Origin of the sequence: Ligilactobacillus agilis, assembly GCF_025311475.1 — a bacterium.
Lineage (GTDB): Bacteria > Bacillota > Bacilli > Lactobacillales > Lactobacillaceae > Ligilactobacillus > Ligilactobacillus agilis.
The window spans coordinates 1,155,812-1,213,482 of record NZ_CP104397.1; the positions used below are offsets into that span (position 1 = coordinate 1,155,812).

Sequence of the window (57,671 nt, forward strand, 5' to 3'; positions counted from 1 at the left end):
AGTTAATTATAGTAAGAGTAAGCATAATTTGGTAGCCAAACACTTCAAAAAAAGCTAAGCGTACCGATACAATTATTAGTAAAGGACTGATTATTGATGTCAAAATTAGATTACCAGCTACAAGACCAGTGGCCCCGCCTAAGTAACTTAGAATCCCCCATTAACATAGCTACCCCTACTTGCCAATTTAAATCAGTTGCTGATCAACCCCTAACGGTTAACCTCACCAACGGTCTAGTTAAAAAGAAGGACCAGGCAAACGGGCCGCAATTTTTACTTACTGGTACGATTCAGCTAGGAAAGAAAACTTATTTTTTGCAAAAAATGCACTTTCACGATGGCAGTGAGCACTATTTAAATCAGCAACCAGCAAAGTGTGAACTACATTTTGTCTGCCAGGATGCAAAAAAACACACCTTAGTGCTAGCCTTACTGGCTAATATTAGCGAAGAAGCTCCTAAACGTAATTGGGATAGCCTGTACAAAGGCCAGGCCACTACTAGTGCTTTTAGCAAGCTTTTTGAAAAACAACTAGCTTACTATCAATACCAAGGCAGTCTAACTACCCCGCCCTTATTACCGGATGTAACTTGGGTGGTCTTAGCCCAACCGGCTACCATCAACCCCAGTGACTATCAAGTCATCCACCAAGATTATCCCAACAATCACCGCCAGCTCCAAGATTTAAAGCAACGTACAATCACCTATTACGCCTATTAAAAATGAGGTCGGAAACTACTTGACTAAAGAGAGTTCCGACCTCATTATTTATACTACCAAATTGAGTAAAAAGGTTAAGCTAATAAAACTTAGGATAGTTGAAACAAAGGTGCAAGCTGAGACATAGTCCGGCTCGGCATTGTATTGAATTGCATAAATCGTGGTATTAGCCGCGCTAGGCATCGCAGTCATAATCACGATAATATTACGCAATAAGGGGTTGATAGGAAAAGCTAGACAAATTAGGTAAGCCAGTAATGGTGCAACAATTAGCTTAACAAAGCTGGCAAAACCAACGCTGGTCCAATCAATTTTACTTGCGACCACATTGGCTAACTGCATCCCCAAAGCCAACATAATAATCGGAATGGCTGTCTTACTAATCATGTCAATCCACTTCATAAGATTTTCTGGAAGTGTAATTCCCCACCGATTTAATAAAATGCCGGGAACAATCACATAGTTCATCGGCTGTTTAAAGACACTGCCCAAAGCATAGCCAATTGTTTGCTGCTTGCCAGAGCCACTGGCAGCGATGTAAATTCCAACTACCCCCATATAAATGGTATGAATAATCATAATGGGCATGGCGTACTTCATGGCACTATTTCCAAAGGCAAATAAGGCAAGGGGCACCCCAAAATTACCACTATTAGAAAAAATCGTTGTTAATAAAAAGGCGTTAAGTTTCTTTTGGTTATAGTGAAGTATGTTCGCAATTATCAGACCTAATCCTAGCAAGGCTAACATAATAACCAATGTTATCACTAAAATATAGCCAAAATTTGAATCCAACTTGCGCTCATAAAAAGTTTTAAAAACTAAAAAGGGTAACAATAAATACATTGCCAGTGTTGAAATTGGTTTAATGTCTAATTTGAGTGCTTTTTGCAGCAAAAAACCACTCAAATAAATCAATAACACCGGTACCATTACCTGCAAAAAAATTGCCATCCAAATCATCCTCGCATTAGTTTTAAGCTTAGTTTAACCCACTTATCCTAACTTTGATAGTAAAATTTTAACGTTTTAAGCCCAATAAAAAACCGGTTAGCAACCCTAACCAGTCTTAATTTGCTAAGTTTAACTCAATGCCTGTCCCAACTCATCGGCCCGCTTAATTGCAGCCGCGAATTGGTCTGGCTCAAATGGAAGGTGTTTGTACTCGTTAGTGGTCATTGCTACCTCGACCAACTTCGGAATATCAGCCTGACTTAATCCCAACTGAGCCAAGGTCACCGGCAAGCCTAAGCGGTGGTTAAAAGCCAGCACCCTTTGCAATTCCTCATCTTCCTGATAGTAAGCATGTAACACCAGGACCCCAAACGAAACAATTTGTCCGTGGAGGTACTCTCCCTCACGCTTAATAGCAGTGGTAGCATTATAAAAAGCATGGGCATGACAGGAGTTAAAGTAAAATTCCTTTTGGTTAACTAAATTCGAGGCATAACCAGTAGAAACAACAATATCTAAAGCAACTTCTTCAACCGCCCGACTCGCTAAGTTATTTTTAACATCTGCGATTCCCTGAGGACCATATTGATAAAAGGCACCCTTAGATGAGGCTGCAATCGCTGCTCCTAGCGTAGCGGTATGAGGAAGCTCCATGCCCGTTTCCTTGGCGTGAGCTACACAGTGGGCTACTTCAGGGGCTTTACTAATCCCATCACCAATCCCAGCCCAAAAATACTTGGCAGGTGCATTAGCAATTACCTGGGTGTTAATAAAAACATGTAGTGGGACCGGAGGAAATCCATAGCGGTCAAATGAGCCATCATCGTGATAAATGACGGCCACAGCAGTTCCGGCGGAACAGTTAGAACAAATTGTTGGAAAAGTAAAGATTGGTTTAGCCAACTCCATTGCCACCATTTTAGCTGTATCTAAGGCCTTGCCTCCGCCAAAACCAAAGATAACGTCCGCAGCAGCGACTTCCTCAGTTGCAACTAGTCTATCGATGTTAGCCTGGGTAGATTCAACCCCATAGACTAAACTAGCCGTTACCTCTACATTGGCTTGACTAAGAACCTGTTTAACCTCAGTTTGAGAACTAGCGAGGGCCCGTTTACCCCCAATAAAGACGACCTTTGTAAAACCATACCCGGCTAGAATCGCGGGTAATTCATCAAAACAATTAGGGCCATAGCTATAATTACTCATACAGTTAGTTGTCATAATAATTTCCTCCTTACACACCTAGAGTTTATCATATTATAACCGGTGACTTCTAATCTTTCAACAATTATTTTTATTTTATTTTAATAAAAAGCGGTGATTGTTCTCATCACCGCTTTTGCTCATGCTTTACTAGCTTCATTAACTGTAACCTGCGCTTATCTTGAAGTTTGCTGATTTCTTTTGGACTCCACTCTGGAATCGGATCAAACTCATATTTCACATAGATTTTTTCATCTTCATATCTAATTGCCAAGATGGCATTGACCTGCACCCAAATGCCAGTATTCTCATCATAAATGATATCTCCTACCCGCGAGATGTTGCGTTGCTCGTTTAGTTCATAGGCTAACTCTGTTTGGGTAGTAGTATAATTTTCCGACAAATTAGGACTGTTTAACTGTTGGACTAGGCAAGTGTAAACAGCAAAAATACTTTCCTTTCCCCAGGAAGCCAGCCCAACATCTAAAATATTGATAATAATAAAGGAGGTGGTTTGATAAGTAATCATGTCGCCAACAGCAACTTTTTGGTCTAAGGGCTTTCGTAGCCGAATTTTTTCTAACATAAAATTCCCTCCTTCTAACCATTAAAACTATATTCCAATTTCATTATAACATAATTATTTATAATAAATTAATTTTTATTAAAAAAGAAAAGGATTAAGGCTTGCAACGAGGCAAAACTTAATCCTTGGAATTGAGGTAAGGGTAAGAGAATGTTTAACTTCTCTTAAGTATTATTTTAACATTCTTAGCGAAAACTTACTAGTTAAAATCAAATAGTTTTAAAATTAACTCTTTTATAAATTTTCTTCGATATCTTGGGCCAATAATTCTGGTGTTAGGTGGAACTGCTTATACAACTCTGCTTGGCTAATATTATCCGTAAATTTCTTGGCCGCCCCATAATTCAACACCTTCATCGCTTTATCAGCGTAAAATTGACTAACTAAGGAACCAAAACCTCCGACAATACTTGCATCCTCTAAGGTTACTACTAATTGATGCTTTGCTTCCAACCCGCTCAAGCACTCTTCATCCAAGCTTGTCGCCGAATACGGCTTGACAACCATAACTTGTCGTCCCTTCTTAGCTAAGAGTTCAGCCGTTTTTACTGCCAACTGGGCAAATTTGCCTAATCCTAATATGGCAACTGTCTTGCCTTCGCGAACTAAGTCATAGTGACTTGGGGCGAAGTCTTCCTGTAAAGCTGTCCCCAAAACAACGGGTTGACTAGGAATCCTAATTGCCACCGGATGTTTGGCCTTAGTTAGTGCCCACCGTAACATGGCCAGTAATTCAGCTTGATTACTTGGATGTAGGTAGTTAATATTATGGATCGTGTTTAGATAAGGAATATCAAAGATCCCTAAGTGGGTCTTAGAACCACCGTTAATCCCCCCATTAACCATTATAATCACAGGCAAATCATTTAAGGCCACGTCATGCGAAAGTTGGTCATAAGCCCGTTGCATGAAGGTACTATTTTGGAAAACCACCGGTTTGGCCCCGCCCTTAGCCAACCCGGCGGCTTCAGTTAAACAGTCTTGTTCTGCAATCCCAGTATCAAGGTAGCGGTCGGGATGCTTGGCTTCAAATTCATGCAACTTGAAGGTACCTGGAATGGCCGCATTCATCGCGACTATTGGCTGGCCAGCTTTTACCTGCTTATCTAGTTCATCCATAATAATTTGAGCGTAGGACTCCCCACTAGGTTGCTTTAATAGCCGGCCAGTTTTTAAGTCAAACGGATTGCTCCAGTGGAAACGTTCCTTATTGTTTACAGCTGGCTGGTAACCTTTTCCCTTCAAAGTATTAATGTGTAAAATTACTGGGCTAATGCTGTCCTTTACTTCTTCAAATGCAGTAATCATCGCCTTTAAGTCATTACCATCAGAGACATAATGGTAGTCAAAGTCCATGACCGTAAAGAAATTATTCTTAGCCTGACCATTACTTGCCCGCAAGTCAGCCAAAGCTTGATAGAGGCCACCTTGATTTTCAGCAATTGACATTTGGTTATCGTTAACAACAATGATTAGGTTGCTCTTTAAGACACTGGCATTATTTAAGCCTTCAAAGGCCAATCCCCAATGAAGGCGACAATGTTTCCTTGCTGGCCTAAAACGTCTCGAGCCTTAGCCATCCCTACTGCCAGGGCAACTGAAGTAGAAGTATGCCCAACCGTAAAGAAGTCATATTCACTTTCATCGGGAGCACTGTAACCTGAAACATCGTGGTAGTGATCCGAGTCTAAGAAAGCTTCCTTGCGCCCCGTCAACATTTTATGCCCATAAGCTAAGTGTGAAATATCCCAAATAATTTTATCCTTGGGCGAATCAAAAACATAGTGAAAGGCAATCGTGGCTTCCATCGCACCAAGGTTGGGACCAACGTGTCCCGAAATAGCCGCATCCTTTTCTAAAACCAGCTGCCGCATCTCACTAGCTAACTGCTTCAGTTCAGGCATAGAAAAAGCTTTGATATCAGCAGGTCGTGTCACCTTATTTAAAAGATAATCTGGGTGTTGATTCAAACTAACTCACTTCTTTCTAAAATACTTACTTTAAGTTTACAACCTCAAAGTTAACTTTAAGCAAGGATTTTAGACAATTTTTTCAATTTCTGTTAAGGAAGTCACCTGGTAATTAGGGGTAATCCCCGTTGCTTTAACTTGCTTAGGGTTAAACCAAATTGAACTAATCCCACTATTAACGGCTCCCTTAATATCGGAACTTAAGGAATCACCAATAATAGCCGTTTTATCTAGGTCAATCTTACCGATATCTGCAAAAACGTGCTTGAAAAACTGGCGGGCCGGTTTTTGGTAACCAATTTCTTCTGAAATATAAATATTCTTAAAGTAAGGCCTTAGTTTAGCATCCGCAATCCGTTTTTCTTGAACAAACTTAACCCCGTTAGTAACCACGTAAAGTTCATGTCCCGCTAACTGTAAATTTTGCAACAACTGTTTCGCACCATTAATTTCTTGGTGTCCTTCTGCTAAGTAACCCAGGTAACGCTTATTTAATTCATTACCCACGCTAAGGTTGAAATGTTCCTTAAAAAAAGTTGCAAACCGGTGGGCCATTAATTCATCGCGACTAATCTGACCTAACTCCAGCTTTTTCCAAAGGCTTTGGTTAAAAGCTTTGTATTCAGCCTTAACTTGTGGAGTCAGCTCTATGCCTAGGCTAGCAAATAAGCGTGCCAAGGCTTGGTTTTCGTTAGCATCAAAGTCTAGTAAGGTATCATCAATATCAAACAGTAGAGTTTTAAATCTCATCGTTTATCTTCCCCCTAATTTTAAATCATAAGCATATCGATTTGGGTCCGGGTCACCGCTAATTTCGATTAGACCACAGTAGTCAAAGCCTGCTTTTTTAATAAGATGCTGCATGCGGTTATTTTTAGGATGAGTATCAATTCTAAGGTAAAACTTATTTTGCGCGTACGCTAAGCTTAAAAGGTCTGAAAATAGATAGGAAGCTAGCTTTTTGCCCCTAAACTGGCTACTAATCATCACCCGGTGAATGGCTAGGTAATCTTCCTGTAAGTGCCAGCTACCTTCCCTAATTACTAAGTAGTTAGGATCAGTTCCCGCCTTAAGCGCTAAATAACCACCAACCTGTCCATCCACTATTAAAACGTACCCCTCATTAGCTGCAATATCCGCCTTAAAAGTGTCTTCATTAGGCTGACCACTTTGCCACTGACTGCTCCCATCAGCTTTTAATAAGGCCTTAGCTTCAGTAAAAATCTGCATAATTAAAGGTAACTCTTCCATAGTTGCTGGTCTTAAATAAATCATTAGCAACCCTCCCACTAAATTTTAATCAACATTATAGCAAATTATGGCCCTGTAAAAAAGAGACCCACTTAAAATTAAGTGAGCCCCCGGCTTAAAAGTATAAGCTAAATAAAGTCCGACACAAGTTTAATTCTGCTTCGGTGTTAATACTATTTTTAAAAGTTACCTTTCCCTGGCGCTTGTCAGTTCGCCTGAGCTGATTTTTAACTAACAGGTGCCGTAATTCTCTAGCAGCCCCTTCACCACCATCGTATAAAGTTACCTCAGGTCCAACAATCTCTGCAATCGCCGGTGCGGCAAAAGGAAAGTGGGTACAGCCCAAAACTAGACTATCAATCTGCCCAATATAAGGTGCTAAAATCGAGCGCAAATACTTTTTAAGCTTTGGACTAGCAACCTCCCCTTTTTCCACATACTCTACTAAATCTGGAGCTGGTAACTTACTAATCTTAGCTTGACTTTCAAAGCGCTTCATTAAATCAGCAAACTTTTGCTCCTTTAGCGTCAGCGGGGTCGCCATCACAAGCACATGTGAATTTTCTTTTGCTAAAACCGCCGGTTTTAGTGCTGGTTCTAGGCCAATAATTGGTATTTCAGGGTGTTCACTACGCAAACGCTTAGCCGCTGCACTAGTCGCTGTATTACAGGCTATCACAATTGCTTTAGCATCTTGGACAATGAAATCCGTAACAATTTTTTTACTCAACTGATAAACTTGCTCGACAGATTTTACCCCGTAGGGGGCATTTTTTGAATCCCCAAAAAAGATAAAATCCTCATTAGGCAGTAATTTTACCGCCTCTTTTAAAACGCTAATTCCACCCACACCCGAGTCAAATACTCCAATGGGTCGTTTTACTGTTTGCAAATCCATGCCAGTCTACTTCCTATCTATCTAATTCTACCAGTTAATTTTATCATACTCTCGAAAAAGAAAGTAGGGATTTAAATTTCTTTATAAAAAAGCCCCTGTAAAAATGCTCTTTTCACAAGGACTTGCTAGCAGTAATTAATTAGCGGCTACAAAAGCCTTAATTCTCTTAGCTGCTTCTGTTAAGTTTTCCATTGAGGCAGCATAACTTAGGCGGACATAGCCTTCGCCCCCAGGGCCAAAGGAAATTCCAGGAATCAAGGCAACTTTGGCCTCCTTAGCTAGTCGACGGACAAATGCCCATGAATCAGGTTCAAATTGAGCCGGAATCTTGGCAAAGAGGTAGAAGGCTCCATCAGGACTAGCAACTTCAAACCCGGCTTCTGCCAACTCAGCTTGTAAGAATTCACGCCGCTTTAAGTATTCGGCCTTCATCACTTGACTATCTTCTTTACCATTAGTCATCGCTTCTAAGGCCGCAAACTGAACGTTGTCAGTTGGTGCAGTCACCATGTATTGGTGAGCTTTAACCGCTTGTTCAACGAAATCTTCAGGGCCAAATAAGTAACCAATTCTCCAACCGGTCATAGCATGGGATTTGGATAGTCCTGAAACTAATAGGACTTGATCCGGAATAATTTCTGCTAACGAAGTGTGCTGGCCGTTATAAGTTAATTCAGCATAAACTTCATCACATAAGACCCAAATGCCTGCCTCTTTAACGACTTCAGCTAGTTCTTCTAGCTCCTTACGACTGTATGTAACTCCGGTTGGATTGCTTGGGTATACTAAAACCAAGGCCTTGACCGTTTTAGCTTGATTTTCAGCTAAAACTTGGCGGAGCTTATCTGCAGTTAAAATAAAGCCATCCGCACTAGTATCGACCATGATGCAGTTACCTTGATTAATCTCAGTAATTGGCTTATAGATTGGGAAAACAGGGGTTGGCATAATTACCACATCATCCGGATTGAGGATGGTCTGTAATGCCACGCTAATTGCTTCTGTTGCCCCAATCGTCGTGATTACTTGAGTTGGCTTGTAGTTTAAGTGATATTTTTCATTAAAGTAAGCCGCCGTTGCTTCACGAAGTGGCATGATGCCAGGATTAGGAGTGTAATGTGATTGGTTATCTTCAATCGCCTTAATCCCTGCTTGCTTTACGTGTTCTGGTGTATTAAAGTCAGGTTCTCCTAAGGTTAACTTAATAATTCCTGGAATTGAACTAACTTCGGTATCAAATTGACGGATATCAGAAACCGCAATTTTTTCGATTTTATGGTTGAATTTATCTTTAATTGGCACAGCCTTCACCCCTTAGAAAATTTAATCTAATTCTAACACAATTATTACTTTTATGCCAAAGAAATTTTACCTATCGCTTCTAGTCGCTACTTTTATCTCCGTCGTTTCTGGAAACATCGCTCTTTGCGCTTTAGTTAAAGGCTCATCTGTGATAAACAGCGAAATCTTATCTAGCGAACAGATTCGATAGTAAGATTTATTCACAAATTTTTGGTGCTCAGCAACCAGAATCACCTTGCGTGCCCGTTCAACAGCCAGGCCCACAATTTCGGCATCGCCTTGATCTAACAGGTAAATACCATTTTCATCAATGCCTGAGGCAGCCACAAAGGCTGTATCAAAAGCTACATTTTGTAATTCCCCCATTGCCCTGTTAGAGTAGAAAAAGCGGTTTTCATGATTCAAGGTCCCACTTAAAACTTTAACCGTCACCTTATTATTTTCTGCTAACGCCATACAATTATCTAGTGAGTGCGTTACAATCGTTAGAGGCATATTGACATTTTGACAAGTCTTCAGCAGAATCGTAGATGAATCTACAAAGTAAACGTGGTGGGGCCGAAAATAATTAGTAGCCTCCAAAGCAATCTGTGTTTTTTCCTTGGTAAAACGACTGAGTCGACTTTGAAAATTAGGTACACTCCGGCCAAAATCAAGGGGTAAAATCCCCCCGTGGGTCCGTTTAACTTCCCCTCGTTTAGTTAGAAGGACAATGTCTCTGCGGGCAGTATCCTGTGAAATTCCAAACTCCTCCATGATTTCTTTAGTCGATAGCTCTTGTCTTTCTGCCAATAATTGCTTAATTAATTCAATTCTTTTTTCTTGGCTCAAAACCCTAGCCTCCTTACATAGTCTCTTATCTTCATTATAATCTTTATTTCTCTGAAAATAAATAAGGATGTGTAAGTATTTAGACGTAAAAAGCTGTTAGTTCCTTTTCCACAGTTAAAAAGGCTTCTAGGTAAACATACCTAAAAGCCGTTAATAACTACTTTAGTTTAAATCCTCAGCAATTAAGGCACAAATTGCTTTAACATCAGCTAATTCACCAATCGTAATTCGGAGCCAATCTAGCTGCAAGCCAGTCCTGACCTGGTAGCCATTTTCCAATAACTTTTGGGCCAATTCAAGCGCAGCCGGATATTTAAGGTAAACAAAGTTAGCTTGGGAGTGGAAGTGCTTAATTTGTTTGTTAGTTAAAAACTCTTCCAAATACTGACGACCTTCAACCGTTTTAGCGACCGAATCTACGACAAAAGTTTGATCGGCCAGGGCAGCTTCCGCAGCCACTTGGGCTACAGAATTTAAGTTATAGGGTAAACGCACGGTTTGCATATACTCGGCCAGTTTAGGAGCCATCGCAATATATCCAACCCGATAGTTAGCTAGGCCGTAAACCTTAGAAAATGTCCGTAATACTGCCACGTTATCGTAATCGTTTAAAAGGTCCAAACTAGTAGCAGGCTTTTCATCCGTAACATATTCAATGTAGGCTTCATCAATTAAGACTAAACATGTAGCTGGAACTTGTTTAATAAATGCTGCTATCTGAGAACTACGCTCATAAACACCAGTCGGATTGTTAGGGTTACACAGCCAAATTAACTTGGTCTTGGAACTAATCTTAGTTAGCGCCCTTTCAAAATCGTAGTGCCCATCCGTTGGCTTAACCGGCACCTTGATTACCCGTGCCCCTTCAATCTGTGCGTGGAGGGCATACTCAGAAAAAGTTGGGTCTGCAACTAGAATTTCATCCCCCTTTTCTAAGAAAGTCCGTGATAATAATTCTAGGATTTCGTCTAATCCTACCCCAAAAACTAGCTGTTCTTCAGGCAGGCCAAGTCGCTCACTAACTGCCTGACGCAGCTTGGTTGCGTAGCCATCCGGATAACGATTACTCTCGCTAAATGTCCAATTAACCACTGCTTCTTTAACCTTGGGGGAAGTTCCAAAGGGATTTTCATTGGCCGATAACCTAACCAGCCTATCTAAGCCATACTTTTCTTTAACCACCGCCACTGGTTCTTCTGGCACATAGCTTTTTAGCTTTTTAATCTCTTCTTTCACTTAAGTTCCCCCTATAAGTTCTTGATTTCTGGCCGGTCTTTAAACTGACTCATCAAGCCTTCGCGACTAGCTAATTCTACTTTAACCTGTTCATAGCTCAAGCCTTGTTCAACCAACAGTACCATTAAATGATATAAGAGGTCGGCCACTTCATAACGTAATTCATCATTATCGTGATTCTTGGCGGCCACGACTACTTCGGTTGTTTCTTCCCCTACTTTTTTCAAAATTTTGTCCAACCCCTTAGTAAAAAGGTAATCGGTATAGGAACCCTCTTTAGGATTTTGCTTTCTTTCACTGACTAATTGGTATAATGCCTCTAAATCTTGCATGATAATCACCTCTATAAAATTTGTTCAAAAAAACAGGTTGTATGCCCAGTATGGCAGGCTGGTCCGGTTGGGTTGACGTAAAGCACAATGGTATCTTGATCACAATCTAGCATTATCTTTTTAACCCGCTGAGTATTACCGCTTGTAGCGCCTTTATGCCATAGCTCTTGGCGGGAGCGAGACCAAAACCAAGTTTCCTTGGTAGCAAGTGTCTGCCGGTAACTTTCTTCATTCATCCAAGCCACCATCAAAACATCCTTGCTGCACTCATCTACTACTACCGCTGTTAGCAGTCCCTTAGAAAAGTCTGGTTCTCTCATCGCACCGTCACTCCCTTTGTTTTTAGCTCTGCTTTTACCTGAGAAATTGATAACTTACCAAAATGGAAAACGGAAGCAGCTAATGCACCTGTTACCTTAGTTTTTAAGAAGACCTCACTAAAATCAGCTAGACTCCCAGCACCTCCAGAGGCAATGACGGGCACAGTAACTAGGTTGGTTAAAGTCTGATAGAAGTCTACATCAAAGCCAGCTTGCGTGCCATCATGATCCATACTTGTAACTAATAATTCCCCCGCTCCTAGGGCCACTACTTTTTGAGCCCACTCTAGCGCCTTTAAGTCAGTCCGTTTTTTGCCACCATGAGTATAAACATATTTTTCTAACGTTACTGGGTCAGTTTTAATATCAATCGCAACTACAATACATTGACTTCCAAACAACTCAGCTCCTTGGCTAATTAGGTCTGGATTAGCCACAGCAGCAGAGTTTAAAGAAACCTTATCAGCCCCCGCTTTCAACAAGGCCTGCATATCGGCCACGCTATTAATTCCCCCTCCAACAGTTAAAGGCATAAAAACCTCTTTAGAAACTTGGCTGACAACGTCCACCATCGTCTTACGCTGTTCGGTTGTTGCACTGATATCTAAGAAAACTAGTTCATCTGCCCCCTGTTTTTCATAGGCAGCCGCAATCTCGACCGGGTCACCCACATCAATCAAATTGACGAAGTTTACCCCCTTTTTAACCTTGCCATCAGCAACATCCAAACAAGGAATTATTCTTTTAGCTAACATCCATTCACCCCCGCAATCTCTTCCAAGGTAAGACTTCCTTCATACAAAGCTTTTCCGGCAACCGCATCGGCAATCCCCGCCGCTTGGAGTGCTAATATATCCTGTAAATCTCTAATTCCTCCAGAGGCAATGATATTAGCTTGAGGAAACTGACTCTGTAAGCTTGTCAGTAAGTCCATATTGGCCCCGGTCATCGTACCATCCTTAGCTACGTCGGTCACGATGAAGTGTTTGGCTCCTGCCTGCTGCATTTCATTAATTAATGTTGCCATCGTTACCTCTGACTGTTTGAGCCAGCCATCAACTGCAACCTTACCATCTGTTCCGTCTACGCCAATAACAATACGTTCGGGACCAAACTTAGCCAAAACTTGCTTCGTAAATGCTGGGTCTTTGAGGGCAACTGAGCCCAAGATTAGCCGGTCAATCCCCATAGCCAAATAAGTTTCAATCGTGTCTAAGCTTCTAATGCCCCCACCGACCTCTATTAACCCCGTAAATTCTGCCCGAATCTTTTTGATGACCGCTAAATTCTTTGGAAAACCGGCCTTAGCCCCATCTAAATCCACTAGGTGTAAAGCGTAGACACCCGCTGCATTAATTTCTTTAGCTTGTTTAACCGGAGCTGGCGAAATAATGGTTTCCTTTGTAAAGTCTCCTTGATAGAGACGGACACTTTGACCGTTTTGTAAATCAATCGCTGGTAAAATCATCTCAACCCATTCCCTTCCATAAAGTCTTTAAGTAAGCCTAAACCGACTTGACCACTTTTTTCTGGATGAAACTGCATTCCGTAAACATTTTGGTAATTAACAATCGCAGGCACCTTAATCCCATAGTCAACGTAACTAACAACATACTGTTGCTCACACTTGGCGTAATAAGAATGAACAAAGTAGGTGTATTCATCTTTCACCCGCTTAAATAAGCTCTGCTCTTGCAGCAATTTATTTTGGTTCCAACCTACTTGTGGAACTAAGAGGTTATTGGCAGGAATTGGGATAACCCGGCCGGGAATTAAGCCTAACCCTGGGGTATTACCATACTCTTCTGAAGAGTCAAACAGTAACTGCATCCCTAAACAAATTCCCAACAACGGCTTTCCTTTAGCTACTTCTGCTTTAATTGCTGTTACTAACCCGTCTGCTTGCAACTTGCGATAGGCTGCATTAAAAGCGCCTACCCCCGGTAAAACTAAGGCGGAACTGGCAGCGATTTGAGCAGGATCTGAGGTTAGCTGACTTTCATAGCCAAGATAAGCAAATGCCTTGGCCACGTTATAGGTGTTACCTGCACCATAATCAATAATTGCTAACATTAAATTACCCCCTTAGTCGAGTTAACCCCCTTAATGGCTAGGTTAATTGTTACTGCTTGCCGTAATGCCCGGCCGGTTGCCTTAAATAGCCCTTCAATTTTATGATGGGTATTACGCCCATATATAATACGTGCATGTAGATTCATTTGGGCGCTAAATGCCAAGGCTTGAAAGAAGTCCTCGGTAATTTCCGTCTCAAAGTTACCCAATTTAGGGTTGGTCAAATCTGCATCAAAAACCAGGTAAGAGCGACCACTTAAGTCAATCACTACTTGAGCTAACACTTCATCCATAGGAATCGTAGCTTGACCATAGCGCTCAATTTGTTCCTTCTGGCCTAAAGCCTGTTTTAAACACTCACCCAGCACAATTCCAGTATCCTCAACGGTGTGGTGAGCATCTACTTCTAAGTCACCTTCGGCCATAACCTTTAGTCCAAACCGACCGTGCTTAGCAAGCAAGGTTAACATGTGATCAAAAAAACCGACCCCAGTTTGAACATCAATGCCACTTTCCTGGTCTAAATTTAAACTAACCGTAATTTTTGTTTCCGCTGTTTGGCGTGTAAGTGTAGCAGTCCGCATTTTTATTCCCCCTCGTAATTAGTAAATCGTGATTCAAGTGCACGGGCGTGGGCCTCTAATCCTTCGGTTCGCGCTAAGGTCGTAACTGCCTTTTCGACCTCAGCTAGGGCCTCCTTTGAATATTGCACAAACTGGATTCTTTTTACAAAGTCATAAACTCCCAGTGGTGATGAAAAGCGCGCCGTTCCACCCGTTGGTAAGACGTGATTAGGCCCAGCTAGGTAATCACCCAATGGTTCTGAAGCATACCTCCCTAAGAAAACGGAGCCCGCATTTTTAACCAACCCTAGATAAGCAGTGGGTTCGGTCAGCTGAATTTCTAAGTGCTCCGGTGCGATTGTATTCATTAGGTCAAACATCTCAGCAATTTGAGGCATTACGGCGATGAAGCTCCTATCCATAATTGCTGCTTGGGCAATTTCTTTTCGCGGTAAATTTACTAATTGCCTCTCGACTTCTTTAGCCACGGCTTGGGCTAGACTTAAGCTATTTGTAATAAGCATTGCGCGGGCCCGCTTATCGTGTTCTGCTTGTGATAATAAGTCAGCTGCAATTTCACTGGCTTGGGCACTATCATCAGCTAAAATACCGATTTCAGACGGACCAGCCACCATATCGATTGCAACCGTTCCGAAAACTTGTTTTTTAGCAGTTGCAACAAAAATGTTACCTGGCCCCACAATTTTATCAACCGGCTTAATTGTTTCGGTTCCGTAGGCTAAGGCTGCAATAGCTTGAGCTCCCCCAACTTGGTAGATGGCATCAACCCCGGCAAGTTTAGCCGCTGCTAAAACCGCTTGATTAATCCCTTCCTTTTGTGGCGGCGTAACCACCACTAGTTCTTCCACCCCAGCTAACTTAGCGGGAATTGCGTTCATCAAAATAGTCGAGGGATAAGCAGCCGTCCCGCCTGGAACATATAACCCTACCCGCTTTAAGGGCGTTACCTTTTGTCCCCGCACAATTCCAGCTTGACTAGCATCGACAAACCCTTTCTCCTTTTCTAATTCGTGGAAAGAAGTAATGTTTTGAGCAGCTAATTTTAAACTAGTCTTTAATGAATCATCTAATTGCAGCCAGGCTTGTTCTAGTTGTTCTTCAGCTACCTTTAAATCGGTTAGACTTACCCCATCAAATTGGCGGGCATAATCGATTAAGGCTTGATCTCCTCTTTTTCTAACTTGAGTAATAATTGCTTGCACCTTGGCTTCAATCTCAAAATCAACGACTTGCTCAGTATAATCAGCAACAATTCGTTTCATCGTTTCTAAATCTTCTTGGTAAATCTTTATCATCTTAATCCCCCTCATAAGGTTTATATCACTTGAGCTAACTGATCTACTAATTGAAAAATCTCATTTTTCTTTTGTTTTAAGGCTAACGGATTAACCACTAACCTGGTCGAAATCTTAGCTAACCAGTCATAAATTTGTAAATTATTTTCCCTAAGGGTTGTCCCCGTTTCGGTAATATCAATGATTGCATCGGCTAAGCCCACTAAGGGTGCAAGCTCTACTGACCCTTCAATCTTAATGATTTCAACGTCCTGTCCTAACCGTGCAAAGTATTCTTGGGCAACCCGCGGATACTTAGTACCAATCACTTTCCGGCCAGCACTGGTTGGATTAAAATCAGTCGTAGAAGCCAAAATAAATTGACACTTGCCAACGTTTAAATCCAATAATTGGTAGCCGAAAACATTTTGTTCCATCAAAATATCGCTGCCAACAATCCCTAGGTCAACGATACCGTTACTTAAATAAGTAACCACATCCGGCCCCTTAGCCAAAATAAATTCATATTGTCCATCCGCAAGGGGAATGATTAACTTTCGCTGCTTATTTTCCAAGGGACTTACATCTATGTTTAGCTTCTTCAGTAGGCCGACAACCTGTTTTTCTACCCTGCCTTTAGTCAACGCTATTTTCAATGTCATCTACAAGCTCCCCCTTATCAGTTAGAATCTGTAATTTTTCTCCCTTTTTCTTAGCTAATAGGCGTGCTGCTTGTAAGCTAGTAGCTAATGATAAAGTTAAATCTGGAGTCTGCTCAACTATGGCGAGGGCCTGCTTTAATTGCTTAGTTTTACAGTAAAGCTGTTTTTTTACTTGCCTTCCTGGTTGATCTTTTTCAATAACCAATTGGGCGAGTAAATCAAGGTCAATTCCCATCCCCACGGCCGGAACTTGCTGGGCTTGAAAAGTGTTCAATAACTTATCGTACCTTCCCCCACTAACCAAGTAAGCTGACTCAGTCGGCAAATAAGCCTTAAACGTCACTCCCGTGTAATAGTCTTGGGGGGCAGAACTGGTTAAATCAACTCGCACCTCCTGGTTAGGGAGTTTAGCTACCAGTTTACCCAAATTTAAAATTGTTTGGCATTTAGCTTGTAAGTCGGCTGGCAGTTTAACCTTAGCTAAATCAGCTGCAACCTCCGTTAAGCTACCAAATAGACGGGGCCATAACTTTAAAAAGGAAAATAACTCTTGCTTGCTGTAAGCCCGAATTAATTGTTCATACTTAGGCAAATCCTTTGTAAATAATGCTTGCTTAATAGCTTCTTGCTCTTGCAACGGTATCTCTAGCTTAGCTAATACCTCTTGGGCAAAGTTAGCGTGTCCTAATTCTAGGTACAATTTGTTTTCAAGCAGCTCGGTATTTAACTTGTTAACTAGGTAAATACACTCTAGTTCCGCCTTTAAACTAGCGTAACCTACTAGTTCGACTCCGGCCTGGGCTTCTTGGTTAGAAAAACCCATCAGCTCCCTTTTCCGCTTAAAGATACTGCCAATGTAGGCAAATTTTTGTGGCAATTCGATATTAGTCGTTGCTAGAAAGCGGGCGATGGGCAAGGTTAAGTCCGGTCTTAAAACTAAGACTTCACCGTTAGGACCTAGTACCCGATAAACATCTTCGTTTGTTAATGAATACTGTTCAAAAACGGTTTGATCTTCTAATAAAGGTGTTTCAATCTGGCTATAGCCTAAAGCCGTGAATAAAGCTGTTAAATAGTTTTCTACTTGTACCTTACTCTGGGCAACTGAGCCAAAGTAATCGCGAAATCCAAGTGGTAATTTATACTTAGTCATAAAATGCCCCCTTTAAAAAGAAAAACGCCCCCTTGCTTTCGCAAGAGGACGTTTAAACGTGGTTCCACCTCAATTTATCTACTCTTCACAAAGTAGACCTCAGGTTGATTTGAAATCAACTGTGTTAACGGGTACTCCCGGGTCGACCTACGTTCTTCAATCCACCAGTTATTTCTAGCCGTGGTTCATCAAGCCACCTAGATTCCTTTTCAGCTGCCGGAACTCTCTAAACTAAGTCAAACTTGACTACTCTGCTAGTCAAAACCATTATATTTTAACGATTATTATTAATTTTTAATTAGATTAACACTAATTTTTTCTCGTGTCAAATAAAATGGTTTTAATTTAGATAGTCATCATAAAAATGCCAAGCTGCTCCAACTTCTTCTAAACTATGGGCATCCGAACCAAAAACTAACGGAATTTCTCTTTCTAAGGCTAAGTTAATGATTGTCTTACCAGGATAAAAGTCATTACAGTAAGGTTTTCTTAGACCAGCTGTATTAAAGTCTAATTGCCGCCCCTGTTCCTTTATTAAATCTAGAATTTCCTTGATTTGTTTTAAATTTTCCTCATCCCACTTTGAATCTAGTCCAAAATAATCTTGATATTTTTTAATTAGTGACATATGTCCGATTCGAATAGGACTATATTGCCCTAAATCGGCCAGTAATGAATTTTTTATCTGGGTAAAATATTTACCATACAAGGCATCTGGCATTTCCAGCCAGGGACCAAAACCTGTCGCAAATTCGATTGGGTCATAATCGATACCATAAAATTGCTGCTTAAGTCCGGGCATATAGTGGACCGACAGGATATTTTGATCAGTATAGGGGCCGTACTCATCTAAAAAATTTCTGATTTCTTCTTCAAAACCTTGAAGATAATCTACTTCAAATCCAATTGAAATATTAATCTTACCTGCAAATTTAGCTTTCATGTCCTCAGCTAACTTCAGATACTCATCAACCTGGTTAAAGGTTAACGCAGCCGTCTTTAAACCACTCAAATTACCTGCAAACTGTTCCTTAAAGTTAAGTGGAAGTGGTGCGTGTTCTGTTAGGCAGTAATCGGTAAAGCCCAATTTGATTGCCTTTAAAATCATTTTTTCCACCCGATCATGATTTCCATGGGGACAGAGTTCTGTATGTGTGTGTCCATCTATCTTCAAAAAATCACCTTCCCTAGTGAAATCTAGTATAACAAACTATTTGCCTAGTTAACAATTTTTTACCGTTAGTTAAAGTAACATTTTATTTGCTTTACACAAAAAAACGACCCGGCAACTAACCGTGCCAAGGTCGTCAATAATCCATTTAATTTAACTTAACCAATATTAATTAGTCAAAGGCCGCTTGCAATGGTGGTACCACTTGCTTTTTACGTGAAACTACCCCAGGTAAGTCTGCCTTACCATCGACTAATTTAACTCCAAAGGCTACTTCAACCTTGTCTTGACCTTCACCCACTACTAACAAACGGGTATTAGAGTCTAGGATGTTGGTTGCCATTAGCAAGAAGAGGTCATAACCTTGAGCCTTATTTTCAGCTTCAATCGCTGCCCGGAAGGCTGCTTCCCGACTGAAGACATCTTCTAAATCAACTGTATTAACTTGGTCGATACGAACTGTAAGGCCACCCATTTCAAATGACTTTGCGTCTGCTTCAATTAACTCTGCTTCTGTCTTAGCAGCCAAGTTAGTCCCAGCTTTAAGCATTTCCAAACCGTAAGTTTCATAATCTACCCCAGCGATAGCGGCCAATTTCTTACCGATTTCAATATCATCTGCAGTTGTGGTTGGTGACTTAAACAGTAAGGTGTCAGAAATAATAGCTGATAGCATTAAGCCGGCTAACTTAGCAGGAATTTCAACACCATTGCTTGCAAATTCTTTATAAACAATAGTAGAAGAGCAACCAACTGGTTCAGCATGGTAATAAAGTGGACCAGCTGTTTCAAAGTTAGCAATCCGGTGGTGGTCAATAACATTTGTAACTGTTACGTCCTTAATATCAGCTACACTTTGTTGGGCTTCGTTATGGTCAACTAGCATAACGGCTTCTACTTCTGCCTTAGCAGATTCAATAACCCGGGGAGCTGGTTCATCAAAGTGGGCTAAGACAAACTTTGTTTCTTCGTTAGGTTCACCTAATGCTACCGCTTCTGTATCCTTACCTAATTTATTTTGTAAGTATGAGTAGGCCTTAGCGGCTACGATTGCATCTGTATCAGGATTTTGATGTCCAAAAACTAATTCTTTCATTTTTCAGAACTCCTATCTAAAAATATCTCTATATAGTAGTTAATACTTTTCACTGATTTCTGTCAAGCGGCTAACATAATCTTTTTGACTTAAGTAGCGTTCAAATGCATATAAAAAGCTCTCAATACGTGGAATCTGATCTTTCCCCTTCCGAAAGACAAAGGACATATCAAATTTGACTTCTGGTTCGAATAAAGCTGTCTTTAGTCCGTTCATCGCACTGTTATGAGCTGTTACAAAGGAACTTGGCAAAGCAGTATAAACGTTGGTTTCCTTAGCAAAGTTAAAGATTTGCGCAGGCTTAGTGAAGTGAGCTACGCTGATTGGTTTATCAACTAAGGCATTCTTATAAGACTCCCTAATCAAGTCGTTCAAATAGTATTGAGGCGGGTAAGTCACCCACTTATTATTTAAAGTTTCCTTCATCTTTACACGCCGCCGCTTAGCTAATTTGTCTTCAGCATGCAAGAAGAGTAAGTCTTCCGTTAAAATACGCTTAGATTCATAAGGCTTCCAGTTCTTAATACTTTCATCTGGTAAGTACATTACGGCCAAATCAATCGTATTATTTTCTAACCGTTCCCAAATTTCTTTTCTAGTCAAACTATGAATCGTTAATTTGATTCCGTTATTTTCTTCGAAATACTTAATGGCAAAGTCGGTAAAGACGCTCACCTCAATCGAAGCCAACAGCCCAATATTGATTTCACCTTGAGTTGCACTGGTTGATTGTTGGATTTCATCGGTCGCCCGGTTTAATGTCTCATAAATTTGGTGGGTTGCATCAAGCATGGTATAACCAGCGTCTGATAGGTGTAGTTTTTTACCAATTGAATAAAAAAGTGGCGCTCCTACCGTGCGTTCCAACTTCTTTATTTGCTGGGTTAGGGCAGGCTGTGTTATGCCTAAAATTTGAGCCGCTTGAGTGTAACTCATTGTTTCAGCTAGTTGCAAAAAGTAGCTCAGGGTCTTAGAAGAAAATATATTTTCTTGCTTTGTCTTCATGGTTCTTCAATCTCCCCTCTTAATCATATATAACTATAGATTAATCATTACATAAACCATGATAACCCATAACGATACTAAGTTACAATAGGTTTTTCTAATTTTTTCCAAAACAATTAAAATATATTTAGATTAAGTAAAGGTATTTTTTACAAGGACTAATTAAACCGCTAAAGCCTAGTAATAACTTCAAGCTAGTAATTACCTCATAAAAATATTTACTAAAATTTTAAAGCTAAGGAATCTTTAGACCCTCAATGGGAATTAACGGTCAGCGCACTGGTTTTTACCTGGTTACCAATTTTCCAGCTCGGATTCTAACTCTAACATTTCTCCATCGCTAGGGTTAGTTTCCAAATAGCTCTTAACCGCCGTCAAGGCCTGCTTAGCCTGACCCGCATTTCGATAGAAGAAACTTGCATCACGTAAAAAGCTACTGTTCTTGTCTAACTCTTGGTAGGCAGCATCATAATATTCTAAAGCTGATTGATAGTCATCTAGATTTGCATAGGCCTTACCCAGGTTCCAATATAAATGGCCATCACTTTCGTTACTTGCTAAATAGCGTTTCAAAAAGGCGATATTATCTTCATCGCGCCCCAATAACAGGTAAAGGTTGCTGAGTTTTAAAACCAAGGTCATATTGTCTGGTTCCAAAGCTAAGGCTTCCTTTAAATAATCACTGGCTTTAGCAGCTTGACCTAGTTTTTGAGCATAGTCAGCTGCCTGTTGGTAGAGATTAGGGTTGTATTCATCAACCCCTAGCCCTTCTTGCACCGTGATTAAAGCTTGCGCGTAATTTCCTTCGGTTGCCAAAACTTCGGCTAGAGCAGGATAAAGGGTCGCATAATCTGGATTGGTTTCACGGAGGGCTGAATACTGTTTTTTAGCCTCCTCATTTTTACCCAACTGTTGGTAAGTAAAACCTAGTTGGAAACTAGTGTCTGGGTCTAATTTTTCCTTAGGAATTTGCTCTAAGTAACCTAAAGCCTGTTCAAAATGCCCGTCAGAAGCATAAGCAACCCCTAGACGTTGTACCAGGTTAACCTTTGCTAGTTCAAACGTTCCAGCCTTAATTAATTCCAAATAAAACTTAGTCGCCTGTTCGTATTTCTTGATATTATAATAAAATTCGGCCAAGGCAAACCAAATTACCTCTTCAGTTGGAGCCAAGCGGTATGCTTCCAGTAGCTTTTGTTCACTAACTTCAAACATCCCTTGGGTTTGATATAAATCAGCACTGACAAGTAAGGCTTCAACGTATGCTTCAGACTCAGGAGCAATATCAGCTAAATAGGTTAAAGCTTCGTCATCATTACCTTCACCAATAGCAATATCAGCTAAGGCTGTTTTTAAACCATCTTCATTAGGATAACGCTCCAATAGCTTTTGGTAAGCCCGCTTGGACATCGTGCTAAATCCTAACGAATACAGTTCCTCTGCTAAGCTATAAAGCATGTCATCGTCATCCTTACGCAAAGCCCAAGCAAATTTCTTTTTAGCCTCTTCATATTGGCCATTTGCAAGTAACTCGAGGGTTTCTTCAGAATAAGTCATCATAATTCCTCCTTGATCCAAAAATTAAGGGGGCCATGCCAGCGGCATGACCCCCTCCTTATGCAATTAAATGCATGCTTATTTAACAGCGTCCTTTAAAGCCTTACCTGGTTTGAATGCAGGTACCTTGCTTGCAGGAATTTCAATTTCTGCCCCAGTTTGTGGGTTACGGCCTTTACGAGCAGCGCGTTCGCGTACTTCGAAGTTACCAAAACCGATTAATTGAACTTTTTCGCCATCCTTAAGAAAATCTTGGATTGAACCAAAAACAGCGTCAACTGCAACAGTTGCGTCCTTCTTAGTTAAACCAGTCTTTTCAGCAACGTTTTCGATCAATTGTGCTTTGTTTGCCATATGTTTCACCTCCTTGAAGCGAAAATACATGGATGACCATGTTTAAAAATACTCTACGGAAAATCCGCACGAGTTGAAACAATGACCAACAATCATTGCTCAATTAATAAAATACCATATAAAGCTTGATATAACAAGGTTTTTTTATGATTTTATCCTAAACAGGCAAATTTTTGTTCCGTTTAAGTTAAGCAAAAGAAAACGATCACATGAAAATTATTTGCGCCGCCGTTCAATGAGGTGGATTGGTGTTCCTTCAAAGTCAAAGGCAGCTCGAATTTGATTTTCTAAAAAGCGTTCATAAGAAAAATGCATTAATTCAGGGTCGTTGACAAAAATCACAAAAGTTGGTGGTTTAACGGCCACCTGAGTTGCATAATAAACCCGCAATCTCTTCCCGTTGTCAGTTGGAGTCGGATTATGTGCGATTGCGTCCATAACAACGTCATTTAAGACCGCCGAAGCAATCCGCCGCTCGTGGTTAGCGTTAACCCGCTTGATTAAAGCAGGTAGGTTGGCTAACCTCTGTTTCGTTTTAGCAGAAACAAAAATAATTGGCGCGTAAGATAAGTATTGGAACTCTTGGCGAATTAAGTTCTCAAAGTCTTTCATGGTATGGTTATCTTTTTTCAAAGTATCCCATTTATTTACGACAATGATAATCCCCCGCCCTGCCTCATGGGCATAGCCAGCAACGTGCTTATCTTGCTCTCTGATTCCTTCTTCGGCGTTTAAAACTACGCAGACAACGTCCGAGCGATCTATTGCTTGTAAGGCCCTTAAGACCGAATATTTTTCCGTTGATTCGTAGACTTTTCCTTTTTTCCGAATTCCGGCAGTATCAATCATGGTAAACTCGGTATCATCTTCCGTAACAAATTTAGTATCAATAGCATCCCGGGTTGTTCCTTCAATATTTGAAACAATCACCCGATTTTCTCCTAAAATTGCGTTTACCAAGGAGGATTTACCCACGTTAGGCCGGCCAATAAAGCTGAACTTGACAGTCTGATCTTCTGTTACCGCTTCTCTTTTTGGGAAAGCTTTACAAATTAAGTCCAATAAATCACCGGTCCCGATTCCGTGCGTACCTGAAACTGGAACGGGATCGCCAAAACCAAGTGAATAAAAATCATAGATTTCGGCCCGCAACTCTGGGTTATCTACCTTGTTTACAGCCAAAATTACCGGCTTATCGGTTTGATATAAAATTCGTGCTACTTTTTCATCTGCATCGGTCACACCTTCTTTAGCTGAAACTAAGAAGACAATCACGTCTGCTTCTTCAATTGCGATTTGAGCTTGTTCAGTAATTTGCGTCACAAATGGTTCATCGCCGATATCAATTCCACCTGTGTCTATCATGTTAAACTTTTGCCCCATCCACTCGCTTTTGGCGTAGATGCGGTCACGAGTAACGCCTGGAATATCTTCGACAATTGAAATCCTTTGCCCTGCAATTCGATTAAAGATGGTTGACTTACCAACATTAGGCCGCCCAACAATCGCTACAACTGGATTTGCCATTAGATCCCCTCTTTTCTTTCTAATCTCAATAAAAAACTGACCCAAAGGTAAGACTTTCGGGCCAGCCAAAAATATCAACTAAACAAAACTTAGTCGTTGTTCTTTAATTCATCACCAACAAGGTCACCTAAAGTAAAACCTGTTTCTTCTTCTGGTAAAGTAACCTTTTCTTCAGCCTTAGGTGCAGCTTCTTTCTTTTCAGCTGCTGGCTTTTCTTGTAAAGCCTTGATTGATAAAGCTAAACGGTGGTCACTTGCATTAACTGACAAGACCTTAACTTTAACTTCTTGACCAGATTCCAAAACTTCATTTGGAGTTGCAATATGCTTGTGTGAAATTTGTGAAATGTGAACTAAACCTTCAACCCCTGGGAAGACTTCAACAAAGGCACCAAAGCTAGTAAGGCGTTTAACAGTTCCGTCTAAAACATCACCTTCAGCAACTTCTTCTGCTACCTTGTCCCATGGTTGTGGTAAAGTTTGCTTGATTGAAAGAGAAATCCGGTCTTTGTCAGCGTCTACTGCTAAAACTTTAACCTTAACATCTTGGCCAACCTTCAATACATCTGCTGGCTTATCTACACGTTCAAAGGCAATTTCTGAAACGTGAACTAAACCGTCAACTCCACCTAAGTCAATGAAGGCCCCAAAGTTAGTTAAACGAGCAACCTTACCTTCAACTACGTCACCAACAACTAATTTAGCCATCACAGCTTCCTTCTTAGCTTGACGTTCAGCCTTAACTAATTCACGGCGAGATAAGATTAAGCGGTTTTCACTTGGTTCGATTTCAACAATCTTAAATTCTAATTCTTGACCCTTGAATTGGTTTAAATCTTCAACAAAGTGGTCAGATACCATTGAAGCTGGTACGAAGCCACGCACGCCGGCATCTACTACTAAACCACCCTTAACGACTTGAGTCACAGGAGCAGTGATTGTTTGACCTGCTTCAAATTTCTTTTCAATGTCATCCCAAACCTTACGTGCTTCTAAGCGGCGTTGGGATAAGAGGTATGAACCGCCTTCCTTGTCAGAACCAATCTTAGAAATAACTACTAATTCTAAGGTGTCGCCAACGTGTAATTCGTCTTCCTTAACACTTAATTCACGTGCAGGAACAACTCCTTCAACCCCAGCGTTTTCAATTCCGACAATGGCTTGCTTGGAATCATCAAAGGCTAAAACTTCACCCTTAACTACGTCTCCAATTTTCACCTCTTGTACGCTATCTAAAGCTGCTAATAAATCTTTTGCTTCTGTATCACTCATGGACAATGTCCTCCTTAACGACTAACTCTAGATTACATTTTAACGTATTATTATATAAAATTCCAGTCAAAACTATTAATTGGCTTGCTTTTTTTCGATTATTGCCATTATCGCAGCGACTACCTCATCAATACTCAATGGAGTTGTATCTAGTTCTACTGCGTCACTTGCCTTAGTTAGAGGAGAAATTTCTCTGTGCGAATCCTTATAATCCCGTTGGGCAATTTCTTCTTCTAGCTGTGCTAACGGAGTATTAATCCCCTTGGCAATATTTTCCTTGTAGCGTCTTAATGCCCGTTGTTCAACGGAAGCAATTAGGAAAATTTTTACCTCAGCAGTTGGTAGTACCGTGGTGCCAATATCACGTCCATCCATGACAATTCCACCGGCAGCTGCTATTTCTTGTTGGCGCTTAGTCAAATCAGCCCGGACACTTTTTTGGGCTGCTACTACTGACACATTATTGGTAACTTCTGGCATCCGAATTTGCTTAGTAGCATCTTGGCCGTTAACAATTACTCTTTGCTCTGGTTGACCGGGTATAAATTCAATAGTTAAATCAGTCAGCAGTTCAGCTAACTTTTGGTCATCATCTAAGGCAACCTTAGCTTGAATGGCAGCATAGGTTACCGCCCGGTACATTGCGCCGGTATCACAGTAGATATAACCTAATTTGGTTGCCACCAATTTAGCCACCGTGCTCTTCCCGGCAGAAGCGGGTCCATCAATTGCAATTTGTAATTTCTTCTTCATAAAAAATAACCCCTCATAAAAAAATCGAGGCTGACTAGCATCCTCGCTTTTTGTTTAATATTATTTATCTAATTTATTACTTAACCCTTACAGTTTGCCCGGGTGTTAAGGTTGAGTTAGCAGATAAACCTGGATTGAGTTGTAACAATTCAGAAATACTCAAGCCGTTATTAGCGGCCACCCGGTAAATCCCTTGGCCAGCTCCAACCGTTGCATAAGAAGCAGCTTCTTGAGAAGATTGCTCTTGGCTGCTAGCCTCCGCTTGACTTTGCTCTTGCTGGCTACTTGCTTGCGCTGACTCTGTACTTTGCGCTTGGCTACTTTCCTCAGCTTGACTGGTTGCTTGGCTGCTGGCTTCACTGCTTGATGCCGTTTCCTTTACACTGCTAGCTTTAGTTGTAGTCTTTTTTTCCTTATGGCTTGTCTTCTTACTAGAAATACTCTTAGTAGTAGAAGCAATTGTAACTGAACTGCTTGCTTGTTCTTCAGAAGCCGTCCGCTGTGACACAAAGTATAACCCAATCGTTCCCAATATTAGCACAATAAAGATTACCAATAATGATGTTGTCAAAACAGTATTGCGCTTAGTATTGCGGCGGTTAACCGTGCGAGAATAGTTACCCTTGGAATCTTTTTCATCTTCAAATGTATTTTCCCACGGTTTTTTATTATGACTAGTCATACCTCATTTTCCTCCTAAACAGTATTACTCGTATTATTTTACCATAGCTAATATCTTTTTGTTAGTCTAAAAAGGCTATTCTTCTGATTTGTTGTAATTGGTAAATAACTGGGCCAAGATTGTTTGGTATTCAAATTCGCCTGCCCAAGCATTACTTCTTTCGTCACGGGACTTTCTTTTTAGGCCTAATTGCGCAAGCGTTTGCCAGTAGTCGGCGTTGTGACAACAGTTATAGTCATTATGCTGCCCAGGCTTTTCAGCAAAATAAGTTAGAATATACTGTCGCAAGCAGCCACTGGTCTTTGCGTAGGTCGCCATCTGCTTAAGTGCTGTTAGCCGTTCTTTTTTTCTAGCTGCAAAAAAAGTTAGCGCCCTTTGTTCGCCGGCAACTTGGTCATTAAAACTTGCTAAGAGCCGTTGTTTTTCTGAACTTATTTTAGATTGGCCTTGAGCTTTACTCATAAAATATTGGCTAATTTCAAGCGGGGCAGGCAGCGTATTTTCCAGCAGCTGCCTTTGAATAAATTCATCTCCAGCTTGATATAAAAGAATGGCACAGCTTTGTTTACCATCCCGCCCAGCCCGTCCTATTTCTTGAACGTAACTATTCAAGTCACTAGGTAGGTGGTAGTGGATGACGTAGCGAATATCCTCCTTATTAACCCCCATCCCAAAAGCGCTAGTCGCACAAACTAAGTCTAACTGTCCTTGTAAAAATTGCTGCTGAATCGAATACCGATCCAAATGGCTAAGCCCCGCATGATAAGCAGCTACTCTTAACTGACTACGTTGCCCCAACCACTTAGCTAAACGGTCAGCTAATTTCTTGCTAGAAAAATAAATTAGTCCTGGTCCTTGTAAGTAATTAACTAACTCTAGCAATTTTTGATCCTTTTGACTTTGACTAGCCACCTTCAAGACTTCTAAGTAGATATTTTCCCGGTTGACCGAACGCTGGTAAACCTTGCTTAAACCTAGCTGCTGGCAAATATCTTCTTTAACCTTGGGCGTAGCAGTCGCTGTTAAAGCTAAGGTTAAGGGCTGACCTAACAGGCGCTGTAACTTACCCAGTTGCAGGTAATCCGGACGAAAATCAGGCCCCCAAGTTGAAATACAGTGGGCCTCATCCACAACTAACAGACCTATTTTGAGGGTTTGGAGGGCCTGCTTAACCAGTTGATTTTGCAAAATTTCGGGAGCCAAAAAGATATACTGGTAGGCCCCTAAATTAGCTAACACCTTCTGCCTGGTTAAATAATCCTGTTCCGAAGTCAATGCTATCACCTGCTGGTAACCTTGGTACTTCATTTGACTAACTTGATCTTGCATTAGGGATAATAAAGGCGATACAATCAGTACCCGTTTGTTGGTGTAGCGTCCATAAAACTGATAGCATAAGGATTTGCCGTTACCGGTTGGTAAAATTGCCAGTATTGACTGCTTAGCCAGCAAGGCATTAATGACTTCTTTTTGGCCCGGCCTAAAGGAACTAAAATGGTAAGTTTGTTTTAAAAATTGCTCTAAGTTTGCCACCGTTTCCGCCCCCTTGCAATCTCAAAGATTCTAAATTTATAAAAGGCAATTTCTGGTTGAACCGCCACTAAATCTTGGTAGGACCACTCTTCTTGCCTCTTTGTCTCTACAAACAGTTTAGTCATCAACTCTTGTTCCTTAGCCGAAACTAGTTTTAATAAGTCGGGTTTTCCATGCCAAATGTAGGCCTCATAAAGGTGATCTAATACAGTATTTTCCTTTATGTGCAAGTGGCTGGCGATTTCCTTAATGGTATTTCCAGCCATAAAAGCGTTAATCGTCTTAAACCTGCTTGCACGTACTGGCTCAAAGTTTGGTTGAGTTAGGGCCATTAGCTCAGCTAATTTTCCATCGCCTTGGTAAAGATAATAAGCAAACCTACTGAGCAGGTCTAACCAAATTTGCTCAATTTCAAATGGGAATTTTCCATGAATAGTTGCTAGTTGCTCATTCGTTTGCCCCGGAAAATTATGGCCCCGTAATTTTTGTGCAAAAATGGCAGCCTTTTGTGGTGGTTCATTGGCTAAAAAAGTTGCTAAACTAGGTACTAATTCTTCTTGCAGTCCAGTTAGGCCGTAATTACTTTGCGTTAGCCAGCGTTTAAATAAGTATTGGCTGTAGACATTGTCAGTAACTACGTAATACTGTTTATTTTGATAACTGGCCTCCGAAGCGACTTGAACTGCCAATAAAATCAGATTGGCTACTAGTTCCATTGGAAAAATCCGAAATAATTTTGGTTGCGCTAGCTCTAATTTCAAATCATTCTCGTTTATAAATTCTACCCCCTTGGTACTCAGGGTTAATCCAGCCAAACCTGCTTCTAAATAGGCAGCCGTTACTAGCTGCTGGATTTCGCGGTCAAACTTAGCTTCATCAAAGCCGCTAAATAAGCCGATATATTGTAACCAATTAGCTAGCATGCCAAAGTATAAGGCCGAGCCCTTCTGACGGTTGGCCAATAGTTGACGCAAAACCGCTGGCCGTCTAGGCTGATTAGCATCAAAAAACAAGAGCCAGTAATAGTTCATGACAGCACCTCAACGAAAAATTTCTCTTCACTATTATACATCATTTTAAAAATTAATAATTTTACGGTATGCCTAAAAATTTCTTTCAAACACTTGTAAAATAAGGTACAATACAGTTGTGCTAATTTAAGAAAGGTGGTTTTCACTGTGAGTAACAATGAAACTAAGCACGATAAAGAAAAATTTATCGCTTACGCTAACGGTCCATCCCTCGAAGAAATTAATGGGACCGTTAAAGTTCCAAAGGGTAAAGGTTTTTGGCGGACTTTGCTCGCTTACTCCGGCCCGGGAGCACTGGTTGCCGTAGGTTATATGGACCCAGGTAACTGGTCAACTTCGATTACTGGGGGACAAAATTTCCAATACCTTTTGATGTCTATTATCTTAATGTCAAGTTTGGTTGCGATGTTACTTCAATACATGGCAGCTAAACTTGGGATTGTGACCCAGTTAGACCTTGCCCAAGCCATTCGCGCTCGCACCGGCAAAACCTTAGGAATTATTCTTTGGATCATGACCGAGCTAGCTATCATGGCTACAGATATTGCCGAAGTTATCGGGGCTGCGATTGCCCTTTATCTCTTATTTGGAATTCCAATGTTTTTAGCCGTCTTTATTACCGTTTTAGACGTCTTAGTTCTGTTGTTGTTAACTAAAGTTGGTTTTAGAAAAATTGAAACTATTGTTGTTGCCTTGATTTTAGTGATTTTATTTGTTTTTACTTACCAAGTAGCACTCTCTAACCCTGACTGGGGGGCAGTTTTTAGTGGTTTCATCCCTAGTGCTAAAACTTTTTCAACGACACCAACTGTCAACGGCATGACTCCTTTGATGGGGACTTTAGGAATTATTGGGGCGACCGTAATGCCACATAACCTTTATCTTCACTCAGCGGTTTCGCAAACAAGACAAATTGACCATGACGATGAAGAAGCGGTTGCGCAAGCTGTTAAATTTTCAGCCTGGGACTCAAACATCCAATTGACAGCTGCTTTTGTCGTTAACTGTTTGTTACTAATTATGGGGGTGGCTGTTTTCAAGACCGGCGCAGTCCAAGATGCTTCCTTCTTCGGTTTATACGATGCCCTCTCAGACACTTCAACCCTTAGCAACGGCGTCTTGATTTCAGTTGCTAAGTCAGGGATTTTATCAGTCCTATTTGCAGTTGCCCTCTTAGCTTCTGGTCAAAACTCTACTATTACGGGGACCTTAACTGGGCAAGTTATCATGGAAGGGTTTGTTAACCTAAAAATGCCTCTGTGGGCACGGCGGTTAGTTACGCGTTTAATCGCAGTGGTACCAGTATTACTGTGTGTTGCTTTCACCAGTGGTCAAAGTACCATTCAAGAACACCAATCCTTGAATACCTTAATGAACAACTCCCAGGTCTTCTTGGCCTTTGCCCTCCCATTTTCCATGATTCCGTTAATCATGATGACCGATAGTGAAGCAACTATGGGGCGGTTTAAAAACTCACTAATCATTAAGGTCTTAGGTTGGTTCTCCGTTATTTCGTTAACGGTCCTAAATCTCAAGGGGCTTCCTGACTCAATTACCGACTTCTTTGGCGAACACCCAACTGCTACCCAAGTTTCAGTCGCTCACGGCATCGCCTACTTTTTAATTGTCGCAATTCTCTTGCTGTTAGCCTGGACCATTGTTGAAATTAAAAAGGGTGATAAACACCTTGCCAAAATGAATTCTAATCACAAAGCTTAATCATTTTCCACCAAACGAAAGGGGAAAGTTATGTCAGATCGTATTAATTTCGAAATCACACCACGTAGTTTTACCAAAATTCTAGTTGCTGTCGACGAAGATGATTCAAACTCTTCAGTCCGCGCATTTAACTATGCCGTTACTACCGCTAAACGTTTAGGTGCTCCGCTAGGAATTGTTTCTATCTTAGAAGTTCAAGACTTCAACATCTTTGATACCTTAAGTCCAGATATCATGAAAAAGCGGCGCAATCAAGTCAGTGACGACCTAGCCCGTTACGTCAATAAGGCTAGAAGTTTTGGCGTCAAAGAAGTTTTCGCTTTTACAGGTGAGGGTAAGCCTTCAACCGTCATTATCGAAGACATTTTACCAGAGTTTCAGCCCGATTTATTAGTCTGTGGCTCTAAAACCAAACCGGTCACTGGCCGTAAACAAATCTTTATCGGTTCCCAAGCAAGCGCAATGGCGCAAAACGCTCCTTGTTCAGTAATCGTTGTCCGCTAAAAAACGTTATCTAAAAAGAGGCTGGGAAAAAACATAATCACTCCATAATTGGACGTTATTGGTAAAAAAGGCCGTAAAATCACAAAATGTGAATTTACGGTCTTTTAATTTGCGACGACGCAACTTTCTTTGGCTTCGGAATTCCATGGCAAATAAGCCTCAACATCAACCTCTTTTCGCTGTTCTAGTAATGAAAAGATATAGTTGAGATATTTAGAGACATCTATAGCTGTTTGGATTAAGCTGTACCAGATTGCGTTAGCTTTTGCTCCAGCTATCGTTATCGCAAATAGTGAATTTTTGCGGACTAGAGTTGCTGGCCTGATTGCTTGTTCAACTGGGTTATTTGATAATGGTAATTCACCAATTTCATAGATCTTTTCCAATCTAGTACGGAATTTCTTGGCATAACCGATTGCCTTTTTCAATTTACCACTTAGATTAAGGATAGTATCTAGAAAGTCGTAAAACTTATCAACCTTTTTGGGCACGATGAACTTTTGGCTGTGGCAAAGGATTTAATCCTTTTAAAAGTAAATCAAGTTGCTGACTATCCAACGCCTTAACCTCCTCACTATTTCGTGGCCAAGTTAAACGTCCGTTATCAAACCGCTTGTAAAGTAGTATGAACCCTTCACCGTCCCAGTAAAGAACCCTAAACCTATCATTTCTCCGTCCACAAAATAAAAATAAGGAGTCATCGTAAAGATCTAAGCCGAAGTTATCGGCAATCAAAATTGCCAGCGTATCAATTCCTTTACGTAAATCAGTGTTACCACAAACAATGTACACATGCCTAGGGGTATGATAATTAACCAGCATGCTTCTTCACCAACTCCCAGATATCATTCATAAGTTCGACATCAGCACCGTGATATAGCGAAATTTTCACTTTGTCTAGCTTTATTTCAGTAGCTAGTCTCAACTTATTGGTTCTGTTTTTAGCTTTAGGCTTACGTTTTAGTGTCGATTTAAACTTAACAATCTCTTGCTTTTCCATGAAAAAAATCCTCCTATACTATGTCCATATTAGTAGTATAGGGGGATTAGGAAAATATTTACATACGTCTCATTATGGAGTGCTTACGTTACTTCTACCTATCCTTTAGTTTATTTCTTTGTTTCCTTATAAAATGGCAGTAATTCATCAAAACTTTTTAATAAATCATCAATTAACCGTTCTAATGAGTGGTCAGTCTCAATTGGAATATCCTGTTTAACCAAGACCTTACGAACCTCACCTGATTTGACCTGTTTTAGTAAATTCTTTCGATTTTCTTCTGTTGCATCCATTTTGAAACTTATACCATTTTTTTGTACAAAATAATACATAGCTCCAAAAGGAAGAAGATTCAAAACTTTATTTTGTTTCTCTAAACTGTTTTCAGACCTCCTTCTTTCTACAAAACTAACCTCAACGGAAATTCCAAAATTATCAGATTCCCCATAAAGACGAATAGCCAATGCTGAATCATCCAAATCATCGGAAGGCAATCGGAAATAACACCAAAAATGTGGACGACATAGCTGAGATTGATTCATCCATTGACTAACACGCTCTGCTTTAAATGGCTTTACCCTGTCTTCAAAAGATTTACTGATTAAACTGAATTCATCCCGGGCCTGTCGAGCTAGGTCCCTTAAATCCATCATATACTGACGATAATTACCAGCCTTTTCCGGCTTAATATATTTTTCTCCTCGATAGGGTAGATATTCCTTTAATTTGTCAAACGACATTTTTCACCTCATAAATCAATTAAACCATCTCTGTTAAGAATAATTATTCTTCTACCTGAACGTTTTATCAATCTATTATCCTCAAGAAATCTAAATTTTCTAGAAAGAGTTTCAGGGGTAGTCCCTATATATCGCGCGATATCAATCATCTTCATAGGTAAACTGAACCGATAATCGTTCGCTGCTTTTGACAAATCCAAGAGGTAGTTCGCTAACCGTTCCCCAACACGCTCCATAGATAAAATATGGGCCTGTTTCTCTACTTGAATCATCTTTTGCGCACTTAATTCAAATAATTTAAGAGCTATTTGTGGATTCCTAAGCATTACTTGATCAAAAGCTTGTTTACTTAATCTACAAATTTCAGTTGTTTCAAGAGTTTTACCAAAAAGAGATTCATTTTTAATACCGAACAACTGATTCTCACCCTCATAGCCACCTGGTTCAACGACCCGTAAAAGCTGTTCATCACCATTTGTAGACAGTTGGAATACTTTCATACTTCCGAGAGCCACGATGTCTAGATTTTCATCTCCTGGTCTAAAAACAATTTCATTTTTTTTTAATTGTTTGTGTTGTGCCAATCTATTAATTTTAATCTGTTCATCTTCTGACAGATGATGAAATAATGGTACAAGTGTCACACAAATATGTTGAACCATGGATAGCCTCCTTCTAATTGATAAAACCTATTCTTGAGATAATTCATCAAATTGTTTTAATAGCTGATAAGTTTTAGTTAATGTCTCACAAGCATCATCTGGAATTGTATAATCTTTTGTAAGAGCTCTTAGTTCTGAAAATTCATTTGATAGGTCCAAATTATTATCCCTAATTTTATGTTGAATTGTTTCATAAACTTTGCGAACGTCAAAGACTTCCGGATGATTTTTCCCATGAGCTTTTGTAATAGCATTTGTATATAGATCGAGCATCTCATCGTTTGCTTCAAAAAATTGTTTTAACATTGTAACTTTCTCCTATTATTTTTCTGATGCTTTTAGGACATCATAGCCAATTGCTTGCACTGCCTTCACAATTTCATTAATGTTTGTCATACTAGCGTCAAAATTTACTTTTGCCTTGCTGGCATTGAATAGAACTTTGACACTTTCCTTATCGACACCTGTTACACTTTTAATGGCTCCCTCAATTTTTTGCATACATGTTGGACAAGCCAGTGTTTCAAGCTGTAGTATAGCTTTTTTCATCATCTTTACTTCCTTTCCTTATTATATCTTTAATATAGTACGATATTTAGAATAAAAAATTGATTTCTATCAAGAATCTCTATTTTCTTTTATATTTTAAAAGCCTCATAGCATTCAAAATAACTACGAGAATGCTACCTTCATGAATAAACATGCCAATTGCCATATTCATCCACGAACTTGAGAGAACGCTGATAAGAAGAACTACTACGACTAGCAATGCAATGAAGATATTTTCAATCATATTACGTCGTGTGGCTTTAGCCAATCCAATCGCATGAGGGATTCTGTGAAAATCCGAATTCATCAAAACAACATTTGAAGTTTCAATGGCAACATCTGTACCGTTTCCCATGGCAATTCCAATATCTGCTAAGGCCAATGATGGGCTATCATTAATACCATCTCCGACAAATGCTACTATTTCTCCACTTGCCTGACGTTTTCTCACAAATTCTGCCTTGTCTTCTGGTAGTAGATGACCATAAGCCTCGGTTAAGCCTAACTGATTAGTAACTAAATCAACTGTGCCTTGATTATCTCCAGATAATAGAATGAGATTTTTTATTCCCATATTCTTAAGCGTCTCTAAATCCTCCTTGACTCCTTGTCTAATCTGGTCGCGAATCCCTACAACAAGAGCTATTTGTCCATCAATAGCAGTTAGGACAATTGAATTCCCTTCTGCTTCCATCCCTGCTATGTCGCTCTTCATCTGGTTAGTGAAAGGAATATTATATTGATTCATCAAATAAGAGTTCCCAACGAGAACTTGGTGATTTTGAATACGAGCAACAACTCCCCCACCTTGAACGACCTCTGTTGAGTCAATCACCTCTACTACAGAATCTGAGTAACGGTTCACAATTGCTTTCGCGAGCGGATGATCTGATTCTCTCTCAACACTAGCCAGTAAGCTCTCAGCAAGACTCCTATCACTGCTATAATAGATTGTCTGTGCAACCTGAGGGTTACCATAAGTTAATGTTCCTGTTTTATCAAATAACATTGTATCAACTTTACTAAAGTTTGTAATGACATCACTACCCTTAAATAAAATACCATGTCGTGCGCCATTTCCAATCCCTGACACATTTGAAACTGGTACGCCAATAACCAGTGCACCAGGACATCCAAGAACCAAAATAGTAACGGCTAACTCAATATTGCGGCTAATAAGCCAAACAATAATCGCTAACACTAAAACTGAAGGAGTATAGTATTTTGAAAATTGGTCAATAAATCTCTCAGCTTTTGACTTGCTGTCCTGTGCTTCTTCTACTAATTCAATAATTTTCCCAAAAGTTGTATCTTCCCCAATCTTCTCAGTACGTATTTGTATAGTGCCATTTTCGAGAATGGTACCAGCAAAAACTTTATCTCTTAAACCTTTAGAGACTGGAATAGATTCGCCCGTAATACTTGCTTCATTTGCAGTACCAGAGCCAAATATCACTTCACCGTCAACTGGGATCTTTCCACCAGTTTTTACTAAAAGAATATCTTCTTCATTAACTTCTTCAACTGACACCTCTTCAAAGTCACCATTGTGTAGTTTACGAAAAGTAGTCTCTGGTACCATCTCCACGAGATTCTTAATCGCAGAACGTGTCTTGGCTAATGTTCTTTGTTCTAAGTATGCACCAAATAAGAAGAGAAAAGCTACAATAGCTGATTCTTCAAACTCTTTAATAACAAATGCTCCTAAAATAGCAAGAGTTACTAAGAGATCGATGCTAATTACCTTAATTCTAAGAGCTTGATAGGCTTGAACAAAAATTGGTAAACCGCCAACTAATGAAGCTACAAACAGTAGATAAGCTGAACCCTGCTCACTACTAAAAACCCATTTGGATGAAAAAGCAAGTATAATAAGAACACCAGTTATTGCTGTCAACCAATTCCGATAACGTAATAACCATTTTTGCATAATTTCTACCTCCTTTATTATATCCAGTATAACCGGGCATAGAAATATAATAATTGATTTATATCAAGTTTTAAAAATACTAGAATGTCTAGCTTGTTTCAAACTGAAACTTGAAAGCAAAAAAAGAGCTGAAACTTGAAAGCATGAAATAGTGGATACTTCCCGCTATTTCATGCTTTTTTGCCAAAAAAATAGAAAAACGCAAGGACACCCGCGTTATAATTTAAATGCACAAATAAAAAACAAAGGGATCCTTACGCTATGTCCAGTATAAATTATTCTCAAGAAAATAACGAGTCATTTTTTTCAATCGATACATTTTTCAAGCAAATTGGTATAGGTAAAATTATTCGCCAGGTTAATTTCAAACGACGTACTCCAATTAACCCGACAGAGTTTATCAAGTGGTTGCTTACTGCTATCTTTGCACGTCAATCTTTGTATCATGCTAAAGAGACTCCCGCTTTCACTACTAGAACTATTCGTAATTTTTTGAATGACGGTCGCATTAATTGGCAAAAGTTTGTCTTTTTACTAGTTAATTTTTAGCATAACCTCATAAAAAATACCTCCCAAGTATAGGATGATTGCACCTATACACTTGGAAGGTATTTATTGCTAGGCTTTGTATGTCTTACTCCTGGACACTCGCTTTACGATTTTCCAAACGCGCTAAGAGGGGCATAATCATGCCGGCACCAAATAAAACTGCAACAGATAAGAAGTTCATCAATAACTGATGATCCCAGGCCTTAGTCCCAAAGGTAACATCTTGGGGCAAGAAGCCCATCACGGCACAGACTAGGGAGAACAGAAAACACCAGCTTCCCATCGCTAATGCCCCCATCCGATTTTTGATATAGACGAATTCGGACGTAAAGCGATCTTGTTGGTATCTAACCGCTATAAAAGCTAAAAACAACCAACAATTCTTGAAAGGAAACACAATTCCATTTAAATTTAATAACCAGTTGAATACAGCGTTAATATCCGGTAGGGTCCCACTCATTAATAATAGGAATAAACTTAACCCCGTAGTTAATACATAAGAATGGATAGGTCGCCCATTACGATTACGCTTCCTCATCCATTTAGGCATAAACTTAGCAGCCGTATCCGCTGCAAAAACCCAACTAGTTGAGTCTAGAAAAATTGCCAACTGAGCCATCATGTAGATTGCTTGCACTAGGGCAAACAGGTACATTAAGCCTTTGCCTAAGCCCATTTGCTCTCCTAGAAGCTGGAAGGCATAATAAGACCCGTTCATCTTTAAGTCATGTGGTAAATCATTGGCATTAAAAAAGATTGCTAACGAAAAAGTTCCAAAGACGGTTAAAAATGCCGTCATCAGTGCAATCAACCACATTGCCTTACGAAAATCACGGTTGGGATTTCTCATTTTGGTCAAGTAAGGAGCAACTAACTCAGCCCCACAAACCGCAAACATCAATAGTCCCGTGGTAGCAAAATACGAGGTCGAAAACTTAGGGATAAACGCCTCTAAGTTAAAAGGATGGGTAGCAATCTTTCCCCCAGTTAATAAAGTCCAAGCGGTCATGACCACGAATAAGACGGTCATTAAAAACATTGACACCCCACCAATGGTTGCCATTAGCTCTAGTGACTTTTTATAAAAATTCTCCAATAAAATAAAGGCTAGAATAATTACGAAGGTCCAAACCCCAAACCAAAAACTAGACATATACTGATCAAGGTGATTGTTGCCTAAAATCAACCAACTATACGACACAATCGTTGAATTAGCCACATCGACAATGTAAGGTAGGCAAGCCGCCCAATACATCCAGGCGGTCCAATAACCTAAGGCATCACTATGGGTACTTCTTCTAACCCACGAAGCCAGCCCCCCTTCTTGGTGTCCGTTAAAAGTCGAACCAAGGTGAGCAACCGTCATTTCATAAGGAATAACAAAGAAGAACACCATAAAAATCCAGGAGAAAACAACTGATAGCCCTTGGTTTTGCAAGGGATACAAAATATCATCGAAACCAATAATTGTCACAAACCCTACCATGGCAATTACGGGCCAAGAGATATAGTGTTGCTTTTGTCCTAACTCATTCACAATCAACAACTCTCTTTCTTAACTATTTGGAAAAGCCTAATTTCTAGGCTTTCTCTTACCCCAGTATTGGAATAAATCGGTTCTAAGTGAACCGTTGTATAGTTTACGCCGTTTACTTGCTTTTTGTCCATAATAAGTTTCAAATTCTAAATCGCTAGTTAAGATATATTTACTCCAAGTAGTTAATGGTTGGTAAACTTGCCCCATTTGTTTATATAATTGTCGGACCGAGGCTTGATCACTTAAGCGTTCCCCATATGGTGGGTTAGCTACAATCACCCCGTATTCCTTAGTCGTCTTAAAGTCCTTTAAAGCCATCTGTTTGAAGTTTACACTAGCAGCTAACCCTGCTTCTAGGGCATTTTGCTTAGCAATTTCTATCATCTTACCATCAATATCATAACCCCAAATATCTAACTCAATGTCATAGTTAGCCTGACTATCCGCCTTATCCCTTACCATTTGAGCCAGCTTGGGGTCTACCCAAGCAAAACTTTCACAAGCAAAATCCCGGTTAAAGCCTGGTGCAATGTTGTGCCCAATTAAGGCCGCCTCAATCGGTAGCGTCCCAGAACCACACACAGGATCAACAAATGGCTTTTCAGGATACCAATGGGCTAGTAAAACCAAGGCCGCCGCCATATTTTCTTTAAGTGGCGCTCCCCCCTTAGCTACCCGGTAACCACGTTTAAATAGACTCGAACCACTGGTATCTAAAGTTAACAACACCCTATCCTTATTAATTGCAACTTCTAGCGGATAGACTGCCCCCGTTTCCGGTAAGCGCGTTGTCCGGTGATAAACCTGGCTTAACTTGGTAACAATCGCCTTTTTGACAATTGCCTGCACGCTAGGAACATTGTGTAAGGTAGATTTTTGAGATTTACCCGCTACTGGAAAATTAGCATCCAATGGTAAAAACTCATCCCAAGGCAATGCCTTAGTTTGTTCAAATAATTCTTCAAATGAACGCGCGTAAAATTCGCCAACAACAATTTTTACCCGGTCAGCAGTTCTAAGCCACAAGTTAGTTTCTAATACATCTTCAATGGTTCCTTGAAAACGCACACGTCCATTTTCCACCTGGACCTCGTAACCTAAGTGTCTCAGTTCGTTTCCAACAATTGCTTCAATTCCTGCTGCCGCCGTGGCAATTAAATTATATTTCTTCATAAATTTTCCTCTTTTCTATTGAATGCCCTTTACTGCCAAAAAAATAGAGACCAGGAAAAAATTCCCAGTCTCTATTAATCCTGTATGTAGATCTCTATAAGCCAAGTTCCGTACGTCGACCGGTCAGGTACCGATCTCGGTGGTAATCATCTATCTCCGAGTTTTCACTCGCCCCCATGATTTGTTCATTTCCGTCATGAAGCGCCCCTACCAAAGTTTGGGTTACCTGCTCGCAGGGTTTACCGCGTTCCACTAATGCCGTTTCCAACATTACTTCGTCACTGTGGCACTTTTCAGGACTACTCAAGCATAGTTTCCCTTAGCTCTTTTATCCGCCGTCACCAATTGGTGCCTTACCTTATTTTTTCAGTAAGTACGATCACTACAGGCATCTCAGCCTGTGCAAGCCTGGACTTTCCTCAGCCTACTCAAGGTAGACCGCGATTACCCGAAATCTACATTTTTATTTAACTATATTAAAACCGATTAGTTTGGTTATTATCACCGTTAAGCTGTGCACCGAAAACATGTCTTTCTAGGTTAGACAAACGCTTTAAGATATCCATGTTCGTTGTAGAACTAGTAGGTTGCGCCGTCTTACCAGAATTACCAACTGCTAGTTGCTTAGTAAGTTCATCTACTTTGGCCACCAAGCGGTCATTTTCAACCTGAAGCCGCTGCGTTTCCTTGTTGAAGTTTTCATAATCTTGAATAACCATATCTAGGAATTCATCAACTTCTGTAGGGTCATAGCCCCGCATTTTAGGTTTGAAATTCTTATTTACGATGTCCTTGGGTGTAAGATTTACATTTTCCATCAATGCACCTCATCTCCATAATAGGAACTTAACTCATAACATTTCTAATTATAACAAAAATATTACAACTTGCAAAGGATTTTTACCAACTTCCGTAATTTTCTTGATAATCAGCTGCAAAGGTCTGTAACTCATCCATCGTCACCAATTCACAAGGATAGTTAGCCTTTTTCTTGCTAGCTTGGTAAGCGAACTTTAATTTACCCGGGTATAATTCATCGTAAACAAATAAGGCCTGATCACTGTGATTTAAACAAAAGTTTTGGTAATTTTGTAACTGTCTTATTCCTTGATAGGGCTTCTTACTCACTAAGCCAAAAAAATCAGCCTCGCTTCGCAACTGCGCTAGCTTCACTTGCTTGGCCTCTTGCCAGCGACTAGAAAAATCTGCGTACGGTTCAAGTAAGGCTAACTTCAAGTCAGGGTAAGCTTTTTTTAATTCCAAGACTACTTCCAAGCCCCATTGCTCCACACCCAAGTTAGGCCCAGTTATTACCCACTCTAAACCTTGATCTAACTTAGCTACCAGTCGTTCCTTTAAGGCCGCTTTAATGACCTTTACCTTTAAATCCTGTTCATTAAAAATCCCCAATTCATAACTACGATAGCCTGAAAGCCATAGCCGCATTAGCATCACCTCGATTCCATTATAATCTTTTACTTACGGAATTTAAAAGTAAGATTTCTAACTTGCTTGCTTTACCAACTACACACTTAGTTGGTATAATGGGTTGAACAAAGGAGGGATTAGATGGTCATGCATTATCCTAACGGACAACCCTATCGCACCAAGCAGCTGTCCCTTAAAAAAAGCCCCTATCCCACTGCCACTTTATACGGTAATCGGGGAATGACCTTGGAAGAGGAAATCAATGAAAGTAACCAATACTATCTCAAGCAGGGAATTGCAGTTATTCATAAAAAACCAATTCCAATTCAAATTGTTAACGTTGACTACCCTAAAAGAAGTGCTGCCGTAATCAAAGAAGCTTACTTTAAACAGCCTTCAACAACTGACTATAATGGGGTTTACAAAGGCCATTACCTTGATTTTGAAGCTAAGGAAACTAAGAATTTAACGGCTTTTCCCCTAGCAAACTTTCACGCCCATCAGATTGAGCATATGAAAGCCTGTCAAAAACAAGGTGGTATCTGCTTTACCATTTTACGCTTTACCAGTCTAAAAGAGGTCTTCTTAATGCCGGCCTCCCTACTTTTTCAGTACTGGGATAATCAACAAGCCAATAATGGGCGCAAATCGATTCCCTATGAGATTATCAAGAAACAATGTGCCCATATAACTTACCAGCTTCAACCTAAAATTCCTTACCTAACCTATGTAGATAAGTTACTAGAACAAATTCTTTAACTAAAGGAGTCTAAAAATGACTAAGCAAGATCAACAATATTCACGGGTAGCTCGCAGACAGCAGGCAGCCCATAAACAAAAGCATAGTCAACAGCCTAAGAAAAAATGGAGCTTTAAAAAGATTGCTGTTACTGTTGCTTTAAGCCTGGTGGCCTTGATTTTCGTTGGTTTCATCGGAGGGAGTTTACTCTTCTTTGCCTACGCTAAAAGCGCCCCAGCCCTCACCACTAGCAAATTAACTAGCGATAGTTCGACTACCATCTATGATGCTAAGGGCCATAAGATTCTGACGCTTGGAACAGAAAAACGACAAGCCATCAAGGAACAAAAGGTCCCCCAACAACTTAAAGACGCCATTGTTTCAATTGAAGATAAGCGTTTCTATAAGCACCATGGGGTCGACCCTTACCGAATTATGTCCGCCGCTGTTAATGACGTTACCGGTTCAAGTAGCCTCCAAGGTGGGAGTACCCTTGACCAACAGTTAATCAAACTAGCTTATTTCTCTACTAAAAAGTCCGACCAAACCTTAAAACGAAAAGCCCAAGAAGCTTGGCTGGCCATCAAGATGGATAAGCAATACTCAAAAGACCAGATTCTGACTTTCTACATCAACAAGGTCTTTATGGGTAATGGAATTTACGGAATGCAAACTGCTGCCGAATACTACTATGGCAAGCATTTGTCTGAACTGTCACTAGCTCAAACAGCTTTAATCGCCGGAATTCCTAACGCTCCTTCTAGCTACAACCCTTATTCTAACGTGCAACTGGCTACGCAAAGGCGAAATGAAGTCCTAAACGCCATGGTCGCTAATAAGAAGATTAGCGCAGCCCAAGCGGCTCAAGCCAAAGCCGTTAGTGTTACTGACGGCTTAGTTTCACAAGATGCTCATACTAATTCAAGTCAAACTAAGCAGGCTAAGTGGTCGGACGCTTACCTTAAGCAAGTAATCAAAGACCTTTACGACAAGGGTTATGATCCATATGCTTCTAGCCTCAAAGTTTACACCAACCTTAATTTGGATATCCAAAAGCGCCTATACGATATGGCCAATACCAACGAGTATGTCTACTACCCTGACAATAAGGTACAAATTGCTGCCACGATTATTAATCCTAACAACGGTAAGGTATTAGCCATGCTTGGAGGTCGCAAAAACGGAGATGTAACCTATGGTCTCAATCGGGCGGTACAAACTTCCAGAACTAACGGGTCGACCGCTAAGCCACTTATGGACTTTGGTCCGGCCATTGAATACCTTAGCTGGGCAACTTACCACCAACTCGAAGATACCGAATATAATTACCCCGGTACCTCCATTGCCTTACATGACTTTGATAAGGCTTATAAGGGGACTATGACAATGCAAGACGCCTTGATGCAGTCCCGTAACATTCCGGCTATCCGCGCGCTAGCAACCGTTGGTTTAACCCGGGCCCGTAATTTCGTCAACAAGCTTGGCTTTAATTACAAGAGTGTTGAATATTCTAATGGGATTGGGATGCCATCTTCAACCTTGCAAAATGCGGCTGCCTACGCTGCCTTCGACAACGGCGGAACTTATTACGAACCTAGTTATATCAATAAGGTTACGATTGCTGATGGTGAGTCTAAAACCTATGAAAGTAGTGGCAAGCAAGTTATGCAAGCCTCAACCGCTTATATGATAACCTATATGCTCCAACAAGTTATTACTAACCCAAGTGGGACTGGTTACCGTGCTAACATCCCTGGTTTTTACCAAGCCGGTAAGACTGGGACCAATGCTTATCCAGATGATATCGAAACTAATTTCCCTGATAATGCCACCATGGATTCTTGGTTTAACGCCTACACGAAACACTATTCTGTTTCAATTTGGATGGGTTATGATCATCCTTATCGTGACGCTAATTACCTAGATACTGCCACAGCTAGAATTCCAATTGCCTTTTACAAGTCACTAATTGCTAATATCTCGCAGGGTAAATCTAATACCAACTGGAAACGACCATCTAATGTTTACACCAAGACGCTTGATGGCCAAAAGTATCTCTACTTAGCTGGTACTTCTGATCCTTATACTAGTCAAAAGAAGCATTCAAACTCAAGTACTCACTCCAGCAATTCAGTTGCTCATTCACAGGATACTTCAAGCATTAGCTCGCTTACTACTACTTCATCTGTTTTGAGTTCTAGTTCTAGCTCCAGTTCTAGTCAGTCTACAGCTGAATCTTCGAGCTCAAGTACCGCCAGTGCTAATACTAATAGTTCCCAGTCACAAACTCCTAGCCAGCCAAGCAACCCAACTAGTTCGGCTGCAACAACAACGACTACCACTAACCCTAATCAATAGTAGTCTTTATTAAACTAAAAAAGTAGCTCTTCATATAAGAGCTACTTTTTTTGACTTATGGTACTTTTTAAGATTGAGTCCGCTTTTGCCCTTCTTGACACATAAATAATAAGGGACAGGTTTGACATTTAGGTGCCCGAGCTAGACACTGGTTTCTCCCCCAAATAATCATCCGGTGGTGGGCAGTAATCCACATTTCTTTAGGCAATTTTTTCATTAGGGTTTGCTCAATTTGGTTAACGGTTGCATCTGCTTTAACCATTGCAAGCCGCTTGGCAATTCTGCCTACGTGGGTGTCTACCGCTAGAGCCGGAATTCCAAAGCACTCGGCTAATACAACGTCTGCCGTTTTTCGCCCTACTCCGGCTAAGCTCATCAGTTCTTTATGAGTCTTAGGAACTTGACCATCAAACTGGGTAACTAACCCCTGTGCACATGCAACTAAGTACTTAGCCTTATTATGATATAAACCTATCGTTTGGATATAGGGCTCTACTTCACTTGGTTTGGCGTTAGCTAAGTCTTCAGGTTGCTTAAACCGAGCAAACAAGGCGGGGCTAATTTGATTAACCGCCTTATCCGTCGTTTGGGCACTAAGAATTACTGCCATTAAAAAATGAAAGGGGGTATCAGCCACTAAAGAGCTGCCCGTGGTCGGGTAGGTTTTACCCATGATTTGAATCGCTTGTAGGGTCTCCTTAGCATCTAACATTAGTGCTCACCTTCTGTTCTATTTGACCATTTATAAACCGGAATTTCTGGCTTATCTTTAGCCTTAGACTGGGAGGTAGTTTTGCTCCACTTCGCCGCCTTAACCTCCCGCTGTTTTACTAGCAGTTTTTGGGCATCGGCAGCCGTTTTGATGTTTTGCTTTTCCCAGCTGATTAAAATCCGGTCTATGTAACGTAGGTTATAGACTTGATTCAAAACCGCTTCCCTTAAAGCCAGTTTAACTAGTTCAGGCTGATAATGGTCCTGACTAAACCACATATCTATGGTTTGTAACTCCATCGGAGTCAAAGCTCTTCCAAACTCAACCTCGATACTCTTATAAATTTCTGCCCGACTAACACTAAGGGCGGCTTGGCTAGTTGTCATCTCCTCTTGCCTCTTTAGGGCCACTAACTTCTGATATAGGCCCTTAAAACTATACTGGTTAGTTTCTCGTCCATTTTCATCGCTGACCGTATTAATCGCTAACACTTTCTTTTCAACTAGCTTGTGCATCAGACTGTAGATGTCAGTGCTAGCTTTGCCCATCGCCTGGCTTATTTTCTCAATATCTGGAATATTCTTCCCGGCTTGAAGTTGACTATCAATTTGCAAAAACAAAACTAATTCTTCTTCAGTTAAGCCCAATTTTTGATAGTTTGCCAAAATCAAACTGGAAATAGTTACTTGTTTAGCATTAACAAAAAACTCCCAATCATTCTCCATAAAATCGCCCCTCTCACAAAACAACTTTATCACAATCTAGCTCAAAGCTTAACTAATTAGCACTCCTTGAGAAGAAAAAAGCAAGCATCATAACGACAGCGTCAAAATGCTTGCATTTAATAACCTTTACTTTATGGGTAAATTCTGTTAAGAAGACGTGGGAATGGAATTGCTTCCCGGATATGGCTTTCACCAGTAATCCAAGTTACCGCCCGTTCTAACCCTAAACCGAAACCAGAGTGAGGAACACTCCCGAATCTTCTCAAGTCTAGGTACCATTCATAATCGGCCACATCTAAACCAGCTTGCTTAATTTGTGCTTCTAAGTAAGCAGGATCTACCGCCCGTTCAGAACCACCGATAATTTCACCATAACCTTCAGGAGCTAGGAGGTCGGCACAGACAACCACGTCATCTCTAGTTGGGTGTGGTTTCATGTAAAATGGCTTAATTGCCTTAGGATAGTTCATGACAAAGACCGGTTTGCTGAAGTGGTTAGCTAAGTAAGTTTCTTCTGGAGAACCAAAGTCTTCGCCCCACTTAACATCAGGAAATTCTCCTGATTCTTGGAGTAACTTGATTGCTTCATCATAAGAAATCCGTGGGTAAGGTAACTTAGTGTATTCCTTTAAGACTTCCTTATCCCGACCCAAGATAGTTAGGGCATAGTCACAATTATCAAGTACCGCTTGGACTAAAAAGGCTACATACTTTTCTTGGATTTCTAAACTTTCTTCTTGGTGCATGAAGGCCATTTCTGGTTCAATCATCCAAAATTCAATTAAGTGCCGCCGCGTCTTTGATTTTTCAGCCCGGAAAGTTGGTCCAAAGGTAAATACCTTGCCATAAGCCATCGCCCCAGCTTCTGCATATAACTGTCCTGACTGGGAGAGGTAAGCATCCCGGTCAAAATACTCAGTATGGAATAATTCTGTAGTCCCTTCAGGTGCGCTCCCCGTTAAAATTGGGGAATCTAACTTGATAAAACCTTCTTGGTTGAAGAATTCATAAGTAGCCCTAATCATTTCGTTTCTGATTTGCATAATTGCAAATTGCCGCTTAGAACGCAACCATAAGTGGCGATGGTCCATTAAAAAGTCCGTTCCGTGTTCTTTAGGGGTAATTGGGTAATTTTCACTTTCACCGACAATTTCAATATCTTCAATTTCAATTTCGTAACCAAAGTGTGACCGAGCGTCTTCATGAATTGTTCCCGTCACATACATACTGGTTTCTTGCTTGACTTCTTTAGCCCGCTTAAATACTTCTTCGCTGACGTTATTTTTTACAACAACCCCTTGGAAAAAAGCTGATCCGTCCCGGAGTTGTAAGAAGGCAATCTTCCCACTGGAACGCTTATTAGTTAGCCAAACTCCGATTTTAACTTTTTCATCAACGTGATTTTTGGCATCAATAATACTAATAGTTTGCACGCGCAAATTCCTCCTAGTGTCTATATTCTTCAATAAATTTCTTCATCCGCTTAACCGCTTCTTGTAAGCTAGCTAAGTCGGTCGCATAACTAATTCGAATGCAATCCGGCATCCCAAAAGCAGACCCAACGACCACCGCCACGTGAGCTTGCTCTAATAAAGCGGCAGCAAAGTCATCGGCACTCTTAAAGCCAGTTAACTCTAAGGTTTCTCTAATATTAGGGAACATGTAAAAGGCTCCTTGAGGTTTAGTAAACTTAAAGCCGGGTAAAGCCACTAACTGCGGATAGATAGTATTGAGTCTTTCTTCGTAGGCTTGTCTCATTTCTTCAACACAAGCTTGATCACCTGTTAACGCCGCTAAAGCTGCGTACTGGCTAACAGCCGCCAAATTACTTGTGGCGTGTCCTAAGAAAGCTGCCAACTTTTGAATTACTTCTTCACTAGCGACAGTGTAGCCTACCCGCCAGCCCGTCATTGCATAAGCTTTTGAAAGTCCGTTAACTAAAATGGTTTGCTTGCGAATTGCATCTGATAAGTTAAGTAAAGAAACGAACTGATTACCATTATAAACTAACTTACTATACATGTCATCAGCAATCAAGATTATCTCATGTTCAACAGCCCAATTTCCAATTGCCTCTAATTCCTCGCGACTATAGATTAAGCCAGCAGGATTTTGAGGAGAATTAATGATGCAGGCCTTAGTCTTATCAGTTCGTTTAGCCTCTAATTCAACTACCGATACCTTATCATTTCCTAATGCAGGTGCAACAAAAACTGGCTTGGCCTCTGCTAGCTTAACCTGTTCACCATAACTGACCCAGTAAGGAAGCGGGATTAAAACTTCATCCCCTGCTTCAAATAAAACCTGGGCTAAGGCATATAAGGATAATTTACCCCCAACCGTAACAGCCACATTCTTAGCCGTAAAATTAGTTTGGTAATCGTTATTGGTGTAGGTAGCGATTGCTTCTCGCAGTGGTAAAATCCCAGTTGCCGCCGTATACGCATCTGCCTTACCAGCTTGAATTGCCTCAATCGCAGCCTGTTTGATATGAGCTGGTGTTTTAAAGTCTGGTTCGCCTACTGAAAGATTAATAACATCAATTCCTTGTGCCTTCATTTCCTTAGCCTTATTGGCTAAAGCTAAAGTTGCAGACGGTTTTATATTTGCTGCCCGTTGTGAAAAATTCATATGCTGACCACCCTTTTAAAGATTTTGAATAGATTTGACTATCCGCCCATTTTTAAAGGCGATTAAGTCATAACATAACTGGTTCTTAGAGTTAAGGTAACTAACTTCCCAAACCGGTTGCTTTTTATATAAGCCCAAAGCTAAATTTAGGATTTTCTTAGGACGATAGCGCGCTTTAACAAAGGATTGCACCTCTTGGGCAGTAAGTCCTTTATCTTGGGAGTAGATGTTAATCTTACCTCCCCGCTTAGCGATAAGCACATATACTTTTTGCCCCCGTTGATTTTCTCCGGCAACTGTAAAATAAGTTTCTTGACGATTGTAACGGTAAAAGGCCGTATGTGTTTTTAAATGCCCATACTTATCAGCTAAAGCATATGCCTCGTCTTTAGCTACCGTTAGGGGGGCTTGGGTTTGGTGGTAGTAATACCAACTACCATAAAGAGCTAAAATTACCCCTAAACTGATTAACAGTTTTCTCCAACCAAACCGTGACTGTCTACTTCTTTTCATAAACTTTTGATTAGTTCGCAACCTTTCTTTACAAGATAAGTAACACTTTTTTATTATACCATTCAAATTTAATTTGAGGTTAACCTTTAAAATAAAAAATTAACTTTCAAAAAAATCTTTAACTTCCTTAACAACTTGTTTTGTTAAAACCGCCTGTAAGCTACATCCCTTAGGAAAAGCCTGGTTAAATTCGCTTCCGTAACGTTTAGTGACAAAGCGACTATCGAGTAAAACAAAGACCCCGCGGTCGTTTTCAGTCCGAATCAAGCGGCCGAAGGCTTGTTTTAACTTAATGATTGCCTCCGGTAAAGCTAAGACTGAGAATGGATTTTTCCCCGCCGCCTTTAAGCGTTGATACCTAACCTGGTTATAAAGCGAATCCGGTGGAGTAAACGGTAGCCTAGTCACAATTACTAACTCTAACTTATCTTCTGGCAAGTCAATCCCTTCAAAAAAACTTCCAGTTGCTAACAAGATACTGTCCTTAGTTTGACTTAAAGCAAATCGCTTCTTTAATTTATTAACTCCCCCGTTAATTCCTTGGGCTAAGACATCTCTTTTAGCGGTCAACCCTAGCTCCACTAATCCTTGATAGATTTTTGCGACCATTTCTAAGGAATTGAACAAGACCATGGTTTGTCGCGGACTTTCCGTTACGATTTGGTTAATCGTCTGCACTAGGTACTGGCTATATTCAAGCTGATCTACCGTGGGGGCATCACGAGCCACTAAAACTTGAGCTTGCTTACGATAGTTAAACTGACTCTTATAAGTATGAATTTTTAAATCAGCCGGTAAATCTAACTGATTTAAAACGTAATTTTTAGTCTTAGGTGTTAACACACTTGCCCCCAGTAAAATAACCTTGGCAAACTTTTGGTAGATATTGGTAGCTAAATAATCCTTTCCCTCTAAGAGGCCAAAGTTTAAGCGTAAGTGCGCGTTAGCCTGCGAACGATTTAAACTCAGCCAGGTAATGCCTTTATTTTGTTTGGTTTCAATTAATTCAAGATCTAACTGGCTCCACTGACTTAGTTCCTTGTTAAAAGATGTCACCAAAGTAAAGTAATCTAACAACAGTCCTTCTTCTTCTTGGGTGAGGGCCTGCTTCCGGCTAGCTTGAATAAACTTTCCTTCTAATTTGCTATTAAGGTTCAGTAATTTTTCAAAGGCGAACCCAATTTGCTTAATCTCGCCTAGGTGGGCCTTCACAAAGCCGCGCAACTTGTTATTACTTAGGTAAATCTCATTACCTGCTTCTTTCCTGTAGAAATATTGAATTAAGCGACTCCTAACATCCATAACGCTATGGTCTATTACTTGGGTGTAATGCTTAATTTGTTGGTAACTATAGCGGGTCATAAATCCAGTTGCCACTAACTGCTCAAATGACAAGCTCACCTGGGATTCCATTTTAACCAACAAACTATCCGCCAAAATTTTAATAGCATCTAAGTCTAAGACTTGCCGGTTGTAACTGGCGGCCAAGTCAATAAGATGTTGTGCTTCATCTAATATAAGGAGGGCACCTAATGAAGCAAAATCGCTAGCGTGGTTAAGCAAATACGACTGGTTAGTTATCACGATATCAGCATTTTTAGTTGCCACTTCTTGGCGTCTGACAAAGTCAACTTGATAAAACGGACTGGTCTTGTCTAGTCCCTCTATTCCTTGGTGACTAATTTGTTCAAAAAAACTATCCTTTGTCTTTAGCAAGTGTAGCTCTGTCAAGTCGCCTGTTTCAGTCTGACTTAACCAAACTAAGATTTTCATCTGGACAATCCGTGTATACTTCCCTTGTGCTTGTCTAAGACTTTGCCAAAACTTTTCTAAGTTAAGGTAGTTTTGACTTCCCTTTAAAGTTACGACCCTTAACTTACCCACTAATTGCTCTATAATGGGGATGCTTGTTGTTAATACTTGCTCTTGTAAAGTGTTGGTTGGCACGGCCAAAACCACCTTTTGTCCCCCTAAGGCTAGATAGGCAGCAGGGTAAAGGTAAGCTAAGGTCTTGCCTAAACCTGTTGGCGCTTGGGCCAAGAAATAGCGAGCCTTACTGTGGCTAAACTCTTCAATGTCATCCATTAACCTTACTTGCTCACTACGGTAATCAATAATTTCTGTAAACTGTTGCCGCTTTTCTTGTTCGGTAAGCGGGTAGGTCATAGTTAGTTTGGCCCCACTTTCAAAGTGAGGCCGCTTGAGGATAATTCCTGCCACCTGCAAGAGGTCGGCATCCAAAATTTCCGTCTCATCTTTTTGGGCCAAGGCCTCTTTAAAACAGGCGCCCGTATCATATACCAATTCCCCTGCCAACTTATTTAAGGTAACTAATAAATCTCGTGGCAACTCTTTTAATTTTGCTAACAAAAGTAACAATAACTTAGCGGTTACGTAGGCATCACTATCAGCATGGTGGGGGTGATCATGTTCAATTTTTAGGGCTTTACCTAAATCCCCTAATCGGTATGACAACTGGGTTGGTAACAAAATTTGGGCCAACTGGACTGTATCGATTCCCTTTAACTCTAAGGCTGGGTACCCTACCCGCTCTAACTCAAGGTTCAAAAAACGGTAGTCGAATTGAATATTGTGGGCTACAAAAATTGTGCCCTGTAATAAGGCGTAGATACTAGCCGCCACCTCATCGAAGCTGGGCGCTTTTTTTAAATCCTTTTGCTTTAACCCCGTTAGTTTTTCCACCTCTGGACTTAGCGGGCGGAGCGGATTTATTAAGGTACTAAACTGATTAACAATCTGTCCGTCTTCAACCAGTACGCACGCAAATTGGATTATCCGTTGACTTCCGTCCAGGTTAGTTCCCGTAGTCTCTAAGTCAACAACAGCATAAGTGTTACTTGCTTTCAAACTCTTCACCGACTTTTTATGTTCTTATCTTCTCATTTTAGCATAAATTCTTGTCGCTCGTGATTTAAACGGTTATAATTTATATCGTATGCCAATAATCCTAGAAAGGAAGGCTTTTATTGGAAGAAAAGAACACAGTGCTCGCAAGTGGCAAAAGTCACGCTAAAATCATCTTAATCGGGGAACATTCTGTAGTCTACGGGCAACCAGCAATTGCCCTCCCCCTTTCAGCCGTGACAGTTACTGCCACCTTAAAACCACTGCCAGCAAATAATCAATTAATCAAAAGCAGCTATTACGATGGGCCGTTGACTACCGCCCCCCAATCAATGCTTGGGATTACTAACCTCATTAAATTTATGTTGGCTAAAGCAAATCAACCCCAGTTAGGCTTTTGCTTGGAAATTAACAGCCAATTACCGGCCGAACGGGGGATGGGGTCGTCTGCTGCTGTTACCATCGCAATCATCCGTGCCTTTGCGGCTTACTTTGCGTGGAACTTAAGTCGCCCCCAGCTACTGAAACTAGCCCAACTCGCAGAAAAAGAAACTCATAAAAATCCCAGTGGGCTAGATGCCGCTACTAGTGCCAGCCTAAAGCCTATTTGGCTTATTCGTAACCAGGAAATGTACCCCCTAAAAATCGCGCTTGATGCCTACCTACTAATCGCAGATAGCGGGATTAAAGGGCAAACTAAGCAGGCAGTTAGTCTAGTTAAAGAAAAATTAGTTAACGACCCTAGCTCAACTCAAGGTCAAATTCAAACTTTAGGCGCTTTGGCCCACCTGGCTAGAAAACAACTGGCCCACAATGACGTCTTAGGTCTTGGGCAAACCTTTAACCAGGCTCAAAGTCACCTGCAAGCGTTAGGGGTTAGTTCTAAAGAATTAGACAATTTTATCTCACTTAGTTTGAATAACGGCGCTTTAGGTGCTAAATTAACTGGCGGTGGACGTGGTGGCTGTTTTATCTGCCTGGTTAAAGATCAAGCTACAGCCCAAAATCTAGCTACGGTTTTAAAAGAACACGGGGTGACCCAGACCTGGCTTCAACCCCTAACTAATTTGGAGGAATTTAGTAATGAAGAAAACGGCCCGCGCCCACACTAACATCGCTTTAGTTAAATACTGGGGTAAAAGAGATCAAGAGTTAATTATTCCTATGAATAGTTCACTTTCATTAACGCTTGATCACTTCTACACGGATACTAGCGTTGAATTTAAAGAAGAACTGACCGCCGATAGTTTTTCACTAAATGGTGTTAGCAAAGATGCTCAGCAAATCACCAACTTTTTAAATCTAGTTAGAAAACTGGCGGGAATCACTACCTATGCCCAGGTGGATTCAACTAACCACGTCCCTACTAAGGCTGGGTTGGCCTCATCGGCCTCAGCCTACGCTGCGTTAGCCTTAGCTGCTAGTAGTGCTGCCGGCTTAACCCTTTCTAAAAAAGATCTCTCCCGCCTAGCCCGTCGTGGTTCTGGTTCTGCTTGCCGTTCCATCTACGGTGGCTTTGTTGAATGGAAAATGGGGACGGGTGACCTTGATTCATACGCTGTCCCCTTCCAAGAAAAAGTTGATTGGGACATCCGGATGCTAGCCATTGTTTTAAACGATGCTGAAAAGAAAATCTCTTCAAGAAGGGGGATGCAAACAGTCGTTGCCACTTCTCCTTACTACCCAGCCTGGGTGAAAACTTGCCACCAAGACATTGGTGAGCTAAAGGCGGCTATTGAAGCTAAAGACTTCGAAAGGCTGGGGACTATCGCTGAGGAAAATGCTATGAAGATGCACGCCCTTAACCTTTCTGCTAGTCCGCACTTTAATTACTTCCAGCCAGAAACCTTGGTAGCAATGCAACTAGTTGAAGAACTAAGGGCCGCCGGTATTCCTTGCTACTATACGATGGATGCCGGCCCTAATGTAAAGGTCTTATGTCTTGAAAAAGACGTAGCCCAAATCAAAGCTAAGTTAGCAGAAGCCTTTAACCAAGAACAACTATTACTCGCGGCTCCTGGTCCCGGAGCCCATCTATTAGCTTAATAATTTAGGAAGGAACTGATTTGTGTGATTAAAGTCAAAGCACCAGGAAAACTTTATATCGCTGGTGAATATGCCGTCGTCGAAAACGGCTATCCAGCTGTCTTAGTGGCTTTGGATCAATTTGTTTACGTGTCAATCGAAAAAAGCGCCTCTCTTGGTTCGATTGTATCCAAGCAGTATGAAGAAAACTCAATCTACTGGCGGCGCGAAGGACAAGAACTTGTTTTTGATAACCGTGATAACCCCTTCCATTATATTTTAGCCGCAATCAAATTAACGGAAGAATATGCCCGCAGTCTTGGTAAAGTGTTAGACTGCTACCACCTCAAAATCGATAGTCAGTTAGATAGTCCCGATGGTAAAAAGTACGGCCTAGGCTCATCAGCCGCGGTAACGGTGGCTACAGTCAAAGCCCTCTGTGCCTACTATGATTTAAAACCTACCAAGGAAATTTTGTTTAAATTAGCAGCGATTGCCCACTTTGAGGTTCAAGGTAATGGTTCCTTAGGCGACGTTGCTGCTAGCGTTTATGGGGGCTGGTTAGCCTACCACTCCCTAAACCGTGACTGGCTCATTTTAGCTAGACAAAAATACTCTCTGAAACAATTACTAGCTATGGATTGGCCTGATTTAAGTATTGAAGAGCTGACCCCGCCTAAAGATTTGACCTTACTCATTGGTTGGACCGGATCTCCTGCATCTACTTCTCACCTAGTAGACGCCGTTGGTCTTAGTAAAGCAGAAAAACAAGCTAAGTACCAAGAATTTTTAAAAGCAAGTAAAAGCTGCTTAACTAACATGATTGCCGGCTTTAAAACCAACTCGCCTGCAGAAATTTTGACTCAAGTCAAGGTTAACCGCGACCTCTTGGTTAAGCTGGCAAGTTTTAGTGGCTTAAATATCGAAACCCCCTTGCTTAAGACCTTGATTGAAACTGCCACTGACCTTGGCGGTGCCGCTAAAACCTCTGGAGCTGGAGGCGGGGACTGTGGGATTGCCTTGCTAACAGATACCAACCAAGTTTCAACCTTAATCAATCGTTGGCAAGCTGCGGGAATAGAACCACTTGCCTTTAACATATATAAAGAATGAGGGGGATTTTTATGGATAAACAAGCACACCGAAAAGATGAGCACGTTTTTATTGCCGAAAAATTCTACCGCCCTCAAGCTCAAACCAAGCTTGATCAAGTTAAATTGTTGGCAACTAACCTACCCGAACTGGCCTTGGCCGATGTCGATTTAACTGCGACTTTCTTGGGCCAAAAAATTGCTGCCCCCTTCTTTATCAACGCTATGACCGGAGGCAGCGAGCAAACGGGTAAGATTAATGCCCGCCTAGCTAAGGTCGCTGCTAAAACTCAAATTCCAATGGCAGTTGGTTCCCAAAGTATTGCTTTAAAGCTTCCTAGCCTAAGCTCAACCTTTGAGGTTGTCCGACAAAATAATCTTGCTGGTTTTATTTTAGCTAACCTTGGCGCTCACCATAATTTAACTAATGCCAAGCGCGCCGTCAAGATGATTAATGCTAATGCTTTGGAATTACACGTTAACTTGGCCCAAGAGTTGGTCATGCCTGAAGGTGACCAAAGTTTCTACTGGCTAGCCAACCTCAAAGAAATTAACAGCCACCTAGACGTGCCCCTCTTAGTTAAAGAGGTGGGCGCAGGAATGACTCCTCGTAGTTTGATGCTGTTAAAAGAAGCTGGCATTAAGTACGTAGATTTAGGCGGCGCTGGGGGAACGGACTTTGTTGCAATTGAAAATGAACGCCGTGAAAACAAAGAGTTGGGTTACTTTAACGAACTTAGTCTCACGACGGCCGAAAGTCTCTTAGCTGCCCAAACCTTCCAAGCCGACTTCTCCTTTACCGCTACAGGTGGAATCAGAACTGCACTTGATATTATTAAGTGCCTAGTTTTAGGAGCTGATAACGTCGGATTGGCCGGCCATTTCCTACACGTTCTCTTACGTCAAGGCGATGATGCTTTGGTTACTGAGATTACTAACCTCAAAGATCAACTCAAACGCCTAATGGTTATGTTAGGTTGCCGGACCATTTCCGACTTAAAAACTGTTCCTTATCTTCTCAGTCCTGAATTAATTAATTTTAAAGAGCAAGTTACTAGCCTAAAATTCTAAAAAAGGGATGACCAGCTAAACCACCAAGTTTAGCTGGTCATCCCATTTTTTCTAATAAAACCGTAATGCCTTCGGAAAGAAGTTCTTAATTTGTTGGTTGACCTTTTTTCCAAATGCAAAACCCTTTTGCTGACAGGTTAATAAGTACCAACCGTTTTGTTGGGAACTGATCGTAGTTAAAACGTTACCCTTAACATAGTTTTCCCACTCTGATTCGCTAACCGCTAATACCCGCTTAACTTGACTTGGTTTTAATGCTAAAGCCAACGTATAGCTCGGCTCAAATCTTTTTTTCTTAAAAACTCCTAATAATAGGCCCGGGCGTAAATACCTTAAGTTGGCTAACCTTGGCCAAGTTTTAGGTGAGTAGTAAAGGTAATCACCCACCAATTTCAAATCTGCGCTAGCAAACAAATCTGTGCCCACAAGCTCTTGGCTAAATGCTTGCCAAAGTTCTAACTGTTCTAAACTAAGGTTGTCTTTAGCTTTTCCCTTCTTTTTTGAAACCTTTTTAGGTACTGCTTGTCCCACCTTTTCAAGCAAAGCCACAAAGTGACCTTCACCCTTGAAATGGTGGGGAAATAGCCGAATGGTCTTTTCTAAGTCAGGATTACCGTCTGCCCAGTCTGGGCGGCCTTGATCCATCCCAGGATACTGTTTGATAGGTAATACTCGTAAATCAGGGTATTCCGCCAGCAACCAGGCCACTATTTGTTCATCCTCTTCTGGGGCAAAGGTACAAGTCGAATAAATCAGCTTACCGCCTGGTTTTAATAACTCTAGGGCTGACTTTAAAATTTCTTTTTGGCGCTTAGCGCACTCAGCGGGGTAATCCTTATCCCAGTAGCTAGTTGCCTGGTGGTCCTTTCTAAACATCCCCTCCCCAGAACAAGGAGCATCAACCACAATCTTGTCAAAAATCGGTCCCCAATTTTTAGCTAAGTTTTGGGGACTTTCATTAAGAACAATATAGTTACTAGCACCACTTCGCTCTAAATTTTCAGCCAAGATGGCTGCTCGCTTTTTATTGATTTCATTTGCCACCAATAAGCCCTGGTTAGCCATCGCTTCTACCAGCTGAGTGGATTTTCCTCCAGGAGCCGCACATAGATCTAAAATCCACTCACCAGGCTTAGCATCAGCTACTTCAGCTACATACATCGCACTTAAATCTTGACTATAAACATAGCCGGCTTGATGGTCTAGACTTCGGCCACTAACTTCACCATAATAACCGGTTTTTACATGGGGCGCTTTCTTGGCCAAACTATAGGCCACCGCTTGATAATTTTCCTTTAGGGGATTTAAGCGAAACCCCTTTTCAACCGGCCCATCAAAAGCAGCTAAAAACTCCTCTGCCTCAGTAGCTAGTAGCCGTTGATACTTACTGATAAAATCTTTTGGTAACTCCACTATCTTTTTTCGTTCCTCTCAAATTCACTCATTTTCTTTTTTAGCAAAATATAACAACCTAAACTGGCCACAAAATAAATTCCAAGTGCATAAAGAATTGGTGCCGTCACACTGGTAAAGGAATACCTTAAAATGCCTAAAACCGTCCCGAAAGCTAGCCCTAACCCGGTAAATAAGGTATAAAATTCCCACTCTTCAAAGGCATACTTTTTCAAGCTAAGTTTAGCAAACTTAGCCGCTTGATATTTACGCCGAAATGACGCTACCCACAAACCGAGCTCTAAGGCTAAGCCAATCACTACTAAGGCTAGCACCGCTAGCTCCCTAAGGTGTTCTGCCACCCAAGTTGATTGCGGTACGATGAACACATTGGTTACCAAAGGTGTTATCTTTGCTTGCTTAAAGACT

The 57,671-nt window shown here is 40.8% G+C and carries 58 protein-coding genes, 1 other RNA gene, 2 pseudogenes and 1 other annotated feature (1 of these 62 cut by a window edge); of the genes and pseudogenes, 10 read left to right on the forward strand and 51 right to left on the reverse strand.

All coding sequences use genetic code 11. The annotated features are described in order from the left end of the window. Window positions 1-96: 96 nt before the first annotated feature. Entirely contained in the window at window positions 97-720 is a 624-nt protein-coding gene (locus tag N4597_RS05720; protein ID WP_260902824.1) for a carbonic anhydrase family protein, read from the forward strand. A 48-nt stretch (window positions 721-768) separates the two neighbouring features. Here the strand turns inward: N4597_RS05720 and N4597_RS05725 are convergent, their stop codons facing one another. The 30 genes and pseudogenes from N4597_RS05725 to N4597_RS05870 form a co-directional block, all read right to left on the reverse strand. Beyond that, window positions 769-1,674 carry an AEC family transporter gene (locus N4597_RS05725; RefSeq protein ID WP_094129404.1) on the reverse strand — a complete coding sequence of 302 codons (906 nt, stop codon included), beginning with the start codon at window positions 1,672-1,674 and terminating at the stop codon, window positions 769-771. Window positions 1,675-1,803: 129 nt separating this feature from the next. Beyond that, a complete protein-coding gene (locus N4597_RS05730; RefSeq protein ID WP_167588707.1) occupies window positions 1,804-2,895 on the reverse strand; it encodes an iron-containing alcohol dehydrogenase family protein in 1,092 nt (363 codons plus the stop codon). 109 nt (window positions 2,896-3,004) lie between these two features. Then, window positions 3,005-3,463: a hypothetical protein gene (locus N4597_RS05735; protein ID WP_082174241.1), complete on the reverse strand. Its 459-nt coding sequence runs from the start codon at window positions 3,461-3,463 to the stop codon at window positions 3,005-3,007. Window positions 3,464-3,697: 234 nt separating this feature from the next. After that, a pseudogene (locus N4597_RS05740) lies at window positions 3,698-5,433 on the reverse strand (1-deoxy-D-xylulose-5-phosphate synthase). 69 nt (window positions 5,434-5,502) lie between these two features. Further along, window positions 5,503-6,183 (reverse strand): YjjG family noncanonical pyrimidine nucleotidase, encoded by a 681-nt coding sequence (locus N4597_RS05745; RefSeq protein WP_260902828.1) that lies wholly within the window; start codon window positions 6,181-6,183, stop codon window positions 5,503-5,505. Between the two features lie 3 nt (window positions 6,184-6,186). Beyond that, window positions 6,187-6,708 (reverse strand): GNAT family N-acetyltransferase, encoded by a 522-nt coding sequence (locus N4597_RS05750; protein WP_260902829.1) that lies wholly within the window; start codon window positions 6,706-6,708, stop codon window positions 6,187-6,189. 91 nt (window positions 6,709-6,799) lie between these two features. Further along, window positions 6,800-7,582: a glutamate racemase gene (gene murI / locus N4597_RS05755; protein ID WP_260902830.1), complete on the reverse strand. Its 783-nt coding sequence runs from the start codon at window positions 7,580-7,582 to the stop codon at window positions 6,800-6,802. 135 nt (window positions 7,583-7,717) lie between these two features. Beyond that, window positions 7,718-8,878, reverse strand: a complete 1,161-nt coding sequence (locus tag N4597_RS05760) for a pyridoxal phosphate-dependent aminotransferase (protein WP_260905234.1) — start codon at window positions 8,876-8,878, stop codon at window positions 7,718-7,720. A gap of 72 nt (window positions 8,879-8,950) precedes the next feature. Continuing rightward, window positions 8,951-9,715, reverse strand: a complete 765-nt coding sequence (locus N4597_RS05765; RefSeq protein WP_050612282.1) for a DeoR/GlpR family DNA-binding transcription regulator — start codon at window positions 9,713-9,715, stop codon at window positions 8,951-8,953. Between the two features lie 162 nt (window positions 9,716-9,877). Next, window positions 9,878-10,951 (reverse strand): histidinol-phosphate transaminase, encoded by a 1,074-nt coding sequence (gene hisC / locus N4597_RS05770; protein ID WP_202022459.1) that lies wholly within the window; start codon window positions 10,949-10,951, stop codon window positions 9,878-9,880. Between the two features lie 11 nt (window positions 10,952-10,962). After that, complete coding sequence (hisE, locus tag N4597_RS05775; RefSeq protein ID WP_050612284.1) at window positions 10,963-11,283, reverse strand: phosphoribosyl-ATP diphosphatase; 321 nt, start codon at window positions 11,281-11,283, stop codon at window positions 10,963-10,965. 11 nt (window positions 11,284-11,294) lie between these two features. Further along, the gene (hisI, locus tag N4597_RS05780; protein ID WP_204773402.1) at window positions 11,295-11,603 is read right to left on the reverse strand and encodes a phosphoribosyl-AMP cyclohydrolase; all 309 of its coding nucleotides are present in this window, start codon (window positions 11,601-11,603) and stop codon (window positions 11,295-11,297) included. Beyond that, the gene (gene hisF / locus N4597_RS05785; RefSeq protein WP_094129422.1) at window positions 11,600-12,358 is read right to left on the reverse strand and encodes an imidazole glycerol phosphate synthase subunit HisF; all 759 of its coding nucleotides are present in this window, start codon (window positions 12,356-12,358) and stop codon (window positions 11,600-11,602) included. The genes hisI and hisF overlap by 4 nt, the downstream gene beginning before the upstream one ends. Next, window positions 12,352-13,071 carry a 1-(5-phosphoribosyl)-5-[(5-phosphoribosylamino)methylideneamino]imidazole-4-carboxamide isomerase gene (gene hisA, locus N4597_RS05790; protein ID WP_167588700.1) on the reverse strand — a complete coding sequence of 240 codons (720 nt, stop codon included), beginning with the start codon at window positions 13,069-13,071 and terminating at the stop codon, window positions 12,352-12,354. The genes hisF and hisA overlap by 7 nt, the downstream gene beginning before the upstream one ends. After that, window positions 13,068-13,676, reverse strand: coding sequence for an imidazole glycerol phosphate synthase subunit HisH (gene hisH / locus N4597_RS05795; protein ID WP_260902839.1), 609 nt, complete (start codon window positions 13,674-13,676; stop codon window positions 13,068-13,070). Before hisH ends, hisA begins: the two co-directional genes overlap by 4 nt. Next, window positions 13,676-14,260 carry an imidazoleglycerol-phosphate dehydratase HisB gene (gene hisB / locus N4597_RS05800; protein ID WP_260902841.1) on the reverse strand — a complete coding sequence of 195 codons (585 nt, stop codon included), beginning with the start codon at window positions 14,258-14,260 and terminating at the stop codon, window positions 13,676-13,678. The genes hisH and hisB overlap by 1 nt, the downstream gene beginning before the upstream one ends. A gap of 2 nt (window positions 14,261-14,262) precedes the next feature. Continuing rightward, a complete protein-coding gene (gene hisD, locus N4597_RS05805) occupies window positions 14,263-15,552 on the reverse strand; it encodes a histidinol dehydrogenase (RefSeq protein ID WP_056977581.1) in 1,290 nt (429 codons plus the stop codon). Between the two features lie 23 nt (window positions 15,553-15,575). Next, window positions 15,576-16,196 carry an ATP phosphoribosyltransferase gene (gene hisG, locus N4597_RS05810; RefSeq protein ID WP_260902843.1) on the reverse strand — a complete coding sequence of 207 codons (621 nt, stop codon included), beginning with the start codon at window positions 16,194-16,196 and terminating at the stop codon, window positions 15,576-15,578. Next, complete coding sequence (locus tag N4597_RS05815; protein ID WP_167588699.1) at window positions 16,171-17,349, reverse strand: ATP phosphoribosyltransferase regulatory subunit; 1,179 nt, start codon at window positions 17,347-17,349, stop codon at window positions 16,171-16,173. The genes hisG and N4597_RS05815 overlap by 26 nt, the downstream gene beginning before the upstream one ends. Before the next feature lie 41 nt (window positions 17,350-17,390). Next, window positions 17,391-17,620: a binding site (T-box leader), on the reverse strand. A gap of 69 nt (window positions 17,621-17,689) precedes the next feature. After that, complete coding sequence (gene hisJ / locus N4597_RS05820) at window positions 17,690-18,523, reverse strand: histidinol-phosphatase HisJ (protein WP_089145103.1); 834 nt, start codon at window positions 18,521-18,523, stop codon at window positions 17,690-17,692. 169 nt (window positions 18,524-18,692) lie between these two features. After that, window positions 18,693-19,616, reverse strand: a complete 924-nt coding sequence (locus N4597_RS05825; RefSeq protein ID WP_260902847.1) for a manganese-dependent inorganic pyrophosphatase — start codon at window positions 19,614-19,616, stop codon at window positions 18,693-18,695. Between the two features lie 39 nt (window positions 19,617-19,655). After that, window positions 19,656-20,621 (reverse strand): LysR family transcriptional regulator, encoded by a 966-nt coding sequence (locus tag N4597_RS05830; RefSeq protein WP_050612290.1) that lies wholly within the window; start codon window positions 20,619-20,621, stop codon window positions 19,656-19,658. Between the two features lie 294 nt (window positions 20,622-20,915). Beyond that, window positions 20,916-22,178 carry a tetratricopeptide repeat protein gene (locus tag N4597_RS05835; RefSeq protein ID WP_260902849.1) on the reverse strand — a complete coding sequence of 421 codons (1,263 nt, stop codon included), beginning with the start codon at window positions 22,176-22,178 and terminating at the stop codon, window positions 20,916-20,918. A 78-nt stretch (window positions 22,179-22,256) separates the two neighbouring features. Then, a complete protein-coding gene (locus N4597_RS05840) occupies window positions 22,257-22,562 on the reverse strand; it encodes an HU family DNA-binding protein (RefSeq protein ID WP_225363536.1) in 306 nt (101 codons plus the stop codon). Window positions 22,563-22,748: 186 nt separating this feature from the next. Then, the gene (der, locus tag N4597_RS05845) at window positions 22,749-24,059 is read right to left on the reverse strand and encodes a ribosome biogenesis GTPase Der (protein WP_056977540.1); all 1,311 of its coding nucleotides are present in this window, start codon (window positions 24,057-24,059) and stop codon (window positions 22,749-22,751) included. An 89-nt stretch (window positions 24,060-24,148) separates the two neighbouring features. Further along, the gene (gene rpsA, locus N4597_RS05850) at window positions 24,149-25,330 is read right to left on the reverse strand and encodes a 30S ribosomal protein S1 (protein ID WP_172574104.1); all 1,182 of its coding nucleotides are present in this window, start codon (window positions 25,328-25,330) and stop codon (window positions 24,149-24,151) included. Between the two features lie 75 nt (window positions 25,331-25,405). Further along, window positions 25,406-26,083, reverse strand: coding sequence for a (d)CMP kinase (cmk, locus tag N4597_RS05855; RefSeq protein WP_167588696.1), 678 nt, complete (start codon window positions 26,081-26,083; stop codon window positions 25,406-25,408). Window positions 26,084-26,159: 76 nt separating this feature from the next. After that, window positions 26,160-26,765, reverse strand: a complete 606-nt coding sequence (locus N4597_RS05860) for a LysM peptidoglycan-binding domain-containing protein (protein ID WP_089144149.1) — start codon at window positions 26,763-26,765, stop codon at window positions 26,160-26,162. A gap of 75 nt (window positions 26,766-26,840) precedes the next feature. Next, a complete protein-coding gene (locus tag N4597_RS05865) occupies window positions 26,841-28,298 on the reverse strand; it encodes a RecQ family ATP-dependent DNA helicase (RefSeq protein WP_260902851.1) in 1,458 nt (485 codons plus the stop codon). Continuing rightward, window positions 28,286-29,329 carry a helix-turn-helix domain-containing protein gene (locus N4597_RS05870; protein WP_167588693.1) on the reverse strand — a complete coding sequence of 348 codons (1,044 nt, stop codon included), beginning with the start codon at window positions 29,327-29,329 and terminating at the stop codon, window positions 28,286-28,288. Before N4597_RS05870 ends, N4597_RS05865 begins: the two co-directional genes overlap by 13 nt. A 147-nt stretch (window positions 29,330-29,476) precedes the next feature. Here N4597_RS05870 and N4597_RS05875 point away from each other — a divergent pair, with 147 nt between their 5' ends. Further along, a complete protein-coding gene (locus N4597_RS05875; RefSeq protein WP_225363535.1) occupies window positions 29,477-31,048 on the forward strand; it encodes an Nramp family divalent metal transporter in 1,572 nt (523 codons plus the stop codon). Window positions 31,049-31,078: 30 nt separating this feature from the next. Next, complete coding sequence (locus tag N4597_RS05880; RefSeq protein WP_056977526.1) at window positions 31,079-31,552, forward strand: universal stress protein; 474 nt, start codon at window positions 31,079-31,081, stop codon at window positions 31,550-31,552. Between the two features lie 104 nt (window positions 31,553-31,656). Here N4597_RS05880 and N4597_RS05885 read toward each other — a convergent pair whose 3' ends face one another. The 8 genes from N4597_RS05885 to N4597_RS05920 form a co-directional block, all read right to left on the reverse strand. Beyond that, on the reverse strand, window positions 31,657-32,043 hold the full coding sequence (locus N4597_RS05885) for an IS66 family transposase (protein ID WP_202022482.1): 387 nt from the start codon (window positions 32,041-32,043) through the stop codon (window positions 31,657-31,659). After that, on the reverse strand, window positions 32,027-32,374 hold the full coding sequence (gene tnpB, locus N4597_RS05890; protein WP_167588691.1) for an IS66 family insertion sequence element accessory protein TnpB: 348 nt from the start codon (window positions 32,372-32,374) through the stop codon (window positions 32,027-32,029). Before tnpB ends, N4597_RS05885 begins: the two co-directional genes overlap by 17 nt. After that, window positions 32,364-32,552, reverse strand: a complete 189-nt coding sequence (locus tag N4597_RS05895) for a hypothetical protein (protein WP_260902854.1) — start codon at window positions 32,550-32,552, stop codon at window positions 32,364-32,366. The genes tnpB and N4597_RS05895 overlap by 11 nt, the downstream gene beginning before the upstream one ends. Before the next feature lie 110 nt (window positions 32,553-32,662). Beyond that, window positions 32,663-33,292, reverse strand: a complete 630-nt coding sequence (locus tag N4597_RS05900; protein WP_047343138.1) for a hypothetical protein — start codon at window positions 33,290-33,292, stop codon at window positions 32,663-32,665. Window positions 33,293-33,300: 8 nt separating this feature from the next. Then, window positions 33,301-33,954, reverse strand: a complete 654-nt coding sequence (locus N4597_RS05905) for a Crp/Fnr family transcriptional regulator (RefSeq protein WP_260902855.1) — start codon at window positions 33,952-33,954, stop codon at window positions 33,301-33,303. Between the two features lie 27 nt (window positions 33,955-33,981). Further along, window positions 33,982-34,260: an iron-sulfur cluster repair di-iron protein, ric gene (locus N4597_RS05910; RefSeq protein ID WP_094129469.1), complete on the reverse strand. Its 279-nt coding sequence runs from the start codon at window positions 34,258-34,260 to the stop codon at window positions 33,982-33,984. Between the two features lie 15 nt (window positions 34,261-34,275). Next, entirely contained in the window at window positions 34,276-34,503 is a 228-nt protein-coding gene (locus tag N4597_RS05915) for a heavy-metal-associated domain-containing protein (protein ID WP_037619394.1), read from the reverse strand. A 79-nt stretch (window positions 34,504-34,582) separates the two neighbouring features. Then, on the reverse strand, window positions 34,583-36,433 hold the full coding sequence (locus N4597_RS05920; RefSeq protein ID WP_260902861.1) for a heavy metal translocating P-type ATPase: 1,851 nt from the start codon (window positions 36,431-36,433) through the stop codon (window positions 34,583-34,585). Window positions 36,434-36,694: 261 nt separating this feature from the next. Here N4597_RS05920 and N4597_RS05925 point away from each other — a divergent pair. Continuing rightward, window positions 36,695-36,961 (forward strand): annotated as a pseudogene (locus N4597_RS05925) (IS4 family transposase); the annotation flags it as partial. Window positions 36,962-37,067: 106 nt separating this feature from the next. Here the strand turns inward: N4597_RS05925 and N4597_RS05930 are convergent. The 5 genes from N4597_RS05930 to N4597_RS05950 form a co-directional block, all read right to left on the reverse strand. Continuing rightward, entirely contained in the window at window positions 37,068-38,468 is a 1,401-nt protein-coding gene (locus tag N4597_RS05930; protein WP_202022702.1) for an APC family permease, read from the reverse strand. A gap of 87 nt (window positions 38,469-38,555) precedes the next feature. Continuing rightward, entirely contained in the window at window positions 38,556-39,692 is a 1,137-nt protein-coding gene (locus tag N4597_RS05935) for a THUMP domain-containing class I SAM-dependent RNA methyltransferase (RefSeq protein WP_089144162.1), read from the reverse strand. A gap of 92 nt (window positions 39,693-39,784) precedes the next feature. Further along, an RNA gene (gene rnpB / locus N4597_RS05940) (RNase P RNA component class B) lies at window positions 39,785-40,148 on the reverse strand. A gap of 20 nt (window positions 40,149-40,168) precedes the next feature. Beyond that, window positions 40,169-40,510: a cell division regulator GpsB gene (gpsB, locus tag N4597_RS05945; protein WP_050612309.1), complete on the reverse strand. Its 342-nt coding sequence runs from the start codon at window positions 40,508-40,510 to the stop codon at window positions 40,169-40,171. 82 nt (window positions 40,511-40,592) lie between these two features. Further along, the gene (locus tag N4597_RS05950) at window positions 40,593-41,138 is read right to left on the reverse strand and encodes a DUF1273 domain-containing protein (protein WP_056977513.1); all 546 of its coding nucleotides are present in this window, start codon (window positions 41,136-41,138) and stop codon (window positions 40,593-40,595) included. Between the two features lie 123 nt (window positions 41,139-41,261). Between N4597_RS05950 and recU the strand changes: the two genes are divergently transcribed. Beyond that, entirely contained in the window at window positions 41,262-41,879 is a 618-nt protein-coding gene (recU, locus tag N4597_RS05955; protein ID WP_056977511.1) for a Holliday junction resolvase RecU, read from the forward strand. Between the two features lie 16 nt (window positions 41,880-41,895). Further along, window positions 41,896-44,217: a transglycosylase domain-containing protein gene (locus N4597_RS05960; RefSeq protein WP_260902871.1), complete on the forward strand. Its 2,322-nt coding sequence runs from the start codon at window positions 41,896-41,898 to the stop codon at window positions 44,215-44,217. A gap of 67 nt (window positions 44,218-44,284) precedes the next feature. On the opposite strand, the gene nth is transcribed toward N4597_RS05960, so the two are convergent. From nth to N4597_RS05990, 6 genes are all read right to left on the reverse strand, one after another. After that, window positions 44,285-44,929, reverse strand: coding sequence for an endonuclease III (gene nth / locus N4597_RS05965; RefSeq protein ID WP_056977506.1), 645 nt, complete (start codon window positions 44,927-44,929; stop codon window positions 44,285-44,287). Continuing rightward, a complete protein-coding gene (locus tag N4597_RS05970) occupies window positions 44,929-45,654 on the reverse strand; it encodes a DnaD domain-containing protein (RefSeq protein WP_202022495.1) in 726 nt (241 codons plus the stop codon). The genes nth and N4597_RS05970 overlap by 1 nt, the downstream gene beginning before the upstream one ends. Before the next feature lie 131 nt (window positions 45,655-45,785). After that, window positions 45,786-47,087 (reverse strand): asparagine--tRNA ligase, encoded by a 1,302-nt coding sequence (gene asnS, locus N4597_RS05975; RefSeq protein ID WP_050612315.1) that lies wholly within the window; start codon window positions 47,085-47,087, stop codon window positions 45,786-45,788. Between the two features lie 13 nt (window positions 47,088-47,100). Next, complete coding sequence (locus N4597_RS05980; RefSeq protein ID WP_056977502.1) at window positions 47,101-48,285, reverse strand: pyridoxal phosphate-dependent aminotransferase; 1,185 nt, start codon at window positions 48,283-48,285, stop codon at window positions 47,101-47,103. A 15-nt stretch (window positions 48,286-48,300) separates the two neighbouring features. Then, a complete protein-coding gene (locus N4597_RS05985) occupies window positions 48,301-48,798 on the reverse strand; it encodes a cell wall elongation regulator TseB-like domain-containing protein (RefSeq protein ID WP_050612317.1) in 498 nt (165 codons plus the stop codon). A 99-nt stretch (window positions 48,799-48,897) separates the two neighbouring features. Continuing rightward, window positions 48,898-51,666, reverse strand: a complete 2,769-nt coding sequence (locus N4597_RS05990) for a helicase C-terminal domain-containing protein (protein ID WP_260902875.1) — start codon at window positions 51,664-51,666, stop codon at window positions 48,898-48,900. Between the two features lie 119 nt (window positions 51,667-51,785). Between N4597_RS05990 and mvk the strand changes: the two genes are divergently transcribed. Genes mvk through fni form a run of 4 tightly spaced genes read left to right on the forward strand, consistent with a single transcriptional unit; the run spans window position 51,786 to window position 55,850 of the window. Further along, complete coding sequence (gene mvk / locus N4597_RS05995; RefSeq protein ID WP_202022502.1) at window positions 51,786-52,775, forward strand: mevalonate kinase; 990 nt, start codon at window positions 51,786-51,788, stop codon at window positions 52,773-52,775. Further along, window positions 52,747-53,709: a diphosphomevalonate decarboxylase gene (mvaD, locus tag N4597_RS06000; protein ID WP_202022504.1), complete on the forward strand. Its 963-nt coding sequence runs from the start codon at window positions 52,747-52,749 to the stop codon at window positions 53,707-53,709. Before mvk ends, mvaD begins: the two co-directional genes overlap by 29 nt. 24 nt (window positions 53,710-53,733) lie before the next feature. Continuing rightward, on the forward strand, window positions 53,734-54,801 hold the full coding sequence (locus N4597_RS06005) for a phosphomevalonate kinase (RefSeq protein WP_167588681.1): 1,068 nt from the start codon (window positions 53,734-53,736) through the stop codon (window positions 54,799-54,801). An 11-nt stretch (window positions 54,802-54,812) separates the two neighbouring features. Beyond that, window positions 54,813-55,850 (forward strand): type 2 isopentenyl-diphosphate Delta-isomerase, encoded by a 1,038-nt coding sequence (gene fni, locus N4597_RS06010; RefSeq protein WP_172576860.1) that lies wholly within the window; start codon window positions 54,813-54,815, stop codon window positions 55,848-55,850. 51 nt (window positions 55,851-55,901) lie between these two features. On the opposite strand, the gene N4597_RS06015 is transcribed toward fni, so the two are convergent. After that, a complete protein-coding gene (locus N4597_RS06015) occupies window positions 55,902-57,263 on the reverse strand; it encodes an RsmB/NOP family class I SAM-dependent RNA methyltransferase (RefSeq protein ID WP_260902880.1) in 1,362 nt (453 codons plus the stop codon). Next, window positions 57,263-57,671 carry the final stretch of an ABC transporter permease gene (locus tag N4597_RS06020; protein WP_172575902.1) on the reverse strand. The gene runs 575 nt beyond the window's last position, so 409 of the gene's 984 nt are visible here — the last part of the coding sequence; the start codon falls outside the window, past its right edge; the stop codon is at window positions 57,263-57,265. Before N4597_RS06020 ends, N4597_RS06015 begins: the two co-directional genes overlap by 1 nt.

What these genes read in the sequence shown, in the direction of transcription:
- N4597_RS05720 (WP_260902824.1), top strand. Translation starts at nt 97, where the DNA reads ATGTCAAAATTAGATTACCAGCTACAAGACCAGTGGCCCCGCCTAAGT.
- N4597_RS05725 (WP_094129404.1), bottom strand. Translation starts at nt 1,674, where the DNA reads ATGGCAATTTTTTTGCAGGTAATGGTACCGGTGTTATTGATTTATTTG.
- N4597_RS05730 (WP_167588707.1), bottom strand. Translation starts at nt 2,895, where the DNA reads ATGACAACTAACTGTATGAGTAATTATAGCTATGGCCCTAATTGTTTT.
- N4597_RS05735 (WP_082174241.1), bottom strand. Translation starts at nt 3,463, where the DNA reads ATGTTAGAAAAAATTCGGCTACGAAAGCCCTTAGACCAAAAAGTTGCT.
- N4597_RS05745 (WP_260902828.1), bottom strand. Translation starts at nt 6,183, where the DNA reads ATGAGATTTAAAACTCTACTGTTTGATATTGATGATACCTTACTAGAC.
- N4597_RS05750 (WP_260902829.1), bottom strand. Translation starts at nt 6,708, where the DNA reads ATGATTTATTTAAGACCAGCAACTATGGAAGAGTTACCTTTAATTATG.
- murI (WP_260902830.1), bottom strand. Translation starts at nt 7,582, where the DNA reads ATGGATTTGCAAACAGTAAAACGACCCATTGGAGTATTTGACTCGGGT.
- hisE (WP_050612284.1), bottom strand. Translation starts at nt 11,283, where the DNA reads ATGCAAGATTTAGAGGCATTATACCAATTAGTCAGTGAAAGAAAGCAA.
- hisI (WP_204773402.1), bottom strand. Translation starts at nt 11,603, where the DNA reads ATGAGAGAACCAGACTTTTCTAAGGGACTGCTAACAGCGGTAGTAGTA.
- hisF (WP_094129422.1), bottom strand. Translation starts at nt 12,358, where the DNA reads ATGTTAGCTAAAAGAATAATTCCTTGTTTGGATGTTGCTGATGGCAAG.
- hisA (WP_167588700.1), bottom strand. Translation starts at nt 13,071, where the DNA reads ATGATTTTACCAGCGATTGATTTACAAAACGGTCAAAGTGTCCGTCTC.
- hisH (WP_260902839.1), bottom strand. Translation starts at nt 13,676, where the DNA reads ATGTTAGCAATTATTGATTATGGTGCAGGTAACACCTATAACGTGGCC.
- hisB (WP_260902841.1), bottom strand. Translation starts at nt 14,260, where the DNA reads ATGCGGACTGCTACACTTACACGCCAAACAGCGGAAACAAAAATTACG.
- hisG (WP_260902843.1), bottom strand. Translation starts at nt 16,196, where the DNA reads ATGACATTGAAAATAGCGTTGACTAAAGGCAGGGTAGAAAAACAGGTT.
- N4597_RS05815 (WP_167588699.1), bottom strand. Translation starts at nt 17,349, where the DNA reads ATGACTAAGTATAAATTACCACTTGGATTTCGCGATTACTTTGGCTCA.
- N4597_RS05825 (WP_260902847.1), bottom strand. Translation starts at nt 19,616, where the DNA reads ATGAAAGAATTAGTTTTTGGACATCAAAATCCTGATACAGATGCAATC.
- N4597_RS05830 (WP_050612290.1), bottom strand. Translation starts at nt 20,621, where the DNA reads ATGAAGACAAAGCAAGAAAATATATTTTCTTCTAAGACCCTGAGCTAC.
- N4597_RS05835 (WP_260902849.1), bottom strand. Translation starts at nt 22,178, where the DNA reads ATGACTTATTCTGAAGAAACCCTCGAGTTACTTGCAAATGGCCAATAT.
- N4597_RS05840 (WP_225363536.1), bottom strand. Translation starts at nt 22,562, where the DNA reads ATGTATTTTCGCTTCAAGGAGGTGAAACATATGGCAAACAAAGCACAA.
- der (WP_056977540.1), bottom strand. Translation starts at nt 24,059, where the DNA reads ATGGCAAATCCAGTTGTAGCGATTGTTGGGCGGCCTAATGTTGGTAAG.
- rpsA (WP_172574104.1), bottom strand. Translation starts at nt 25,330, where the DNA reads ATGAGTGATACAGAAGCAAAAGATTTATTAGCAGCTTTAGATAGCGTA.
- cmk (WP_167588696.1), bottom strand. Translation starts at nt 26,083, where the DNA reads ATGAAGAAGAAATTACAAATTGCAATTGATGGACCCGCTTCTGCCGGG.
- N4597_RS05860 (WP_089144149.1), bottom strand. Translation starts at nt 26,765, where the DNA reads ATGACTAGTCATAATAAAAAACCGTGGGAAAATACATTTGAAGATGAA.
- N4597_RS05870 (WP_167588693.1), bottom strand. Translation starts at nt 29,329, where the DNA reads ATGAACTATTACTGGCTCTTGTTTTTTGATGCTAATCAGCCTAGACGG.
- N4597_RS05880 (WP_056977526.1), top strand. Translation starts at nt 31,079, where the DNA reads ATGTCAGATCGTATTAATTTCGAAATCACACCACGTAGTTTTACCAAA.
- tnpB (WP_167588691.1), bottom strand. Translation starts at nt 32,374, where the DNA reads ATGCTGGTTAATTATCATACCCCTAGGCATGTGTACATTGTTTGTGGT.
- N4597_RS05895 (WP_260902854.1), bottom strand. Translation starts at nt 32,552, where the DNA reads ATGGAAAAGCAAGAGATTGTTAAGTTTAAATCGACACTAAAACGTAAG.
- N4597_RS05900 (WP_047343138.1), bottom strand. Translation starts at nt 33,292, where the DNA reads ATGTCGTTTGACAAATTAAAGGAATATCTACCCTATCGAGGAGAAAAA.
- N4597_RS05905 (WP_260902855.1), bottom strand. Translation starts at nt 33,954, where the DNA reads ATGGTTCAACATATTTGTGTGACACTTGTACCATTATTTCATCATCTG.
- N4597_RS05910 (WP_094129469.1), bottom strand. Translation starts at nt 34,260, where the DNA reads ATGTTAAAACAATTTTTTGAAGCAAACGATGAGATGCTCGATCTATAT.
- N4597_RS05915 (WP_037619394.1), bottom strand. Translation starts at nt 34,503, where the DNA reads ATGAAAAAAGCTATACTACAGCTTGAAACACTGGCTTGTCCAACATGT.
- N4597_RS05920 (WP_260902861.1), bottom strand. Translation starts at nt 36,433, where the DNA reads ATGCAAAAATGGTTATTACGTTATCGGAATTGGTTGACAGCAATAACT.
- N4597_RS05930 (WP_202022702.1), bottom strand. Translation starts at nt 38,468, where the DNA reads ATGGTAGGGTTTGTGACAATTATTGGTTTCGATGATATTTTGTATCCC.
- N4597_RS05935 (WP_089144162.1), bottom strand. Translation starts at nt 39,692, where the DNA reads ATGAAGAAATATAATTTAATTGCCACGGCGGCAGCAGGAATTGAAGCA.
- gpsB (WP_050612309.1), bottom strand. Translation starts at nt 40,510, where the DNA reads ATGGAAAATGTAAATCTTACACCCAAGGACATCGTAAATAAGAATTTC.
- N4597_RS05950 (WP_056977513.1), bottom strand. Translation starts at nt 41,138, where the DNA reads ATGCGGCTATGGCTTTCAGGCTATCGTAGTTATGAATTGGGGATTTTT.
- recU (WP_056977511.1), top strand. Translation starts at nt 41,262, where the DNA reads ATGGTCATGCATTATCCTAACGGACAACCCTATCGCACCAAGCAGCTG.
- N4597_RS05960 (WP_260902871.1), top strand. Translation starts at nt 41,896, where the DNA reads ATGACTAAGCAAGATCAACAATATTCACGGGTAGCTCGCAGACAGCAG.
- nth (WP_056977506.1), bottom strand. Translation starts at nt 44,929, where the DNA reads ATGTTAGATGCTAAGGAGACCCTACAAGCGATTCAAATCATGGGTAAA.
- N4597_RS05970 (WP_202022495.1), bottom strand. Translation starts at nt 45,654, where the DNA reads ATGGAGAATGATTGGGAGTTTTTTGTTAATGCTAAACAAGTAACTATT.
- N4597_RS05980 (WP_056977502.1), bottom strand. Translation starts at nt 48,285, where the DNA reads ATGAATTTTTCACAACGGGCAGCAAATATAAAACCGTCTGCAACTTTA.
- N4597_RS05985 (WP_050612317.1), bottom strand. Translation starts at nt 48,798, where the DNA reads ATGAAAAGAAGTAGACAGTCACGGTTTGGTTGGAGAAAACTGTTAATC.
- mvaD (WP_202022504.1), top strand. Translation starts at nt 52,747, where the DNA reads ATGAAGAAAACGGCCCGCGCCCACACTAACATCGCTTTAGTTAAATAC.
- fni (WP_172576860.1), top strand. Translation starts at nt 54,813, where the DNA reads ATGGATAAACAAGCACACCGAAAAGATGAGCACGTTTTTATTGCCGAA.